Origin of the sequence: Actinotalea ferrariae CF5-4, assembly GCF_000603945.1 — a bacterium.
GTDB lineage: Bacteria > Actinomycetota > Actinomycetes > Actinomycetales > Cellulomonadaceae > Actinotalea > Actinotalea ferrariae.
The window spans coordinates 1-57,192 of sequence record NZ_AXCW01000004.1 but is presented as its reverse complement, the minus strand read 5'-3'; the positions used below and the strand labels follow the sequence as shown (position 1 = coordinate 57,192).

52 protein-coding genes are annotated in these 57,192 nt (G+C 71.7%); 33 read left to right on the top strand and 19 right to left on the bottom strand.

Annotated elements, in window-relative coordinates; genetic code table 11:
* Nucleotides 1–65 precede the first annotated feature (65 nt).
* The 4 genes from N866_RS01175 to N866_RS01160 form a co-directional block, all read right to left on the bottom strand.
* On the bottom strand, nt 66–977 hold the full coding sequence (locus N866_RS01175; RefSeq protein ID WP_034221451.1) for a carbohydrate ABC transporter permease: 912 nt from the start codon (nt 975–977) through the stop codon (nt 66–68).
* Nucleotides 974–2,203, bottom strand: coding sequence for a carbohydrate ABC transporter permease (locus N866_RS01170; protein ID WP_155855139.1), 1,230 nt, complete (start codon nt 2,201–2,203; stop codon nt 974–976). The genes N866_RS01175 and N866_RS01170 overlap by 4 nt, the downstream gene beginning before the upstream one ends.
* A gap of 84 nt (nt 2,204–2,287) precedes the next feature.
* A complete protein-coding gene (locus N866_RS01165) occupies nt 2,288–3,562 on the bottom strand; it encodes a sugar ABC transporter substrate-binding protein (protein WP_034221448.1) in 1,275 nt (424 codons plus the stop codon).
* Nucleotides 3,563–3,631: 69 nt separating this feature from the next.
* Nucleotides 3,632–4,696, bottom strand: coding sequence for a LacI family DNA-binding transcriptional regulator (locus tag N866_RS01160; protein ID WP_034221445.1), 1,065 nt, complete (start codon nt 4,694–4,696; stop codon nt 3,632–3,634).
* 191 nt (nt 4,697–4,887) lie between these two features.
* On the opposite strand from N866_RS01160, the gene N866_RS01155 reads away from it, so the two are divergent.
* Both N866_RS01155 and N866_RS01150 read left to right on the top strand, forming a co-directional pair.
* On the top strand, nt 4,888–6,936 hold the full coding sequence (locus N866_RS01155; protein WP_034221442.1) for an amylo-alpha-1,6-glucosidase: 2,049 nt from the start codon (nt 4,888–4,890) through the stop codon (nt 6,934–6,936).
* A gap of 92 nt (nt 6,937–7,028) precedes the next feature.
* Complete coding sequence (locus tag N866_RS01150) at nt 7,029–9,245, top strand: putative bifunctional diguanylate cyclase/phosphodiesterase (RefSeq protein ID WP_052022217.1); 2,217 nt, start codon at nt 7,029–7,031, stop codon at nt 9,243–9,245.
* Between the two features lie 9 nt (nt 9,246–9,254).
* On the opposite strand, the gene N866_RS19615 is transcribed toward N866_RS01150, so the two are convergent.
* Nucleotides 9,255–10,880: a GGDEF domain-containing protein gene (locus N866_RS19615; protein ID WP_052022216.1), complete on the bottom strand. Its 1,626-nt coding sequence runs from the start codon at nt 10,878–10,880 to the stop codon at nt 9,255–9,257.
* Between the two features lie 376 nt (nt 10,881–11,256).
* Between N866_RS19615 and N866_RS01140 the strand changes: the two genes are divergently transcribed.
* Nucleotides 11,257–11,823, top strand: coding sequence for a hypothetical protein (locus N866_RS01140; protein ID WP_034221439.1), 567 nt, complete (start codon nt 11,257–11,259; stop codon nt 11,821–11,823).
* Between the two features lie 85 nt (nt 11,824–11,908).
* Here N866_RS01140 and N866_RS01135 read toward each other — a convergent pair whose 3' ends face one another.
* Nucleotides 11,909–12,766: a hypothetical protein gene (locus N866_RS01135; protein WP_034221436.1), complete on the bottom strand. Its 858-nt coding sequence runs from the start codon at nt 12,764–12,766 to the stop codon at nt 11,909–11,911.
* Between the two features lie 325 nt (nt 12,767–13,091).
* On the opposite strand from N866_RS01135, the gene N866_RS01130 reads away from it, so the two are divergent.
* Complete coding sequence (locus N866_RS01130; RefSeq protein WP_245612316.1) at nt 13,092–14,204, top strand: LCP family protein; 1,113 nt, start codon at nt 13,092–13,094, stop codon at nt 14,202–14,204.
* Here the strand turns inward: N866_RS01130 and N866_RS01125 are convergent.
* Nucleotides 14,194–14,796: an arsenate reductase/protein-tyrosine-phosphatase family protein gene (locus N866_RS01125; RefSeq protein ID WP_052022215.1), complete on the bottom strand. Its 603-nt coding sequence runs from the start codon at nt 14,794–14,796 to the stop codon at nt 14,194–14,196. The two genes, N866_RS01130 and N866_RS01125, sit on opposite strands and share 11 nt — an antisense overlap.
* A 58-nt stretch (nt 14,797–14,854) precedes the next feature.
* Nucleotides 14,855–16,492, bottom strand: a complete 1,638-nt coding sequence (locus N866_RS01120; protein WP_245612315.1) for a tyrosine-protein kinase domain-containing protein — start codon at nt 16,490–16,492, stop codon at nt 14,855–14,857.
* Nucleotides 16,493–16,591: 99 nt separating this feature from the next.
* On the opposite strand from N866_RS01120, the gene N866_RS01115 reads away from it, so the two are divergent.
* The 7 genes from N866_RS01115 to N866_RS20750 all read left to right on the top strand — a co-directional run bounded on the left by N866_RS01115 (nt 16,592) and on the right by N866_RS20750 (nt 23,824).
* The gene (locus tag N866_RS01115) at nt 16,592–17,521 is read left to right on the top strand and encodes an NAD-dependent epimerase/dehydratase family protein (protein WP_034221433.1); all 930 of its coding nucleotides are present in this window, start codon (nt 16,592–16,594) and stop codon (nt 17,519–17,521) included.
* Nucleotides 17,518–18,792 carry a nucleotide sugar dehydrogenase gene (locus tag N866_RS01110; protein WP_034221428.1) on the top strand — a complete coding sequence of 425 codons (1,275 nt, stop codon included), beginning with the start codon at nt 17,518–17,520 and terminating at the stop codon, nt 18,790–18,792. Before N866_RS01115 ends, N866_RS01110 begins: the two co-directional genes overlap by 4 nt.
* 357 nt (nt 18,793–19,149) lie before the next feature.
* Nucleotides 19,150–20,091: an O-antigen ligase family protein gene (locus N866_RS01105; protein ID WP_034221425.1), complete on the top strand. Its 942-nt coding sequence runs from the start codon at nt 19,150–19,152 to the stop codon at nt 20,089–20,091.
* Entirely contained in the window at nt 20,088–20,624 is a 537-nt protein-coding gene (locus tag N866_RS22740; protein ID WP_155855136.1) for an acyltransferase, read from the top strand. The genes N866_RS01105 and N866_RS22740 overlap by 4 nt, the downstream gene beginning before the upstream one ends.
* Nucleotides 20,621–21,838: a glycosyltransferase family 4 protein gene (locus tag N866_RS20225; RefSeq protein WP_155855135.1), complete on the top strand. Its 1,218-nt coding sequence runs from the start codon at nt 20,621–20,623 to the stop codon at nt 21,836–21,838. The genes N866_RS22740 and N866_RS20225 overlap by 4 nt, the downstream gene beginning before the upstream one ends.
* A complete protein-coding gene (locus N866_RS20220; RefSeq protein ID WP_081802212.1) occupies nt 21,828–22,910 on the top strand; it encodes a glycosyltransferase in 1,083 nt (360 codons plus the stop codon). Before N866_RS20225 ends, N866_RS20220 begins: the two co-directional genes overlap by 11 nt.
* Before the next feature lie 128 nt (nt 22,911–23,038).
* Nucleotides 23,039–23,824: a glycosyltransferase family 2 protein gene (locus N866_RS20750; RefSeq protein WP_155855134.1), complete on the top strand. Its 786-nt coding sequence runs from the start codon at nt 23,039–23,041 to the stop codon at nt 23,822–23,824.
* Between the two features lie 1,304 nt (nt 23,825–25,128).
* Here N866_RS20750 and N866_RS20215 read toward each other — a convergent pair.
* The 4 genes from N866_RS20215 to N866_RS01085 form a co-directional block, all read right to left on the bottom strand.
* A complete protein-coding gene (locus N866_RS20215; protein ID WP_081802211.1) occupies nt 25,129–26,118 on the bottom strand; it encodes an NAD-dependent epimerase/dehydratase family protein in 990 nt (329 codons plus the stop codon).
* Between the two features lie 4 nt (nt 26,119–26,122).
* Nucleotides 26,123–27,142, bottom strand: coding sequence for an MraY family glycosyltransferase (locus N866_RS01095; RefSeq protein WP_081802210.1), 1,020 nt, complete (start codon nt 27,140–27,142; stop codon nt 26,123–26,125).
* Nucleotides 27,139–28,827, bottom strand: coding sequence for a nucleoside-diphosphate sugar epimerase/dehydratase (locus N866_RS01090; RefSeq protein WP_245612314.1), 1,689 nt, complete (start codon nt 28,825–28,827; stop codon nt 27,139–27,141). Before N866_RS01090 ends, N866_RS01095 begins: the two co-directional genes overlap by 4 nt.
* A gap of 314 nt (nt 28,828–29,141) precedes the next feature.
* A complete protein-coding gene (locus tag N866_RS01085) occupies nt 29,142–29,990 on the bottom strand; it encodes an SDR family oxidoreductase (protein ID WP_081802220.1) in 849 nt (282 codons plus the stop codon).
* A 143-nt stretch (nt 29,991–30,133) separates the two neighbouring features.
* On the opposite strand from N866_RS01085, the gene N866_RS19610 reads away from it, so the two are divergent.
* The 12 genes from N866_RS19610 (at nt 30,134) to N866_RS01025 (ending at nt 41,189) form a co-directional block, all read left to right on the top strand.
* Nucleotides 30,134–32,554: a putative bifunctional diguanylate cyclase/phosphodiesterase gene (locus N866_RS19610; RefSeq protein ID WP_052022212.1), complete on the top strand. Its 2,421-nt coding sequence runs from the start codon at nt 30,134–30,136 to the stop codon at nt 32,552–32,554.
* A 78-nt stretch (nt 32,555–32,632) separates the two neighbouring features.
* A complete protein-coding gene (locus N866_RS01075) occupies nt 32,633–33,271 on the top strand; it encodes a 2-oxoacid:acceptor oxidoreductase family protein (RefSeq protein ID WP_052022211.1) in 639 nt (212 codons plus the stop codon).
* Nucleotides 33,255–34,463: a pyruvate ferredoxin oxidoreductase gene (locus N866_RS01070; protein WP_034221419.1), complete on the top strand. Its 1,209-nt coding sequence runs from the start codon at nt 33,255–33,257 to the stop codon at nt 34,461–34,463. Before N866_RS01075 ends, N866_RS01070 begins: the two co-directional genes overlap by 17 nt.
* A complete protein-coding gene (locus N866_RS01065; RefSeq protein ID WP_052022210.1) occupies nt 34,460–35,539 on the top strand; it encodes a thiamine pyrophosphate-dependent enzyme in 1,080 nt (359 codons plus the stop codon). The genes N866_RS01070 and N866_RS01065 overlap by 4 nt, the downstream gene beginning before the upstream one ends.
* Nucleotides 35,539–37,188 (top strand): NAD(P)-binding protein, encoded by a 1,650-nt coding sequence (locus N866_RS01060; RefSeq protein WP_173406118.1) that lies wholly within the window; start codon nt 35,539–35,541, stop codon nt 37,186–37,188. The genes N866_RS01065 and N866_RS01060 overlap by 1 nt, the downstream gene beginning before the upstream one ends.
* A 164-nt stretch (nt 37,189–37,352) precedes the next feature.
* Nucleotides 37,353–37,796 carry an ATP-binding protein gene (locus N866_RS21230; protein WP_052022209.1) on the top strand — a complete coding sequence of 148 codons (444 nt, stop codon included), beginning with the start codon at nt 37,353–37,355 and terminating at the stop codon, nt 37,794–37,796.
* Between the two features lie 174 nt (nt 37,797–37,970).
* Nucleotides 37,971–38,336 carry an STAS domain-containing protein gene (locus tag N866_RS01050; protein WP_052022208.1) on the top strand — a complete coding sequence of 122 codons (366 nt, stop codon included), beginning with the start codon at nt 37,971–37,973 and terminating at the stop codon, nt 38,334–38,336.
* On the top strand, nt 38,333–39,091 hold the full coding sequence (locus tag N866_RS01045; RefSeq protein WP_052022207.1) for an alpha/beta fold hydrolase: 759 nt from the start codon (nt 38,333–38,335) through the stop codon (nt 39,089–39,091). Before N866_RS01050 ends, N866_RS01045 begins: the two co-directional genes overlap by 4 nt.
* Nucleotides 39,092–39,102: 11 nt before the next feature.
* Nucleotides 39,103–39,789 (top strand): esterase/lipase family protein, encoded by a 687-nt coding sequence (locus tag N866_RS01040; RefSeq protein ID WP_155855132.1) that lies wholly within the window; start codon nt 39,103–39,105, stop codon nt 39,787–39,789.
* A 267-nt stretch (nt 39,790–40,056) separates the two neighbouring features.
* Nucleotides 40,057–40,284 carry a hypothetical protein gene (locus tag N866_RS01035; RefSeq protein WP_034221411.1) on the top strand — a complete coding sequence of 76 codons (228 nt, stop codon included), beginning with the start codon at nt 40,057–40,059 and terminating at the stop codon, nt 40,282–40,284.
* Nucleotides 40,285–40,381: 97 nt separating this feature from the next.
* Entirely contained in the window at nt 40,382–40,624 is a 243-nt protein-coding gene (locus N866_RS01030) for a hypothetical protein (protein WP_034221408.1), read from the top strand.
* 46 nt (nt 40,625–40,670) lie between these two features.
* Nucleotides 40,671–41,189: an ASCH domain-containing protein gene (locus tag N866_RS01025; protein ID WP_034221405.1), complete on the top strand. Its 519-nt coding sequence runs from the start codon at nt 40,671–40,673 to the stop codon at nt 41,187–41,189.
* An 11-nt stretch (nt 41,190–41,200) separates the two neighbouring features.
* Here the strand turns inward: N866_RS01025 and N866_RS01020 are convergent, their stop codons facing one another.
* Entirely contained in the window at nt 41,201–42,874 is a 1,674-nt protein-coding gene (locus N866_RS01020; RefSeq protein WP_162177279.1) for a PP2C family protein-serine/threonine phosphatase, read from the bottom strand.
* A 176-nt stretch (nt 42,875–43,050) separates the two neighbouring features.
* On the opposite strand from N866_RS01020, the gene N866_RS01015 reads away from it, so the two are divergent.
* Nucleotides 43,051–43,503, top strand: coding sequence for a nitroreductase family deazaflavin-dependent oxidoreductase (locus N866_RS01015; RefSeq protein ID WP_081802206.1), 453 nt, complete (start codon nt 43,051–43,053; stop codon nt 43,501–43,503).
* Between the two features lie 62 nt (nt 43,504–43,565).
* Nucleotides 43,566–44,369: a VIT1/CCC1 transporter family protein gene (locus tag N866_RS01010; RefSeq protein ID WP_081802205.1), complete on the top strand. Its 804-nt coding sequence runs from the start codon at nt 43,566–43,568 to the stop codon at nt 44,367–44,369.
* Between the two features lie 205 nt (nt 44,370–44,574).
* Here N866_RS01010 and N866_RS01005 read toward each other — a convergent pair whose 3' ends face one another.
* Nucleotides 44,575–45,666: a LacI family DNA-binding transcriptional regulator gene (locus N866_RS01005; RefSeq protein ID WP_245612313.1), complete on the bottom strand. Its 1,092-nt coding sequence runs from the start codon at nt 45,664–45,666 to the stop codon at nt 44,575–44,577.
* Between the two features lies 1 nt (nt 45,667).
* Here N866_RS01005 and N866_RS01000 point away from each other — a divergent pair, with 1 nt between their 5' ends.
* Nucleotides 45,668–45,829, top strand: a complete 162-nt coding sequence (locus N866_RS01000; protein ID WP_155855131.1) for a hypothetical protein — start codon at nt 45,668–45,670, stop codon at nt 45,827–45,829.
* Here N866_RS01000 and N866_RS00995 read toward each other — a convergent pair.
* The 3 genes from N866_RS00995 to N866_RS00985 form a co-directional block, all read right to left on the bottom strand.
* Nucleotides 45,819–46,745, bottom strand: coding sequence for a carbohydrate ABC transporter permease (locus N866_RS00995; protein ID WP_034221397.1), 927 nt, complete (start codon nt 46,743–46,745; stop codon nt 45,819–45,821). The two genes, N866_RS01000 and N866_RS00995, sit on opposite strands and share 11 nt — an antisense overlap.
* On the bottom strand, nt 46,745–47,788 hold the full coding sequence (locus tag N866_RS00990) for a carbohydrate ABC transporter permease (protein WP_081802203.1): 1,044 nt from the start codon (nt 47,786–47,788) through the stop codon (nt 46,745–46,747). The genes N866_RS00995 and N866_RS00990 overlap by 1 nt, the downstream gene beginning before the upstream one ends.
* Nucleotides 47,789–47,866: 78 nt before the next feature.
* Entirely contained in the window at nt 47,867–49,189 is a 1,323-nt protein-coding gene (locus N866_RS00985) for an ABC transporter substrate-binding protein (protein ID WP_034221394.1), read from the bottom strand.
* A gap of 717 nt (nt 49,190–49,906) precedes the next feature.
* On the opposite strand from N866_RS00985, the gene N866_RS19600 reads away from it, so the two are divergent.
* From N866_RS19600 to N866_RS00955, 6 genes are all read left to right on the top strand, one after another.
* Nucleotides 49,907–50,998, top strand: coding sequence for a hypothetical protein (locus N866_RS19600; RefSeq protein WP_052022206.1), 1,092 nt, complete (start codon nt 49,907–49,909; stop codon nt 50,996–50,998).
* Nucleotides 50,995–51,462, top strand: a complete 468-nt coding sequence (locus N866_RS00975; protein WP_081802202.1) for a phage holin family protein — start codon at nt 50,995–50,997, stop codon at nt 51,460–51,462. The genes N866_RS19600 and N866_RS00975 overlap by 4 nt, the downstream gene beginning before the upstream one ends.
* Nucleotides 51,459–52,133 carry a DUF3618 domain-containing protein gene (locus tag N866_RS00970; protein ID WP_034221389.1) on the top strand — a complete coding sequence of 225 codons (675 nt, stop codon included), beginning with the start codon at nt 51,459–51,461 and terminating at the stop codon, nt 52,131–52,133. Before N866_RS00975 ends, N866_RS00970 begins: the two co-directional genes overlap by 4 nt.
* Nucleotides 52,134–52,306: 173 nt before the next feature.
* Nucleotides 52,307–53,140: a catalase family protein gene (locus N866_RS00965; protein ID WP_216699350.1), complete on the top strand. Its 834-nt coding sequence runs from the start codon at nt 52,307–52,309 to the stop codon at nt 53,138–53,140.
* A gap of 102 nt (nt 53,141–53,242) precedes the next feature.
* Entirely contained in the window at nt 53,243–54,496 is a 1,254-nt protein-coding gene (locus tag N866_RS00960; protein WP_081802201.1) for a YihY/virulence factor BrkB family protein, read from the top strand.
* Between the two features lie 42 nt (nt 54,497–54,538).
* A complete protein-coding gene (locus tag N866_RS00955) occupies nt 54,539–54,931 on the top strand; it encodes a cupin domain-containing protein (RefSeq protein ID WP_034221387.1) in 393 nt (130 codons plus the stop codon).
* Nucleotides 54,932–55,127: 196 nt separating this feature from the next.
* On the opposite strand, the gene N866_RS00950 is transcribed toward N866_RS00955, so the two are convergent.
* Both N866_RS00950 and N866_RS00945 read right to left on the bottom strand, forming a co-directional pair.
* Complete coding sequence (locus N866_RS00950; protein ID WP_052022204.1) at nt 55,128–55,583, bottom strand: methyltransferase family protein; 456 nt, start codon at nt 55,581–55,583, stop codon at nt 55,128–55,130.
* A gap of 10 nt (nt 55,584–55,593) precedes the next feature.
* Complete coding sequence (locus N866_RS00945) at nt 55,594–55,977, bottom strand: ArsR/SmtB family transcription factor (RefSeq protein ID WP_034221385.1); 384 nt, start codon at nt 55,975–55,977, stop codon at nt 55,594–55,596.
* A gap of 87 nt (nt 55,978–56,064) precedes the next feature.
* On the opposite strand from N866_RS00945, the gene arsM reads away from it, so the two are divergent.
* Nucleotides 56,065–56,982, top strand: coding sequence for an arsenite methyltransferase (gene arsM / locus N866_RS00940; RefSeq protein ID WP_034221384.1), 918 nt, complete (start codon nt 56,065–56,067; stop codon nt 56,980–56,982).
* Nucleotides 56,983–57,192: the final 210 nt, after the last annotated feature.

Sequence of the window (57,192 nt, the reverse complement as noted above, 5' to 3'; positions counted from 1 at the left end):
GCGGCTCGCCTCACCCGGCTCGCCTCACGCGGCTCGCCTCACGCGGCTCGCCTCCCCCGCCTGCCTCACTCCTTGACCGCGCCCGCCGTCACGTTCATGATCCGCCGCTGGAACACGAAGAACAGCACCGCCACGGGGATCGTCATGACGACGGCGGCGCCCAGCTTGAGCGGGAACTGGCTGCCCTGGGACAGCGCGCCCGACGCCAGCTGCGCGACACCCTTGGTCAGGGTCCGCAGCTGGGGGTCCTGCGCGGAGACGATGAAGTGCGCCAGCTCGTTCCACGAGCCCTGGAAGGACAGGATCACGAGGGTGATGAGCGCGGGCGTCGCCATGGGCAGCACCACCGACCAGTAGGTCCGGAACGGGCCCGCGCCGTCGATCCGCGCGGCCTCCTCGACGCTCCGGGGGATCGACTCGAAGAAGTTCTTCATGATGAAGATCCCGGCGGCGTCCGCGAGCAGCGGGATGATCATGCCGGCGTAGGAGTCGTAGATCCCGAGCTGGTTGATGACGAGGAACTTCGGGATGAGCAGCACCACGCCCGGGACGGCCATGACGGCGATGAGGGCCGCGAAGATGAGCCCGCGCCCCCGGAAGTGCAGCCGGGCGAGCGCGTAGCCGGCGAGCGAGTTGATGAACACCCGGCCGATGGTCACGATCACCGTCACGATGACGGAGTTCTGGAACCAGGTCGGGAAGTCCGAGCGAAGGAAGAGCCGCTCGTACGCCGCCGCCGTCCACGTCACGGGCATGAGGGACAGCGGGTTCGCGACAGCCTCCGCGTCGGACTTGAAGGAGGTCGCGACGGAGATGAGGAACGGGTAGATGTAGATCAGCGCGATCATCGCCAGGACGGCGTAGGTCGCGAACGTCCCGACGTGCCGGCGGCGGGCCGAGCGGGCCTGCCGCAGCTCGCGGGCCTCGTCGGCGGCGCGGGTGCTGGTGGTGGCGCTGCGGCCGGTGGTCGTGGTCATCCTGGGATCCCTGGTCCTGGCTTGGCGGCGGACTCGCTGCCGCGCGGCGTCTGGGTGAAGCGTGGTCGGCGCCCCGTGCCGCCGGTCCCGTCTGCGCGGCCCCCGCGGCCGCCGTCGGCGGGCTGGTGGAACCGCTTGCGGCGGGGGACGACGTCGCGCTCCCGCAGCACCGCGCGCTGGACCGCCGTCATCACCACGATGATCGCGAAGAGGATGAAGGCGATGGCGGCGCCCCGGCCCCACTGGCTCTGCTCGAACGAGGACTGGTACGACAGGTACGCGGGCGTCAGCGTCGTCTTCGCTGGGCCGCCCTGGGTGCCGGTGTAGATCTGGTCGAACACCTGCCAGGTACCGATGAGGCCGAGCGTCACGACCGTGAACACCGTCGGCCGCAGCATCGGCAGGGTGACGTACCGGAAGCGCTGCCAGACGCTCGCGCCGTCCATCGTCGCGGCCTCCTCGACCTCCCCGCCGATCTGCTGCAGGCCCGCGATGAACAGCAGCATCATCGTCCCCGAGGTCGTGAACACCGCGAGGATGATGAACACGCTCATCGCCACGGACGGGCCGGCGACCCACTGCCACAGGGGGATCCCGAGGAAGCCCGTCCCTGTGAGCAGCTCGGGTCCGTCCTGGACGCCGAGGGCGCCGAGCACGACGTGCAGGACGCCGCGGGGGTCGGCGAACCAGTTCGGCCCGTCGACGCTGAGCGCCCCGAGCGCGCGGTTGACCGCGCCGGAGGCGGAGAAGAGGAAGAGGAAGATCACGGTGATGGCGACGGCGCTCGTCACGGACGGGAAGTAGAACGCGGTCCGGAAGAACCCGCGCCCGCTGAGCAGGCGCCGGTTGACCATGACGGCGAGGAACAGCGACAGCATCGTCTGCAGCGGCACCACCAGGACGACGTACCAGAGGTTGTTCCGCATGGCGGTGCCGAAGTCCTGCGTCGCCAGGCCGCCACCGGTCGCCAGGGCGCGGTAGTTGTCCAGACCGACGAAGCCGACGGTCGAGCCGAACGGCGAACCGCGCCCGGTCCAGTCCGACAGGCTCACCCACAGCGCCATGACCACCGGGACGAGCAGGAACAGCCCGAGGATCACGAGCATGGGGGAGATGAACAGCCAGCCGGCGAGGGCCTCGCGGCCGTGGATGCCGCCGCGCCGGCCGCGTCGCTGCGGTGGGCGGGCCTGCGACGAGCGCACCGGGGTGCTCTCCAGCGTCGACATGGTGTCCCTCACTCGGTCGGGGGTGGGTGCTCGACGGCGGCGCGCTGCCGCCCGGGGCAGGCCGGGCGGCAGCGCGTCCCCCGGTCAGCCGGCGCTGTCGACGACGGCCTGCATGTTGGTCTGGACGGAGGCGAGCAGCGACGGGATGTCCGCCGAGGCGAGGCCCTCGATCTGCCCGTTCATGTCGGAGATGACGTTCGAGGCGCCGTTCTGCGTCGGCATCCCGACGGCGAACTCGGCCGAGTCGACGAACGCCGTCTGCTCGGGGAAGAGCTCGCGGAAGCCCTCGGCCGCGGACTCGACGGACGGCATGACGCCGAACGCCTCGGCGAACGCCAGCTGCTGGTCGGTGGAGGTCAGGAACTCGACGAGGTCGAGGGCCGACTCCTGGTTCGGGCTGTCGGCCGCGATGCCCCAGCAGTTGGTGAACTGCAGCGTGCCCTGCTGGGCCGGGCCGGCCGGCAGCTCGGCGACGAGGTAGCTCGTGTCCGGGAAGTCGTTGCGCAGGGCGCCGATGATCCAGTTCCCCTCGATCGTCATCGCGGCACGGCCGGACCCGAAGGCCTCGCCGCCCCAGCCGGTGTCGATGGACGACGGGTAGGCCAGGGAGCCGTCGTTGAGCATCTGCTGCACGAACTCCAGCGCCTCGACGTTCTCGGGGCTGTCGGCGACGACCTCGCCGTCCTCCGACAGCAGCCCACCACCGGCCTGCTGCATGAAGACGCCCAGGCGCTGGTACTCGGGTCCGAAGCTGAGGCCGACCTGCTCCTCGGTGGTCAGGGTCTGCGCGACGGTGGCGAGCTCCTCCCACGTGGTCGGCACGTCGTCCTCGGTGAGGCCGGCGGCCTCCCAGGCGTCGGTGTTGATGACCAGGGCGAGCGTCGAGAAGTCCTTCGGCGCGCAGTAGAACTCCCCGTCGACGGTGAAGTTCTCCCGCAGGGCGGGGTAGAAGTCGTCGGCGTTGGACAGCTGGTCGCCGTAGGCCCACAGGGACCCGCTCTCGACCCAGCCGGCGAGCTGGTCGGTGCTGGCGTAGAAGACGTCCGGCGGGGAGCCGGCCGCGAGGCCCTGGGCGATCTCCTGGTTGAGGTCGGCCGCGACGCGCACGGTCGCCTCCGTGCCGGACTCCTCCGACCAGGCGGCGACGGCCTCGTTGACGGCGTCGGTCTCCGCGTCGCCGGAGGAGCCGATGAGCACGGTGAGCTCGCCGCCCTCTGCGGACGCGCCGCCGTCCTCGGAGGTCTCGCCGCCGCCCTCGGCGGGCTCCTCCTCGAAGCCGGAGCCGCCGCCGCAGGCGGACAGCAGCAGGGCGCCGCCGGCGACGAACGCCGTCAGTGCGGCTGTACGGGTGGGACGCATCGTGTCTCCTTCGATGGGTGCAGGTGGGTGCTCAGGGCCGGTCCGCGGTGGCGGCGCCGGCCGGACGGGTCACGTCGGCGGGGCCGACGCGCTGGACTCCCGGACCACGAGGCTCGGGGCGAGCAGCACGTGGTGGTCCCGGGTGGGCGCTCCGGAGGAGCCGGACAGCTGCTGGAGGAGGAGGTCCAGCGCGCGCCCGGCCGCCTCGGTGAGGGGCTGCGCCACGCTGGACAGGCCGACGGCCCGCGCGACGGGTGTGTCGTCGAAGCCGACGACGGCGGCCTGGGCCGGGCCGGACGCGATGAGGTCGCCGTCGGCGGAGCGCAGGGTCGCCAGCACGCCGAGCGCGAGGGAGTCGCTCGCGCAGACGAATGCCGTGGGCCGCACGTGCTCCAGCAGGCGCCGGGCGGCGACGGCGCCCTCGGCGATCCCGTCCTCGGTGGCGACGTCCAGGGCGTCGAGCCGGTGCTGCGGCACGCCGGCGGCACGCATGGCCCGCAGCCAGCCGGCGCGCCGGTCGTCCCCGACGCCGGAGCCGGCAGGCCACCCGACGAAGGCGATCTCGGTGTGACCGGCGTCCTGGAGGTGCTCGACCGCCGCGCGCGTCCCGGCGGCGCCGTCGACGTCGACCCACGGGTGGTCCGGCTGGCCGTCGGTGCCGGGCGGGTCCCACGGGCGGCCGAACGTCACGAACGGCACGTCGTGCTCGCAGAGCCAGGCGGTGCGGGGGTCACCGCTGTGGGTGGAGGTGAGCACGAAGGCGTCGAGCTCCAGCACGTCCAGGAGCTCCCCGTACTGCCCGATCTCGGCGGCGTCGTCGTGCGCCGTGAAGAGCATGACGCGGTAGCCGCGCAGCTGGGCCTGCTCGGTGAGGGCGTGCAGGAAACGGTCCAGGACCGCGCCGTTGATGCCGTCCACGGTGCGCTCGAGCCGCAGCCCGATGACGCGCGAGCGGCGGGTGCGCAGCTGCCGGGCGGCGCCGTGCGGCCGGTAGCCCACCTCGTCGATGACGGCGCGGACGCGCTCCAGGGTCTCCTGCCGCACGAGGTGCGGGGAGTTGAGCACGTTCGAGACCGTCTGACGGGAGACGGCGGCGCGCTGCGCGACCGTCTCGAGGGTGGGGCGACCGTCCACCGACGCCTCCTCGCGTGGTGAGCGTCCCGCCACCGGACCCGTGCCGGGCCCCGCAGGGGCATCGGCCGTGTCCGTCGACGGGACTGTCTTGGAGCGTTCAAACGGGCTACTGTGCGACGGGTTGGAACGCTCAAATGAATGAGGCCAGAGTGTCCACCACTGCCCCGGATGTCAAGACGAGGAGGACACCGATGCCGCTGCAGCCCCTCCTGCACGACCTGCTGGTCGCGACCATGGCGCCGACCCAGGCGTGGTCGGGCGCCGACGGCCAGGTCCGCGCCGCCGGTGCCCAGGGCTTCTACGACGGCGACGTCCGCGTGCTGTCCCGCGCGGTGCTGACGGTCGACGGCGCCGAGCCCGAGGCGATCGGCGCCGGGCCCGCCGGTCCGGGCGTCGTGGAGGCCGTCTCCCTCCTGCGCACCGTGGACGGGCCCGGTGCGGACCCGACGGTCCGCCTGCGGCGCCGCCGCACCGTCGTGCCGGGCGGGGTGGAGGAGCGGCTGGCCGTGGCCAACGCGACCGACGGCGTCGTCGTGGTCCCGCTGGAGGTCGCGCTCGCCGCGGACCTGGCGCCGATGGAGCCGGTCAAGGCGGGGCACGCCGGCGCGCCGCAGGCCGCGACCGCGCAGGGCGACGTGCTCACGTGGCACGGGGACGGCGTGGACGTCGTCGTCCGGGCCGATGCCGCCGACGTGGACCTCACCGACCCCACCGCTCCCGTCCTGCGGTGGCGCCTGGAGCTGCGGCCGGGGGAGACCGCCACGGTCGAGTGGACCCTCACGGCCGACCGCGCCGAGTCGCCGGTGCTGCCCGGCCCGCCCACGGCCACGTGGTCCACCCCGCACGTCCGCGCCGACGACCGTCGCCTCACCGCCCTGCTGCACCGCGGTCTGGAGGACCTCGCGACGCTGCGGATGCGCGCCCGCTTCGCGCCCGACGACGTCTTCGTGGCTGCCGGCGCCCCGTGGTTCTTCACGCTCTTCGGCCGCGACTCGCTCTGGGCCGCGCGCATGCTGCTCCCGCTCGGCACGGAGCTGGCCGCCGGGACGCTGCGCACGCTGGCCGCACGCCAGGGCACGACGGTCGACCCGGGCACCGCGGAGCAGCCGGGCAAGATCCTGCACGAGGTCCGCAGCACCGAGCTCGACCTCGGCGACGGCGCCGTCCTCCCGCCGCTGTACTACGGCACCGTCGACGCGACGCCGCTGTGGGTGTGCCTGCTGCACGACGCCTGGCGATGGGGCATGCCGACCGACGAGGTGGAGGCGCTCCTGCCCGCGGCGGAGGCGGCGCTGGGCTGGATGGCCGAGCACGGCGACGCCGACGGTGACGGCTTCCTGGAGTACCTCGACGAGACCGGCCGGGGCCTGGCCAACCAGGGCTGGAAGGACTCCGGGGACTCGGTCCAGTGGCGCGACGGGACCCTCGCGACCGGGCCGATCGCGCTGTGCGAGGTGCAGGGCTACGCCCACGAGGCGGCGGTCGCGGGCGCCGCGCTGCTGGAGGCGTTCGGCCGGCCGGGCGCGGAGCGCTGGCGGGCGTGGGCGGAGGGCCTGCGCGAGCGGTTCCGGGACGCCTTCTGGGTCCAGGACGACGACGGCGGGTACCCCGCCATCGCCCTCGACGCGGACAAGAAGGCCGTCGACACGCTGACCTCGAACATCGGGCACCTGCTCGGGACGGGCCTGCTCTCCGCGGCGGACGAGGCCCAGGTCGCGCGGCGGCTGGCCTCGCCGGAGATGGACTCCGGCTACGGCCTGCGGACGATGGCGACGTCGTCGGACGGGTACTGGCCCCTGCGGTACCACGGCGGCTCGGTGTGGACCCACGACACGGCGATCGTCGTCGCGGGCCTGGTCCGTGCCGGGCACCCCGACGTCGCCGCGAGCCTCGCCGAGGGCCTGCTCGCCGCCGCGGCGGACGTCGACTACCGCCTGCCCGAGCTGTACTCCGGCGACGCCCGCGGGTCCGTGCCCGCGATGGTCCCGTACCCCGCGGCGTGCCGTCCGCAGGCGTGGGCCGCCGCGTCGTCCGTCGTGCTGCTGACGGCGTTCCTCGGCCTCGACCCGGACGTCCCCGCGGGCCGGCTCGCCGTCCGACCGACCGCCCCCGCGCCGTTCGGCGCGCTCGAGGTGCACGGACTGCGTCTGGGGGGCGCGGACCTGTCCGTGGCGGTCGGCGGGGACGGCGCCCTGACGCACGTCCGGACGTCCGCACCGGTGCGGCTGGACGTCCCCTGACCCGACGGCTCGGCCCCCCAGGAAGGGGGAAGTCGTGCGCACTTCGGGGGATCGCCGGATCAGCGGGGCGCGCGTACCGTGGACGCGTGGCCATGATCGACCGTCCGGGGGCGTCACCCTCCCAGGCGTGGCCGGGGTCGGCCGACGGTGCGCAGGGGCGCGACCCGACCAGACGTCCCGCGGGGCGCCTCGATCCCGCGGAGCACCAGCGCGTCGAGGGTGCCCTGGACAACATGCTGGACCCGGTCGCGGTCGTGCGTCCGGTGCGCGACGCGACCGGGACGGTGACGCGGTTCGTCGTCGTCCACGCGAACACGCCCGCGGTGGCGCGCGGGACCGACGTCGGCGACGAGTGGGTCCCGCCGGACGACGACGCCGCGTCCCGCCCGGGCCCGGCGGCGCTGTTCCACCGCTACGTGCAGGTGCTCACGGGCGGCACGTCGCTGCTGCTGGAGTCGCTGTTCGTCCCCACGCCCGACGGGGAGGAGCGCTACGTGGACCTGCGCGTCGTCCGCCTCGGCGACGAGCTGCTGGTGACCTGGCGGGACGTCACCGCGCAGCTCATCGTCGACCGCGAGCTCGACCACAGCGAGCGCCGGTTCCGGTCGGCGTTCGACGGCGCGCCGGTCGGCATGCTCATCCTCAGCCTCGAGCCGGAGCAGGAGGGACGGATCCTCGAGGCCAACCAGACCCTCGCCGACCTCGTCGGACGCGCGCCGGAGGACCTCATGGGGCGCCCGTCCGCGGAGCTGCACCACCCCGACGACCTGGCGGCGGCCTTCGAGGAGCTGGCCCGCATGGCGGCCGGCAGCAGCAGCGGGTACCAGCAGGAGCGCCGCCTGCGCCGCGGGGACGGCGGCTGGGCGTGGGTGCGGGTGACGGCGTCGGTCGTCCACCGCGAGGGCTCGCCGTCGTACGTCATCGAGCACGTCGAGGACGTCACCGCCCGCCGGGCCGCCGAGGCGGAGCTCGCCCACCGCGCCCTCTACGACTCCCTCACCGGTCTGGGCAACCGCACGCTCCTCATGGACCACCTGCGCCAGGCCGTCGGGCAGCTCGGTACCGACCGCGCGCTGGCGGTGCTCTGCTGCGACCTGGACCGCTTCCGCGACGTCAACGACACGCTGGGTCACACCGCCGGGGACGAGGTGCTCCGGGAGATGGCGCACCGCCTCAGCGAGACGGTCCGTCCGCCGGACACGGTGGCCCGGCTGTCCGGTGACGAGTTCGTCGTCGCGATGCGGGTGCGCGACGAGACGGACGGGCTGCGCGTGGCTCGCCGCCTGCACGAGCGCATGAGCGAGCCGGTCGACGTGCGCGGCTTCCGGCTCGTCGTCGGGCCCAGCATCGGCGTGACGACGACGACGGACCCGCAGGCCGACCCGGAGATCCTGCTGCGCGAGGCCGATCTCGCCATGCACCAGGCCAAGCGCGCGGGTCGGGACCGCTGGGTGCTCTACGACGAGACCCTGCACACGATGGCGGTGGAGCGGCTCGCGACCGAGGAGGCGCTGCGGCACGCGCTCGACCACGGCGGCTTCCGGCTGCTCTTCCAGCCGATCGTCGACGTCGCCGATGGGCGGGTCGTCTCCGCGGAGGCGCTGCTGCGGCTCGAGCACCCGGAGCGCGGCACGCTCGCACCGGAGGCCTTCATCGACGTGGCCGAGGCCAGCGACCTCATCGTGCCCATCGGCGACTGGGTGCTCCAGGAGGCGTGCCGGCAGCTCGCCCGGTGGCAGGCGCGCGTGCCGGACATGCAGGTCACCGTGAACGTCTCCACGCGGCAGGTCAGCCACCTCGCGCTCGCGGACCAGCTCGACCGCGCCGCGCGGGACAGCGGCGCGGACCCGGGGCGCGTGCTGCTGGAGATCACCGAGCACGTCCTGCTCGACGCGGGCGACGCCGCGGCGGCCGAGCTCGCCCGCGTCACCGACGCGGGGTCCCGCCTGGCCATCGACGACTTCGGCACCGGGTACGCGTCGCTGGCGTACCTCAAGCGGTTCCCGGTGAGCGTCGTCAAGATCGACCGGACGTTCGTCGAGGGGCTGGACCGGCCGGGGGAGGACACGGCGATCGTCGAGGCGGTCATCGGCCTGGCCCGGACGCTCGGTCTGCAGGTCGTCGCGGAGGGCGTCGAGACGGCCGGTCAGCTGGCGGCGCTGCGACGGCTGGGCTGCACCCGGGTCCAGGGCTTCCACCTGGGGCGCCCGATGACCGGCGAGGAGCTCGCGGACGTCCTGGACCGGTCCCGCAGCGCCGGGGGCGCGGAGGACTGGCTCGCCGCCGTCGCGCCTGCCGGGCGGGGCTGACCGCTCCGCTCAGTCCCGCCGGAGCGGCGCGACCGCCGGTTCGTCGGCCGGGTCCGCGTCGGGCGCCGCCTCGAGCCCGGCGACCTGGTCCCGCCCCGCCCGCTTGGCCGTGATGAGCGCGATGTCGGCCGCCACGAGCGGGTTGTCGGTGCTCGCGTCGGGCACCCCGACGCCGATGGACACCGTGACGGTGAGCCCGCGCTCGAGCTCGTCCCAGGGGTGGTTGCGGATCGCCCGGTGCACGCGCTCGGCGACCGACCGCGCCCGGCGGTCGTCGTGGGCGGTGAGGATGATGAACTCGTCGCCGCCGTAGCGGACGATGACGTCCTCCGCGCGGCACTGGGCACGGAGCACCTGGGCGATGCGGCGGAGCACCTCGTCGCCGACGGCGTGGGAGTACTGGTCGTTGACGGCCTTGAAGTTGTCCACGTCGATGAACACGACGGACATCGGCCGCGGGCTGGCCTCGAGCGTCGCGACGAGCAGGCGCCGGTTGCCCAGGCCGGTGAGCGGGTCCTGCAGGACGACGCGCCCCATGCGGTCCGTCTCGGCGGTGAGGCGACGGATGTGGTCCCGGTCCTGCAGCGCGGTGAACCGGCCCTCGCGCTCGCTCCACAGGCGGGCGAGCGCGGAGCGGGCCAGGTCCCGCCAGATGGCGGTCGCCGGGGTCTCGCCGTGCTCGGCGACGTCGACCTCGGCCAGCGCCTCCAGCCCCATGCCGACCCACGCCTCGCGGCCGTTCGCGGTCGCGTCCGCGACGGCGGCCCGCAGCAGCTCACGGGCGCGCTCGAAGTCGCCGGCGGCGGTGGCGGCCTGCGCGGTGACGAGGCGGTACAGCTGGGTCTCGAGCAGCTCCCGGCGGTGCTGGAAGCGGTCCTTCGCGGCGAGGGCGCGGCCGAGGGCGAGCTCCGGCTCACCCAGGTTGAGCAGCGCGAAGGCCTCGTAGATCTCCCCACGGGCGACCATCGCGGGGGAGTCGGTCGTCCAGCCCAGGCGCTGCATGTGCAGGGACCGCTCCAGCGTCGTGAGGAACTCGACGCGCGCGTCCTCCACCCGGCCCAGCAGCGCCAGGCTCACGGCCCACGTCGCGGCGAGCTCGGTGAGCTCGTGCACGACGAGGAGGCGGATCCAGTCGTCCTGGACGTGCAGCAGCTCGCACAGCCGCTCGTCGGCGTGCTCGAAGAGGGTCACGGAGCGCAGGGCGAGGGCCACGGCCATGCTGGCCGAGATGTGCCCGTACGAGCCGGACGGCACCGCGCTGACGGCCCAGTCCGCCTCGGCCAGCGCGCCGAGCGCGCGGCTCTGCTGACCCTCGCGGGTGCTCGCCTCGGCGACCATGGCGAGGGCCTTGGCGCGCCAGACGTGGTCGTCCGGACCGCTCAGCGACAGGATCGTGCGGGCCGCGTCGACGGCGTCGCCGTGGCGCCCGAGCTCCATGAGGGAGATCGACTCCGTGTAGAGCAGGAAGCGCAGGGTGGACAGGTCGCCGGCGGCGCGGGCGAGCGGCTGGTACGTCCGGCAGGCGGCGACGGCGCGCTCGGCGAAGCCGTCGATGTAGTGCTGGTGGGCCTGGTCGGAGAGCTCGTCGAACGGTCCGAACTCGCGGACCGGGACGAGGGTGCCGGCGGTGATCACATCGACACCCCCTGTCTGGTCGGCTCGGGTCGAGTCGTGAGCTGTGCCCGATTGTGAGGGACGCCCGGACCGATGATGACGGCGACGAGCGGGTGAAGCGCGCGCTCTCTGCGCACGCGGGGCCGGTGTCAGGGACTGTTCACCCGATTGGTCCACATTGCCGCGTGTGCCCCGGACGGTCCGGTGTCGAGGTGTCGCGGGAGGGCGGTCGGCGAGGCGCCGCGGGAGGGCGGCCGCCCGGCTCCGGGAGAGCCGGTGACGTCGGTCGCGTCGTCCGAAGATCACCGTCGGCGGACCCGGGTGAAACGTGCGGCTGTCCGGGTGAACCCGGACATCTCCCCTGGGATCTGGCGCCCTCACGTGCCTACCGTCGAGCATGACACCGGAGAGCCTGGCGGAGAGCATCGAGAAGACCCGCTTCGAGCTGATGCGGGGTCAGCACTGGTCGGACCTGCGGGCGTCCGAGCGCGAGACGAGGGTCGACCTGGCCCGCCGCGCGCTGGAGGAGTCCGGGGTGGCGGCGCAGATCGACGCCGTGCGCCGGCAGGCCGACCGGGTCCCCGACCTCGAGGACCTCGTGGCGCGCCACGAGGCGGAGATCCTCGGGCTGGAGTCGCGCCTCGCGGAGGAGACCGCGGCGCTCCAGCGACGGCTGGACACCGAGCGCTCCGCCCACGCGGCGGAGGTGGCGGACCTGGAGGGTCAGCTGGCGTCGATGCGGCACCAGCGGGACCGCGCCGAGGCGCGCGTCGCCGCGACGGAGGCCGTCGTGGCGGGGGTCCGGGACCTGGTCACCGCGCCGATCGAGATCGACCCCGACGACGACGCCGCGGAGCCCGAGCACGCCCCTCCCGTCACCTCCGTGCCGAACCCCTCGACGGAGGGCGGCGGGCACAACCGTCGGCCGATCTTCCGCATGGCGCGGTCGGCGCCGGCGACCTGAGTAGTAGTCCTCGGCGTCGGGCGGGCGAGCCCGACGGCGCCAGCCCGACCGGTCGCCGGTAGGGCTCGACCGGCGCGGAAGCGCCTCAGTCGTGCCGGTAGTCCGGGTCCGGCTCCGTGAACGCGTCGATGATGCCCAGGATGGCGATCCCGGCGGTGCTCCACCGGTCCCCGGTCCCGTGCGGGCCCTCGACGAGCTCGCCGATCGTGGGGCGCAGGGCTCCCCAGTCCTCCGCGGGCTCCTCGGGCTCCTCGCCCGCCGTGTCGGGCGTCGCCGCGGCGTCGCCGTCCGACCGGGCGCCGCGGGCCGTCGTCGGCGACTCGGGCTCCGGCTCGCGGGCCACCGGCTCGTAGATCTCCGACCGGAGGGCGAGGCCCTCCACGACGGCGGAGCACGCCAGGGCGAGCGACTCCCAGCCGGCATCGGGGCGGCGAAGGCGGATGCCCACCCGGCGCGCGATCTCGGCGTAGTAGGCACCCATCTCGGCCGCGAACTCCCGCTCGGCCTCGTACATGCGCGCGGTGATGACCGCGCGCACGCGCGACTGGTGCAGGGAGGGCAGCGAGGCGAGCAGGGCGAAGTACGTGCGCCAGGCGCGGGACCTCGCGAAGGACAGGTAGCTGTGGTCGACGGCCCGGCTGACGATGTCCTCGAGGGCGGCCCGGCGCTGCTCGGGTGTGTCCATCCGGTCGGTGAGCTCGTCGAGGCGGGCGAGGGCGACGTCCACCGCCTCGTGGTCCACCTGGGCGTGCAGGACGTTCGCGCCGCGGGGGTCGACGGCGGAGACGAGCAGGTCCGCGGCGTAGTCGGCCTTCGCGGTCCAGATGCGCCACACGGACGAGCACGGGACCTCCGCCGCGGCGATGAGGTCCTCCAGGCGGATGTCGTCCAGGCCGACGGCGAGGCCGCGCTCGCGGATCACCTGGTGGCCCTGCTCGAGCATGCGCCGACGCACCTCCCGCGCGGCGAGGCGGCCGGGCGGCCGGGGGCGCAAGGTGGCGGTGGCCCTCGGGCTCCAGTCGGTCACCGGACCCGCTTCCCACTGTGCGTCATTCCGCCGAGGGTACGGCCTCGCCCTGCGTTGAACATCAGAAAGGCCGCGACGCGCTGGGGGGCGGCTGACGCGGTGCGGTCGCGGTCGGGGGGCGGGCAGGTGTTCGCGAGCACAACGGATGATGAGACTCCATGTACCGAGTTACGGAAGGCGCCCAGGCAACGGCGCGTTGAGAGTGCGGTGCCCGGCACGGGTCCTTCGTTACGCTTCGCAGGTGAGCCACAGCAGCGGGGCAGCGCACGACGACGGGCCCGGCGGGGAGAACCCCGAGGACCGGCGTCTGCGTGATCGCCGCGGCTTCAAAGTCACGCTCATCGCCCTGGCGTCTGTCGTGGTGATCGGCGTCGTCGGCGTGGCCGTGCTGCTGGGGAGCCTCGACCGGAACGTCGAGCGGCTTGGGGACCCCTTCGCGGCCCTCCCCACGAGGCCGGCGCCGCTGACGCCCACACCGCAATCGGCCTCCGGAGACGGGAACCAGGCGCCGAACCAGGAGCCGCTGACGATGCTCGTCCTCGGGTCGGACAGCAGGATCTCGGCCGGGGACCCGAGCCAGTGGGAGCGCGGGGCGCAGAGGACCGACGTGATGATGCTCGTGCACCTGCCGGCGGACGGGCAGTCGGGCTATGTCATGTCCCTCCCACGTGACTCCTGGGTCGACATCCCTGGGTACGGCGAGGCCAAGCTCAACGCCGCGTTCTCCTACGGGGGCCCGACCCTCCTCATCCAGACGGTGGAACAGCTCACGGGCCTGCCGATCGACCACTTCACGGTCACAGACTTCGAGTCGTTCAAGCGCATCACCGACGTCCTCGGCGGCGTCACGATGAACCTCACGCAGCCGATGAAGGACGCGAACGGCGACGTCGTGCTCCCGGAGGGCACCCACCTCCTCGACGGCGAGGAGGCGCTGCAGTACGTCCGGGAGAGGTACAACCTGCCCCGGGGCGACGTCGACCGGGTCCAGCGGCAGCAGGCGTGGATCCGGGCGCTCGTCCGCCGCACGCAGGACGGTGGGGTGCTCAACGACCCGTCCTCCTGGTACCCGCTGCTCGATGCCGTCACCGAGTCGATCGCCGTCGACGAGGGCCTGACGCGGCAGCGGATGGTCGACCTGCTGACGCGTGTCCGGTCGATCGGCGATGCGAACCTCCGCTTCTTCACGGTGCCGCTGGAGGGCCTCGGGACGAGCGCGGACGGCCAGAGCATCGTCCTGCTGGACCGGCCGCGGTTCGACGCGCTGATGCAGTCTGTGCGCGACGGCACGGTGGCTCAGTACCTGGAGCAGAACCCCGACGCCGTGGACACGCTGCCCGCTGTCACCCCGTGACGACGCGAGCGATCGTCGCCACGGCCGGCGCGATCTGGTTCCACGACGCCTCGTAGGCCGCGTCGTCGTACCCCCAGGGATCCACGACGTCGTCGTCCTCGGGTCGCGCGGGCTTCAGCCCTCGTTGTGCGGCCGCAAGGGGAACGAGGGCTGCCAGGCGGTCGGCAGGCGTGCCCGCCGGGAGCGCCGCGGGGCCGATGGCGTCCGCCAGTCGCGCGAACTCCCTGAGCGTGAAGGTCCGCCGGACGACGGCGGGTGCGAGCTCGACCACCGCGGCGCGGTGTCGGCGGGTGAGCGGGAGGACCAGATCCGCCTCGCGCAGCATGCTCTCGACCACCTGCCGGGCGGCGAACCCGTCCGGTGACACTCCAGCAGCGCCCAGCCGCGACGCCATCAGTGGTGCGACCGGAGCGCCGACCACAGCTCCGACCCCAGCGCTCTCCACGGCGACGTCAGCGCTCGGTCCCAAAGCTGCGGCGAGGAGCCGCTCCACGACCGGGGACCGGCAGATGTTGCCGGTGCAGACGGTGAGGACCGTGTACGGCCGACGCCCTGCATCGCTCTCGATGTGGTGCGAACCGACCTGGGTCATCCTCGGAACTCCTGAGATGTCGCGGTACGGGTTCGTGGACAGGGCGGTTGGGTGGCGGTCACGCCCGGCTGTGGCGCGGCGCTTGGTCCGAAGGCTCGCCGAGCGGCTCGCCGGGCCAGCGATTGCCGCCTCGTCCCCCCAGCGCGGCATCGAGCCCGGCAACACCCTGCGCGGGCAAGCGAGTGCCCGTGAGGTCCAGGCCCTCGGCCGACGCGGCCTTCGTGGAACGCCGCGGGGGTGGCGGTGCATCAGACCGGCGCTCGCTCACGCTTCGCGGCGTCTGCGACGGGTCTGAGGAGTAGTCGTAGGCGTAGGTCTCGGACTGCTTGCGCGCGACGCGGTTCAGGACGATGCCGAGGACGCGGGCGTTGACCGTCTCGAGAGACCGGATGCCCTCCTCCAGCTGGTGCCGGTGAACCTTGTGGGCACCGACGACGACGATCGCGCCTCCAGTCAGCCGGGCCAGGACGGCGGCGTCGGTGACGGGGAGCAGCGGCGGCGTGTCGATGATCACGTGGTCGTACCGCTGGACCAGCTGACCCAGGAGATGTGCCATGGCCTGCGAGCCGAGCAGCTCACTGGGGTTCGGCGGGATCTGGCCCGACGTCAGCACGTGCAGGTGTCCCGCACCCCACGGCTGCACGACGTCCTCCAGGCTGGCCCGGCCGATGAGCACCGTCGTGAGGCCCGCGGTGCCCTCGAGGCCCATGTAGTTCGCGACGGAGGGCCTGCGAAGGTCCGCGTCGACGAGGATGACTCGCGCTCCGGAGTCGGCCAGGGTGAGCGCGAGGTTGGCGGCGGTCGTCGACTTTCCCTCTTCGGGCAGCGAGGACGTGACGATGAGGGCGCGCGGCTGCTCCTCGGCGCTCAGGAACTGCAGGTTGGTGCGGAGGCGCCTGAAGGACTCGGCGACCAGGCTCATCGGGTTGGACTGGACGATGAGGTGGTCGTTCACCGCAGAGTCATCGTGGGGGATGGCTGCGATGACGGCTGATTCGGTCACCTGGGCAACGTGGTCCTCGTCGCGCACCTTCGTGTCGAGCATCTCCCGCAGGACGGCTACGCCAAATCCCGCAGCGAGACCGAGCAGGAGGCCGAGCGCCAGGTTGCGTGTAGGGGACGGTGACGCCGGAGCGCTCGGCTCGACAGCCGGCCGGACTGTGCTGATGAGCACCGGCGACTGGCCATCGGCGGTCGGTGGCTCGAGCTCGTTGACTTGGACTGCGAGACTCGCAGCCAACGCGTCGGCGACTGCTGCCGCCCGCCCCGGGTCCTCATCGGTCACGCTGATGTTGATCAGGGACGTGTCAACCACGGGCGTCGCAGTCACCGCAAGAGCCAGGACCTCGGCCCGGGTATCCAGACCGAGCTCTTCGATGACTGGTGCTAGGACGAGAGGGCTGGTCACGAGGTCGCTGTACGACTTCACCTGGCGCTGTGTGTAGTTGCTGCCTTGTACGAGGTCGGCAGTCGTGCCCCCGGACCGGACCGATACGTACACCTGCGACCGCGCCTGGTAGCTCGGGGTTGCCGCGAGTGTCGCCGCGAGAGCGGCGGCGACGACGGCCAGTGCGACGACAAGGATCGAGACCCACCGCTTGCGCAGGATGGCCACGTAGTCCTGGAATTCCACGTCCTCGATCTCCCCTTCGGATGCCAGCGCAGCGCGTGACTGAAGCGTTCGCGATTCTCTCACGCGCTGCCCGGTGCCCAGGGGGATGACGTGTGCCGGTGGTCACGCGGACGACGGCTACAGTGTCTGCGCACAACACCGCGAGCAAGAGGACGTCGTCACATGCAGGTCCTGGTAACGGGCGGAGCAGGATTCATCGGATCCAACCTGATAGAAACCCTCCTTCGCTCGGGGCACGGCGTGACCGTGCTCGACGACCTCTCGACGGGCCGCCGCGAGAACCTCGAGAACCTGGAGGTGCGCTTCGTCGAAGGCTCTGTGCTCGACGCCGGTCGCCTGGAGGTCGCTTGCGAGGGTGCCGACTCGATCGTCCACCTCGCGGCGCTGGGCAGCGTTCCTAGAAGCATCGCCGACCCCGCGGCGACTCACGCAGCGAACGCCACGGGGACGCTCATGGTGCTCGAGGCCGCTCGCCGTGCCGACGTCGGGCACGTCGTAGTGTCGTCATCGAGTTCTGTCTACGGCATGAACCCCGCGCTGCCGAAGGCTGAGCGCGAGTGGGTGCGCCCGTTGAGCCCGTACGCCGTATCCAAACTGGCCGCCGAGCAGTACACGCTCGCCTACCAGCAGTCGTTCGGCCTGCGCAGCCTCGCCTTTCGGTTCTTCAATGTCTACGGCCCCCGGCAGCGCGCGGGTCACGCCTACGCAGCAGTGGTCCCGGTGTTCGTCGACGCTCTCCTTGAGGGCCGCGCGCTGCCGGTTAATGGCGACGGCTCGCACTCGCGCGACTTCACGTATGTGGGAACCGTGTGCCGCGTGCTGCTCGATGCCGTGCAACGGCTGGTGAGCCACCCGGAGCCGGTGAACCTCGCATTCGGCACCAACATCCGGCTCGACCGGCTCATCGCCGAGCTCGCGAAGGTGACGGATCGAGACCCGGAGGTTGAACACCGACCAGAGCGACCGGGGGACGTGCGCCACTCACAGGCCGACAACGCGTCGCTACTCGCGCTCTTTCCTGACGTCGAGCCTGTGTCTCTCGCAGACGGACTCGCGCAGACCGTCGCATGGTTCGAAGGAGCAGCACGATGAGCCGGCTGGTGGTAGTAGGGCAGGGCTACGTCGGCCTCCCCATGGCTCTTAGAGCCGCGGAGCGCGGGTTCGACGTGGTGGGGCTCGATACGAACGCCAAGACAGTCGCGGCGCTCAACGGGGGTCGGTCGCACATCGACGATGTCACAGACGCCGAGATCGCACAGGCCCTTGACCGGGGCTACCGCGCGTCGGTGGACCCGACATGCATCGCGGACGCCGATGCAGTTGTCGTATGCGTGCCGACGCCTCTGAGCGAAGACGGCGGGCCTGACCTGCGACCTGTGCGCCGAGCGGCGGAGGTGATCGGCGAGCACGTGACAGCGGGGACGCTCGTCGTCCTCGAGTCCACGACGTACCCGGGCACGACGGAAGAGGTGTTCGCCCCTCTCGTTACTGCGAGGAGCGGCTTGATCGTGGGGAAGGAGGTCTACATCGCTTTCTCCCCCGAGCGGATTGACCCGGGGAACGATACTTACGGGGTAGCAAACACACCGAAGGTCGTGGGTGGTCTGACCCCTGCGTGCACCCGAGCGGCGCAGGCGTTCTACGCCCGCTTCATCGACACCGTCATCGAGGCGAAGGGCGCTCGTGAGGCCGAGATGGCAAAGCTGATCGAGAACACCTTCCGCCACGTGAATATTGCACTCGTGAACGAGATGGTTCGCTTCTGCCACGAGCTCGACATCGACCTTTGGGACGCCATCGACTGCGCCGCAACCAAGCCGTTCGGATACATGCCGTTCCGGCCGGGGCCCGGGGTGGGTGGGCACTGCATCCCCGTGGACCCCTCGTATCTCAGCCACCGTGTCAAGGGCCAGCTAGGTTACGCGTTCCGCATGGTTGAACTGGCAGAGGAGATCAACACGGCGGCGCCACTCTATGTGGCAACCCGTGCTTGGGAAGAACTAAACCACCGCAGGACAGCGGTGAACGGTGCTCGAGTGTTGCTCTTAGGCATCACATACAAGGCAGACATCTCAGATCGTAGAGAGACGCCTGCAGTGCCGCTGGCGCGAAAGCTTACGCAGTGGGGGGCAATAGTCTCGTACCACGATCCCTATGTAAAGGAATGGGACATCGATACTAGCGAAGGCCGCCGGACACTACAGTCGGTACCAGCCGCTTATGAGGCGGCCGCAGCTGCGGACCTAACTATTCTCCTCCAGGCGCATTCAAGTTATGACCTGGAGCGCCTGGAGGCCTCTGGCGCGAGGGTTCTAGACACAAGAGGTGTGCTGCTCCCCAGTGACACGGTCACGAGACTGTAAGGGGAAACGGTGGCCCGGTCTCGCCAAGTGGTCCTGTTAGGCCAGGTCCACGCGACTCCACTGGACGGCGCGCGGGACACTAGCGCCGCAATCCCAAGGAGCAATTTGCCCGCGGCGGAACTGCGTGCAAGTCTGGTCGGCTCGCGACTCGACAGGGGTCTTGCCGCATTGTGTGTCGCGGCACTAGCACTCGGCGGCATTACCTTCACTAGCACTCAGGGCACACTCCAGGTCCCTTTGGCATACCTACCAGTAGCACTACTCCTTCTCAATGGAACGGCCGGGGCCCTCGCAAAGAAGCCGTCGTCTAATTGGTTGTCGCTCGCTTCCCGCGTCGCGCTCGTTCCGGTCGTGGCGATGCTCGCGCCTGTCGTGGTCTCTGGAGCTGATCGGCTGTCTATCGTGGGCTACGCCAACTTCGCGATTTTTACCGTTGGCGGTATCGCAGTGGGCACGCTGTGGGGACTGGCTGGCCGCAAGTTCGGTGCAATTGACTACGGCCTCACGGCGTTCGTCGCGCTTGCGGGCGCGGACCTCGCTAACCAGTTGATCGACGCCGAGACTGGTGGGCTCCACGCCGCCGCAATCCTCGAGTGGGGGGGCTCCAATTATGTAGCCGGCGCGCTCGTCGTCGCCTCGATGGGATTGCTCGCCCGGATGCGCACCGTTCAGGCGCCTGCCTATGCCTACCTCCTGCCATTCAGCGCAGTTTGTGTCGCGGTCCTGACGCTTTCGCGTGGCGCGCTTGTTGCGGCTGCGGTGGGAATTGCCGTTCTTTTATGGCGAACCGGGCGGTCGTTTGGCGCGCGGGCGCTTCACCGGACTGGCGCTTTGCTCGCGGTCGCCGGAACGTTTATTGCTCTCGAGAGAGTCACCGCCGAGCGTAGCGTCGGCGGGTACGATCCAGCCCGCAATATTGATGCGAGGGTAGAACTCGCTCAGATCGCGTGGCAAGAGTTCCAAAATGCGCCGGTATTCGGTACAGGTTGGTACGCTCTAAGACACTCCACGGTGCACCTGGGCGAGCTCTCCTTCGCCCACAACGTCGTCTTCTCCTTCTTGCAGATCGGGGGAGCTTTCGGCGCGCTATACTTGTTTGTGCTATTTGGAGCAGCTGCTAAGGCGCTTCGCGGGCAAACCGTGTTTTTGGCGCCCGTGATGGCAGCACTCGCAATTTCAATGTCGGACCCGTTCTTCGAGGGCGGTCCCGCGGCGTTCTTGGGCTGGATGGTCGTGGTCCGCTCGGTCGCTGCAGCCGAGCCATCGCACTCGGCCGTTCGGAACGGCCAACAACAATGAGAGCCGATCGTATGCGTATGGACCGAGTTCACAGGAACGTCAAAGCGATAGCGAGGGACGTTCTGATAAACGGCGCTATCAACGGCCCGCTGTGCCCGCGTAATGTTCGGGGGCGCCTTTGGGGAATGATCGGGCATTCTGTGGCTCCAACGGCCTCGATAAACGCTGACTGCTTCCTCGGGGCGGCAAACGGATTGACGTTAGGTGAGCGGGCATTCATTAACTACGGCTGCTTTTTCGATCTCTGTGCACCGACCACCATTGGCGCGGATTGCTCGATCGGATACCAGGCCATGTTCGTCACGTGTAGCCATGATTTGGACACACCTGGCGCTGGCCGGGCGGGTGCAGTGGTCACGGCACCGATCACCGTGGGGGACGGCTGTTGGTTGGGGGCGAGGGTCACAGTGTTGCCGGGGGTAGAGATCGGGAAGCGTTGCGTCGTGGCCGCGGGCAGTGTGGTGGCGGCCGATTGCGAACCCGGTTGCCTTTATGGGGGCGTGCCCGCTCGCTTAATAAGGCGTTTGCCGTGAGCGCGCTGCAGCCGGAGAATGACCGTGAACAGGGCAGCATTTCGGCAAACCGAGACGTTAGCACGGCATGCGTCCATCGTGCTGGCACGGTGATGTACTGCTTAACCGTCGCTACCAGTGCACAGTCGTTCCTACGTGGACAGTTGCGGTACATGGCCGCGCAAGGCTGGGACGTGCTCGTTGCGGCGTCAGCGAGCCCGGCTCTAGCGAAACTGGCGGACGCCGAGGGTGTACGCAGTGTTGTTGTGCCGACGCCTCGTGAGATCGACCCCATGCGCGACCTGGTTGCCCTATTCCGATGGGCCCGCGTTATCGCGAAGGTTCGACCTGATGTTGTGAACGTTAGCACTCCAAAGGCCGCATTGATCGCGGGGTTCGCAGCAAGGATGCTGGGCGTTCCGAGACGAGTCTATGTAGTTCGAGGATTGCGTTACGAGTCAGCGACGGGACCGAAGCGCCTCGTTCTCATGGCTAGTGAGTGGGCTACCGCTTCCAACGCAACTGAGATCGTTGCAGTAAGCGAGAGTGTCAGGCGTGAACTTTATCGCAAACGGTTGGTGTCGCGCGCCAAACCGGTGCTCCTGTTCGGATCGGGCAGCAGCAATGGTGTGGACGCCGCAAGGGTCGCTTTGGCGGGCGCGCGAGCAAGGCCAGTAGAGATCCGCGCGGGACTCAGCATCCCGCGCGATTCGTATCTCATCGCTTTCGTCGGCCGTCTATGTGTAGACAAGGGTGTCCGTGAACTAGCGGAAGCGCTACTTCTGCCTGGACTGCAGAATGCATACTTGCTTACCATCGGCACGGTCGAAGACCGCGAGGTTTGCCGCTACCTGGAAAAGTTGCAGAATCGTTGGCGGCATCAGGATCATACCGAAGCGGTCGCCGAGTTGCTCGCAGCAAGCGACGTGCTAGCTCTCCCCACGTATCGAGAGGGTTTTCCGAATGTGGTGTTGGAAGCGGCCGCGCTTGCAGTTCCTGCCGTCACTACCTTGGCAACTGGAGCGCGGGACAGCGTAATCAACGGAGTCACGGGACTGCTAGTACCGGTCGGCAACTCGGCTGCACTTGCGGGTGCGCTAATACGCCTGCAGGACCCCGAGATTCGTGGACAAATGGGTAGGGCTGCGCACGACCGAGTTCTCCGGTCCTTCGCGCAAGAGGTCGTTTGGCGCGGTCTAGAAGGTCTCTACCGCGGGAGCGTCGATGGGGGCTAGCGCACTGCGCATCGTTCAGGTGATCAACTCACTTGATGTAGGCGGAGCCGAAGGACTCGTCGTTGATCTATCGCACGCACTGAAGCAATTCGGTCATGATGTCACGATCGTGTCGCTTCGCCCCTTGGGCGGCACCTCACCAGTAGAGCAACGGGCGCGAAGCGTCGGTCTAGAGGTCAGGTCGATTGGGGCCCGAAACCCCTTGAGCTCAATCTTTCGGCTCAGACAAATAGCCGGAACTGCGGATGTCCTTCACGCACACTTGTTTCCTGCCTTCTATCTGTCGGCGCTTGTTCCATGCCGGGTGAAGATCGTGACGGAACACAGTCCGACGAATCGCCGGCGCATGCACAGGTTGGCCGCGTACATCGAGCCGTCGATCTATGGTAGATATGACCGCTGTGTGGGTATCAGCGAGGGTGTATCGACCGCGCTCCGTGCCCACCTCGGCGGCCGCAACACGGCAGAGATCGTGACCATAGCGAATGGCATCGATTTGGGCAGGTTCAAACCGCAGACGGTGCCCGCTTCTCCGCCTGGTCGCTTACGCCTAATCTCCGTGGGCGCGCTGGACCATCGGAAGAACGTCCGGGGCGCAATAGAGGCGGTCGTGGGTCTTCCAGACGTATCTCTGACAATAGTAGGCGAGGGGCCGCTGAGAAGGCAGCTGGAACTGGAGGTGAGGGAGAGGGGAGGTGAGGGACAGGTTGTCTTCCTTGGCATGAGAGACGATGTTCCGGAACTGCTCCGCAGCCATGATGCGCTCTTGTCTACCGCTGCCTACGAAGGATTCGGTTTGGCTGCACTCGAAGCCATGGCGTCCGGTCTTCCGGCGCTCGCGCCCGCAGTGCCCGGTATAGGAAACCTTGTGGAGCACGAACGCAGTGGGCTGCTTCATGGGGTTGGAGACACTTGCACTCTCACGCGGCAGGTCCGTGCATTGCGAGACGATCCCGCCATGCGGGCTGGTTTGGCACGTGGTGCCCTCAGACGGAGCGAGGAGTTCAGTATCACAAGGACGGCGCGGCAGTACGCCGAGCTCTATAGAGACTTGACGGAGGCAGCCCCGTGAGGGTCCGAGACGGCGCGGGCTCTGAGTCGCCCGGCGTGAAGGCACTGGTCATCATCCCGTCCCTGTCCGGTGACGTGGGAGACCTCCGAGCGCTTTGTTCCGGTCTCGCTGAGGCAGGGTTGCCAGCTGTGATCCTGCCGACCGGGCGCGCTCTGGAGGAGCAACTTAAGGGAACCGATCTTCCGTGGTTTCGGATCGGTCGGAATCCTGGGTTCGGAGCCGCTGTGCGATTCGCGGTAGAGCGCAGGCCGGCGCTCGAATGGATTGGCATCTGTAACGACGATGTAGTCGTGAGCGCTGAAGCGCTGGGCTCCATAGTGCAGCGCATTGAGCGAGGCAAAGAAGACTCGGAATTGATCTACTTCGACCCCGCTCCTCCTCGCCCGTTCCCCGGGCCGATCGATGTCTTCACCTCAATTGCGCTGCTCGACCGTTTCCGGCGTCGGATTCCAGCCGCTCGACCGGCCGAGTGTTCTGTTCTGGGCAGAACGCACTATCGACCCTTTAGTTTCGTGATGATCGCGAGTTCTTTGTGGGACCGGCTGGGCGGTATGGATCCCTTGCTCGTATACACGTATGAGGATGCCGACTTCGCCAGGCGCGCCGCTAATGCTTCAGTTCGGGCGGCCTTCTTGAAGTGCGATGCTATTCGGCACAACGCGTCAACTACCAGCCGAGCACACATTCGCGAAGTTCTTCCGGTGAGCACGGTGTCGAGCCTGGCATATCTTCAGAAGTATGGATGTCCCCGGCTGTTTGGAAAGTCGCTTCTAGTGCTTGCGCTCACGATTCGTATACTAGTCGTTCCCTTTGCAAGCGCTAGTACCGCGGACCACCTGGTCGGGATCGGGCGCGCCCTGCGCGCCGTAGTCTTCGGGGGCACGGTTGCCCTTCCTTCATATCAGGAGAACTGAGTTTGTCGCGGCGTTGGGGGGCTGGCCCGGAAAGTTATGGAACCGGCCTGCCGTGGCGCCGCATTGGGTCGTTCGCGATGTGGCAAATGGTCGGTGCAATCGCGCCCTTGCTGGTACTTCCTATACTGGTGCCTCTCGTCGGTGCATCTGGCTGGGTGGCCGTATCGCTGGGGCAGGCCTTCGGCGCGGTCGGCGCCGTTGGCATCGGACTCGCATGGCCGATCCTTGGTCCCTCGCGGGTCGCTGGGAGGAGTTCAAGGCACGCTAGCGCCGTCTACAGAGAGAGCCTCATAATGCGGGGGGCGGCCTTCGTGCCAGTCACGGCTCTGTCGGCAGTCTTAGCAGCTGCGTTCGCAGAGGGGCAGCACGCAATTCTCGCTGCATTGACCGGTGTCGCCGTCGCTGGCTACGGACTTTCTCCGGGTTGGTATTATATCGGAACGGGCCGACCGCTGGACCTGCTCCAGCACGAGACGGCTCCTCGCGTGTTGGGCTCGGTAGTGGCCCTCCCCTTGCTGCTAATGACCAAGGAGCCTCTCGCGTATCCGCTCGCATTGATCGCGTTCAATCTAGCTGGTGCTTGGCTGGCTACGCGCAGAATCTGCGGTGGCTTTGCACTTCGGGATTGGCGCACGCCGGACCCCGTGAGCGTCCGGTCTCATTTGCGGTTGGCCGTATCAGCAGCAGTTGGCGCAGGGTATACGAGCCTGGTGATCCCTCTTGCGCAGGTCGCAGGCCTTAACGTGGGCGGACTAGCATCACTTGCTGGAGCACTACGAATCAGGGCCTTCGCGCAGGCCGGCGTGTCGGCGGGCACTTCTGCTGTTCAAGGATGGGTGTCTGAGGACGGCTCGGGAAAACCAAACAGACGGCGGATCGCAGCGGCTCTATCTCTTATGTCTTCGTTGGGTGTGATCGCGGGCCTCTCGGTATACTTCCTCTTACCAATTGCGGTTATCCTGTTGTTCCAGGGCGCCTTCCAGGTCTCTGACTCATTGCGTCTCGTTACGGCTGCGACTTGCGTCTTCTTTGCGCTGGGTTCGTCGCTGAGTTCTCATGTCTTGGCGCCGATCGGTGCCGCGCGTGTCATCGCGCACAGTCGTCTTGCAGGCACGGTTGTGGGTGTCCCTTGCGTTCTTCTGCTTGCCCAGTCCTATGGGGCGACAGGCGCAGCAACTGGAATGCTTGCTGCAGAGATGGTTGTTGTGCTGATACAAGGGTGGCGCGCCTTTTTTATCTTCCGAGGCCCGGACGCGGGAGTCTGGCGATAATGTGCGAAGAAGTGGTCTATTAGCGAAGAGCGGTCACGGGACAGATTCGCCCGCGGAAGGGGGCGCCAAAGTATCGGCCGGCATTAGTTCCTTCAGGACTAGGGGCGGTGCCGGGTCAAGGCCCCTCTGAATTGCCCATTCCGCATTCTGCGCCTGTCCGAACCACATCAGCTCGATGCGGCGGACAGTGCCCGCTAGGCCGGGACTGACCCTCGCAAGTGTGTAAGCAAGGCTCACGACTGAATGACAGAGCTGATGCGGCAGCACACGGGGGGAGCGTCCTCCGGCTGCGTGGAGGATCTCGCTCACGGAAATACCTTCCCAGGGTTGGAGGGCCAACAGCGGAGTAGCGCCAGAGGGTTGCACGCCGAGCGTTACCACGAATGCGCCCAGCCCCTGCGACGAACTGACGATAGTGGGCTGAGTACCCGGGGCAGCTACAGAAGCCAACGGGGACCGTGCCAGCCGGCGTAGGCTCGCCGTCGTCTGTCGTTCCCTCCCTTGGACGGACGTTGCGCGAAGGATGACCAGTTCGCAGGTCGCGACGTCGACCGCTGCCCGGCGTAAGGCAGCTTCGCCCAGGGCCTTGGACGCCGCGTAGGGGGAGAGCGGTGCCGTGTCCGATGTCTCGTCAAGCACCCTTCGTCGTCCTTGAACTGCGGCGGAGCTGATGTGAATGAAGCGGCGCGCGCCGGCGGCGCGGGTAGCCTCGAAGGCAACAACCGGGAGGAGCGCATTCGCGCCGGTCAGCGTGGTGCTGGCGCCGGAACCTGGCGTTGCGAGGCCAGCTGCGTTGACGACCACGGTGCAGTTCTCGAACTGCGCCGACAGCGCTCGGACTTCGTCATGGTTACGTGCGGCGGCGATGACGTCGCTGACCCCGGCGGCTACGGGCAAGTCGAGCCTTGGGGCGCGGACGACCCTCACGTCCTCCTGCTGCTCGGTGAGGGCTGCCCGTACGGAGCGCCCCACGAAACCTGAACCGCCCAGAACAGCCCAGCGTCGGACCTCTTCCATCTCCATGCCGTCACGACCTCGTCCGCTCGACTCCGAAGGCACGGTGACTTCCCCAGGCCGACATCCGAGGAAGGCCGAGATAGGCGGCGGACAGCGCGCCGAGCGGGAGCACGACCCAGAGGGGCGCCAGCCCGCCGAGCGCGTGTGCCACGCCAAGCCCGCCCGCGGTCGCCGTGAACAGCGACACCACGACGGCGCACCGGAGGTGACTCCAGCCACCGTCCACCAGCTTCTGATACACGTGCTCCCGGTGGGCCTCCGCCCAACGGTCACCGCGGAGGACCCGGCGCGTCAGGGTCACACCGGTGTCGGCGAGGTAGATGGTCAGGGGCGCGATCACGGAGAGCAGCGGAACGCCGTCCATGGCCGCGGCGATCGCGCCCAGCGCACACGCAGCCCCGAGCGCGTAGGAGCCGGTGTCACCTAGAAAGACCCGACCGCCCAGGTTGACCGTGAGAAAGCCGGCGAATGCCAACCCGAGGACGCCCCCGATGACGGCCAGCCAGTGGACGCCTTCGATCCGACCGAGCGCGCCGAGCGTTGTGCCCACGACGAGCCCGTGCATCCCCGAGATGCCGTTGATGCCGTCCATGAAGTTGGCCACGTTGATGTAGGCGGCCACAGCAACGGCAGCCACGGTTATGAGCCACCAGGCCGTCGGCCGACCGGCCGCGAGAGCGCCGACACCGGCTCCGCCGATCAGGAGGTGTGCAGCCGCTCGCTTTCCGGCACTCACCCCCCGAGAGTCCTCGAACCACCCGAGTAGCCCGGCTGCCACAACGACCGCCATGAAGACGAGAAACGTCCGCTCGGACGGAGCCTCGTCAGTGGCGACGAACAACAGAATGCCGAGAGCAATGGTTACCACCGGAGCAAGCCCGCCTCCCCGTGCGACCGGCGCTGTGTGCGAAGACCGGTGCGTCGGTACGTCCAGGATCTTTAGACGCAGGAGCAGTGGACGAACGCTGAGCGATGTGGCCAGCGCAATGACCGCCGTCGACGTGAAAGTGAGTGCTCCTGCTGACGTCATGGCCGTCGTTCTGAGGGCCTCTGCTGCGGCGTGCTGTCGTGACTCGCCATGCTCACCGTCGCAGTTCGCCGCATCCAGGCACTGGCCGTCGCGTCGCTACTCGGTCGGGCAGTCCTGACCGCTTCAGTAGCGAGGGGTGGGGCCGTCACGCTAGTGATCAAAGGATTGGCCGTGGCTGTCACGGTCTCGTCGGGTGCGAAGAGTCCCTCCGTGAGCTTCTCGCCCAGCCGGAGGCCGGTGTACTTGATGTCGATGCCTCTCCGTCCGGACATCTTGATCAGTGTGCGAGCCACGTCGACGATCCGAACAGGCTCCCCCATGTCCAGCACCATGACGTCACCGTCCCGCCCGATGGCACATGCCTCGAGGACGAGCTGGCAGGCCTCAGGGATGAGCATGAAGTAGCGCTCGACCTCAGGATGCGTGACGGTCACCGGTCCACCACGCTCGATCTGCGCGGTGAAAGCGAGCACGACCGAGCCGCGGGATCCGAGCACGTTGCCGAATCGGACGGAGACATAGACGCCAGGCTGCGTGACGGCGAACTGCGCCGTCAGCCGCTCAGCCACGCGCTTGCTGTACCCCAGCACGCACGTCGGGTCCGCGGCCTTGTCCGTAGAGATGTTGACGAACGTCCCGACACCTTGCTCGGCCGCCCCTGTCAGGACGTTCAGCGTCCCGACGACGTTGCTCTTCCATGCCTCGAGCGGATAGCGCTCCAGCAGCGGCAGGTGCTTGAGCGCGGCAGCGTGGAAGACGACATCCGGCCGCGTTCGACGGAAGACGTCGCGCATGGTGTCGAGGTCGCGAATGTCTGCGAGGACGACCTCGTCGTTGTCCAGAAGGCCCTGACCGGTCAAGGACATCTGCGTCGCCTGGAGGCCGGACTCGTCCCGGTCCAGCAGGTAGAGCTTTCCTGGCCCGAAGCGTGCGATCTGGCGGCAGAGCTCCGAGCCGATGGAGCCGCCGGCGCCGGTGACCAAGATAGAGCGACCGGCGAGCTTCTCAGCAATCAGGGTGGTGTCGAGCGAGATGGGCCGACGACCGAGGAGGTCGTTGAGGTCTAGGTCGCGCAGATCGCGGGAGGACGGCGTCCCGCTCACCATCTGGCTCAGCGGAGGCAAGGTGAGGACGTCTAGGTCCGCCTCCGCCGCGAGCTGGGAGATATGGCGCAGGAGCTCGGAGTCGGCGCGAGGGATAGCCACCACGACCGCAGACGCGTCGTACTTCTGGGCCACCTCGACGAGATCACTGCGCGTCCCGCGCACACGCACTCCGTCGATGGCGAGCCGACGCTTCGTGCGGTCGTCGTCCAGCAGCGCGACCGGCAGCAGGTCGCTGTCCTCGTCGCGCAGCATCCCTCGGACCAGGTGCCGCCCCGCCTGACCCGCGCCGAGGACGATCGCCCGCCGTTCGCTCGGGCGACTGGCGGCCTTTCGGGTGCGTATCGCCCGCAGGAGGAACCGCGCAGCCGCCATGGCGCTGAGCGCGACCACGCCGCTGACCAGCGGGACGCTACGAGGCACGAGCACTGGGTCCACGAGGACGGCCCAGGCGAAGAGGACTGCCGTAGTGCTGATGACAGTGCGGACGATGTCCGCCGCCTCCTCGAACGACCCTCGCTGGTGGCCGACCGCGTACGGCCCGACCAGCGCTCCGACGATGAGGTGCAGCAGCACGGCCACGGCGGCGAACAGCGCGGTCGGAGCGACCTCGAGCCGGCTGATGTCGAAGTCGTACCGCAGCCAGCTCGCCGCGAACACCGCGACCGCCCACACGGTGCCGTCGATGGCTGCCCAGCCCCACCGGTGCAACCGGTCGAGACGGCGCAGTCTTCGGGTGGGCATACTGCGACTCCTAGGTGCTTGTCGGCGTCAGGAGTGACCCGGCTCGTCCGTCCAGGGATCGGGTTCTTCCGGCGCAGACCGGACTCTACTCGACTCCGAGTCCCATCGGTCAGGGGCGATCACGCGATGAGTCACTTCCGATGTGGCTCGCCTCACGGCCGGCGCCAGGCGTCGCCCTCCATGTACGACCCGGCCATCGGGCCCATCTGCAGCATCCCGCCGTCGATCGCCCAGCTCGCGCCGGTGACGTAGCCGGCCTCCGGTGAGCACAGGAACCCGACGACCGCGGCGACCTCCCGCGCGTCGCCGGGGCGGGCGACCGGGATCCCGGGGCGGTGCTTGCCCTCCAGCACCGACTCGTCCTCCTGGCGGTTCATCGGCGTCGCGATCTCGCCCGGCGCCACGGCGTTCACGGTGATGCCGTGCTCCGCCAGCTCCAGCGCCGCCACCTTCACCAGGAGCCCGAGACCGCCCTTCGCCGCGCAGTACGGCGCGGCGCCGACCCGCGGCGCGTGCTCGTGGACGCTCGTGATCGCGACCACGCGCCCGCCCCGGCCCCCGGAGACCATGTGCCGGGCGCCGGCCTGCAGGCAGCAGAAGGCGCCGTCCAGGTCGACAGCCACCGTGTCCCGCCACTCCAGGTACGACATGTCGAGCAGGAGGGTGGACGTCCCCGTGCCCGCGCACAGCACCAGCGTGTCCAGCCCGCCCATGACCTGCGCCAGCTCGTCCACCACGCGCGTGCCACGCTGCGGGTCGCGCAGGTCCAGACGCCGGACGTGAGCGGTCGCGCCCGCCGCCTCCACCTCGGCGGCGGTGCCGCGGGCCCCGTCCTCGTCCTCGTGCCACGTCACGCCGACGTGCCGACCCGGGCCGGCGAGCCGGACGGCCACCGCCCGGCCGATCCCCGAGTCGGCGCCCGTGACGACGACGCGCTGCGGCTCCGGACCCCACGGCGCCGGAGGAGCGGGGTGGTCCGTGTGCGGGGTGCTCTCGCTCATCGTGGCCACTCCTCAACGCGTCGGGGCAGGACCTCCTGGGTAGTCCCGAGGCCCGGCGCCCGCAACCGGAGTGCCAGGGCTCTCGTCCGGCTTCGAGGTGCCCCGTCGCCTCAACCGCGCACGCGGACGGCCGATGAGGAGCGGTGCTGAGATCCGCCTGGATCGTCCACCTCTGCGTGGGCGTCCTCCTCGTGCTGGCCCAGGGCCTCGCGCCCGCCGGGCCGCTCAGCGACGCGCTCTACCTCGCCACCGTCCTCCTGGCTCTGGGCGCGATCGTCGTCGGCGTCCGTCTCCACCGGCCCGCCCGCCGGCGAGGGTGGGTGCTGCTCGGGGTCGGCCTGGCACTGTGGATGACCGGCGACCTCGTCTGGGGCGGGCTCGAGGCCGCGCTCGGCGGCGACGCACCACGCCTGCCGGTCGACCTCCTCTACCTCGTCGGCTACGTCCCCGTCGTCGCCGGGCTGTGGCAGCTCGCCCCCCGGCGCTCGCAGGCCCGCAGCGTCATCGCGGTGCTGGACGCGCTCATCGTCACCAGCGCCGTCACGACCGTGCTGTGGGTCGTCGTCGTCCAGCCGTCGTGGACCCAGCCGGGGGTGGCCCTCGCGGAGCGGCTGTCCGGAGTCCTGTACCCGGCCGCCGACGCCTTCGTCCTCGCCTACCTCGTCCACCTCCTCCTCATCGCACGCCGCCGCGACGCGTCGCTGCTGCTGCTCACGACGGGGTTCGTCACCGTCCTCCTCGGGGACGCGCTGCTGCAGGTCCTCCGGGTGCAGTCCGAGACCTGGGCGGACGCACGGGTGCTCGAGACCGCGTGGCTGGTCAGCTACGTCCTCTGCGCCGCGGCCGCCCTGCACCCGGACATGGTCAGGGTCGGCGCACCGCGCGTGCCCGGCACGACGAGCGACGGCTCGACCCTGCGGGTCGCCTACCTCGCCGGCTCCACGCTGCTGCTCCCCGCGATCCTGCTCGTCGAGTCGGCCCTCGGCGTCCCGGTGCACGGCACGACGGTGGGGCTGTTCTCCGTCGTCGTCATCGGGCTGCTCGCCGCCCGGCTGGTGCTCATGATCCGGCGCATGGAGCAGCAGGCACGCCACCTCCTGCGCCTCGCGGACACCGACTTCCTCACCGGGCTGCTCAACCGCCGCCGGTTCGTCCACCACGTCTCGGTCCTCACCGGGCAGCTGCGGCGGCACGAGCGCCAGCAGCCGGCCGCGCTGCTCGTCGTCGGGCTCAGCCGCTTCACCGAGGTCAACGAGACCCTCGGGCACCGGATCGGGGACGACCTGCTGCGGGCCGTCGCCGTCCGCCTGTCCGAGCACCGGTGCGAGGACGCGGTGCTCGCCCGCCTGGGCGGCGACGTCTTCGGCATCCTGCTGCCCGGCGGCCACACCGAGGAACGGGCGCTCGGCTGCGCGGAGCAGGTGATGGCACTGCTGCGGCGGCCGTTCGTCGTCAGCGACCTCGGGGTCGACCTCCAGGGCGGCGTCGGGGTGGTCCTGACCCCCCAGGACGGCGTCGACCCGGCCGAGCTGCTGCACAAGGCCGACATCGCGATGTCGGCCGCCCGCGAGCGCACCGAGCACGTCGCCCGGTACGACCCGGCGATGGAGGTCGGCGGGGCGCTGGCCCCCGAGCTCATGGCCCAGCTCGGCGACGCGCTGGAGGACGGGCAGCTCGTCGTCCACTACCAGCCGCAGATCAGCCTGTGCACCGGCGAGGTCGTCGGCGCCGAGGCGCTCGTGCGCTGGCAGCACCCGGTGCACGGCCTCCTCGCCCCCGGGGCCTTCGTGCCCGCGGCGGAGCGCACCGGTCAGGTCCGCCCGCTCACCCGGTTCGTCCTGGACGCCGCCCTGGCGCAGTGCGCGCGCTGGCAGGCCTGCGGCCCGTACACGGTCGCGGTCAACCTGTCGGTGCGAAACCTGCTGGACCCGCGCATCGTCGACGACGTCCGCGAGGCGGTCGAGCGCCACGGCGTGGACCCGGGGCGCGTGGAGCTGGAGATCACCGAGACCAGCGCGATGGTCGACCGGGAGAAGTCGGCGCAGGCGCTGCGCGCCCTCCACGAGCTGGGCGTCGTCCTCTCCATCGACGACTACGGCACCGGCTACGGCTCGCTCGCCTACCTCCAGGAGCTCCCCGTCTCCCGGCTGAAGATCGACCGGTCCTTCGTGGCCGGGCTGCGCGGGGACGAGGCGTCCGAGGCGATCGTGCGGTCCGTGGTGGAGCTGAGCCAGCGGCTCGGCCTGTCGGTCGTGGCGGAGGGGATCGAGGACGACGAGACCCTCCTGACGCTGCGGGACATGCACTGCGACTTCGCGCAGGGGTACGGCATCGCACGACCTGTCCCGCCGGAGCGGCTCACCGCGGTGACGCAGGAGATCCGTGAGCGCCTGCCGTCCCGGCTGGGTGCCCGGCCGGCACCGCCGCCGCAGCCGTCGTCGCCGGGGGCGCAGGTGCCGCAGCCGCGGCCCGAGCCGCAGCCCGCCCCGTCGTGGACGTACCCGCACGGCGCCCGCCGCACACGCCCGAACGGCGGCACCGGGCCCTCTACCGGAGGCCGCTGACCAGGCCCGGGGACGTTCGTCCCGCGCATCACCGCACCTCGCCGGGATAAACCCGGTGATGAGAGGTGGTGGTGCGCAGTGTTCCGAGTACGGATCCACGGGCGCGGCGGCCAGGGGGTCGTGACCGCTGCCGAGCTGTTGTCCGAGGCCGCGTTCCGGCAGGGCCGGTACGCCCAGGCCTTCCCCTTCTTCGGCTCGGAGCGGACCGGCGCGCCCGTCGTGTCGTTCTGCCGCATCGCCGACGAGCCCATCCGGGCCCACGACCCGGTCACGACGCCCGACGCGGTGATCGTCCAGGACGTCACGCTGCTGGGCCACGTCGACGTGCTCGCCGGGCTGCGCCCCGACGGCTACGTGCTGCTGGACAGCCCGCGCCGCCCCGCCGACCTCGGCCTGCACGGCGCACCCCCGCCGGACCGCACGACCGTCGTGCCGCTCCCGGCGACCGCCATCGCGCGGCACCACCTCGGCCGGCCCCTGCCGAACACGCCGCTGCTCGGCGCGTTCGCCGCCGTCACCGGCCTGGTGAGCCTGGACGCCGTCGTCGCCGCGCTGCTCGAGCGGTTCCCCGGCGCCGTCGGGCAGCGCAACGCCGAGGCGGCCCGCGCCGCCTACTGGTTGGTCCTCGGGCCGGGTGCGGCGGGGGACGTCCCGGCCGCGGAGCGCGACGGCGCCACCCCCGAGACGCCGGAGGTGCCCCGTGCTGCAGCAGGTTGAGGGCTCCAAGGCCGTCGCGGCGGCCGTCGCCGCGTGCCGGCCGCAGGTCGTGTGCGCCTACCCGATCTCCCCGCAGACGCACATCGTCGAGCAGATCTCCCGGCTGGTGAAGTCCGGGCAGTTGCACTGCGAGTACCTCAACGTCGACTGCGAGACGTCCGCGCTGTCGGGCCTCATCGGCGCCAGCGCCGTCGGCGCGCGCACCTACACGGCGACGTCCAGCCAGGGCCTGCTGCACATGGCGGAGGCGGTCTTCAACGTCGCCGGGCTGGGCCTGCCCGTCGTCATGACCGTCGCCAACCGTGCGCTCGGCGCACCCATCAACATCTGGAACGACCACTCAGACTCCATGTCGCAGCGCGACTCCGGTTGGGTGCAGCTCCACGCGTCCTCCAACCAGGCCGCCGCGGACCTGCACGTCCTCGCGTTCCGGCTCGCCGAGACGGTGTCCCTGCCGGTCATGGTGTGCATGGACGGGTTCGTGCTCACCCACGCCACGGAGCGCGTCGACGTCCCCGACGCCGCCGCGGTCGACGCCTACCTGCCGCCGTTCGCCCCGCACGAGCGCCTCGACCCCGACGACCCCGTCTCCCTCGGCGCCATGGTCGGCCCCGAGGCGTTCACCGAGGTGCGCTACGTCGCCCACCGCCGCCACCAGCGCGTGCCGGAGGTGCTGCCCGCGCTGTCCGACGAGCTCGCCCACGTCCTCGGCCGGCCCGCCCCCGGGCTGCTCGAGCCGTACCGCCTCGAGGACGCGGACACCGTCGTCGTCGCCCTCGGGTCCGTCGTCGGCACGCTGCAGGACGTCGTCGACGCCGCGCGGGCGGCCGGGCACCGCGTCGGCGTCCTCGGCCTCGCGCTGTACCGGCCCTTCCCGGCCGACGCCGTGCGGGGCGCCCTCGCCGGGGCGAGCCGCGTCGTCGTCGTCGAGCGCGCCTTCCAGACCGGGGTGGGGGGCATCGTCACCGACGACGTGCGCCGCAGCCTCGCGCCCGCCGTCCCCGCGCTGCACACCGTCGTCGCGGGGCTGGGCGGGCGACCGGTGACCCGCGCGTCGCTGCAGGCCGTGGTCGAGCGCGCCGCCGACCTGCCCGACCTCACGTTCCTCGACCTCGACGACGCGCTGCTCGCCCGGGAGGGCGCGCTCGCGGCGGTCGAGCGGATCGGGGTCCCGGCGGAGGTGGCGCCATGACGACGACCGACCTGGGCATGCCGGTGAAGTACTACCAGGTGGGCAGCTGGGCCGTCGGGAACCGGCTCCTCGACCCCGAGCGGCGCAGCGGCCAGTCGCGGCTTGACCGCAGCAACGCCCTGACGTCCGGGCACCGCGCGTGCCGCGGCTGCGGCGAGGCGCTCGGCGCCCGGTACGTGCTCGACGCGGCCATGCGCGCCACCGGCGGCCGGATGGTGACCGTCAACGCCACCGGCTGCCTGGAGGTCTTCTCCACCCCGTACCCGGAGACGAGCTGGCGCGTGCCGTGGCTGCACTCGCTGTTCGGCAACGCCCCCGCGGTCGCCTCCGGCGTGGCCGCGGGTTTGCGGGCGCTCGGTCGCGACGACGTCCGCGTCGTGGCGCAGGGCGGCGACGGCGGCACGGTGGACATCGGCATGGGCGCCCTGTCCGGCATGTTCGAGCGCGACGACGACGTCCTGTACGTCTGCTACGACAACGGCGGCTACATGAACACCGGCGTGCAGCGCTCCGGCGCCACGCCGCCGGCCGCCCGCACGGCGACGACGCAGGTCGTCGGCCCGGAGCCCGGCAACGTCTTCGGGCAGGGCAAGGACATGGCGCGCATCGCGATCGCGCACGACGTGCGGTACGTCGCCACCGCGTCCATCGCCGACCTGCGCGACCTGGAGGAGAAGGTCACCCGCGCCATGTCCTTCCACGGCGCGCGGTACCTGCACGTCCTCGTGCCGTGCCCGCTGGGCTGGGGGACCGAGTCGGCCGCCACCGTGCGCACCGCGCGGCTCGCCGTCGAGAGCGGGTTCTTCCCCGTCATCGAGGCGGTCGAGGGCGAGGTCACGTCCGTGCGGCGGATCCGCCGGCGCGTGCCCGTCGAGGACTACCTCGTCGACCAGGGCCGCTTCGCGCACCTGTTCAAGCCGGTCCGCCGGCAGGAGGTCATCGACCACCTCCAGGCGATCGCGGACCGCAACATCGCCCGGTACGGGCTCGTGGAGCCCGTCGCGGCCCTGCCGTCGTCCGCCCCGCCGGCCCCGACCGCCCCACCCGCCCCACCCGTCAGGCCGGAGGTGCCGTGATGGACCGCTCCTTCGCGACGACGCTCGCCGTCGGCTCCAGCCTCGCCAACCGCACCGGCGCGTGGCGGACCGAGCGGCCGGAGTACGTGCACCGGATCGCCCCGTGCGGCACGGCGTGCCCGGCGTTCGAGGACCCGCAGGCCTGGCTCTACGCCGCGGAGGCGGGGGAGTACGAGACCGCGTGGCGCACGCTCGTCGAGCGCAACCCGTTCCCGGCCGTCATGGGCCGCGTCTGCTACCACCCGTGCCAGACGGCCTGCAACCGGTCCTTCCTGGACGAGGCGGTCGGCATCAACGCCGTCGAGCGCTTCCTCGGTGACCTCGCGCTCGAGCAGGGCTGGGTGCTGCCGGAGGCGGGCGAGCCGACGGGGCGGCGCGTGCTCGTCGTCGGCGCCGGGCCCGCGGGCCTGTCCGCCGCCTACCACCTGCGCCGGCTCGGTCACGAGGTGACGGTGCGCGACGGCGGCCACGAGCCCGGCGGGATGATGCGCTACGGCATCCCCACCTACCGCCTGCCGCGGGACGTGCTCGACGGGGAGGTCGCCCGGATCGTGGCGACCGGTGTCCGCATCGAGACCGACACCCCGGTCACGGACGCGGAGGCCGCGCTCGCGGAGGGCTGGGACGCCGTCTTCCTGGCCGTCGGCGCGCAGCTCGGCCGCCGGGCGTACGTGCCGGCGGGGGAGGCCGCCCGGATCCTCGACGCCGTGACGCTCCTGCACGACGTCGCCGAGGGCGCGCGGCCCGTCCTCGGGCGGCGCGTGCTCGTGTACGGCGGGGGCAACACCGCGGTCGACGCCGCCCGGACCGCCCGGCGCCTCGGTGCCACCGAGTCCGTCATCGTCTACCGCCGCACCCGCGACCGGATGCCGGCGCACGACGACGAGGTCGCGCAGGCCCTGGACGAGGGCATCCAGGTGCGCTGGCTGTCCACCGTGGCCCACGCCGACGCCGGCGTCGTCCGGGTCGAGCGCATGGAGCTGGACGAGTCCGGCTTCCCGCAGCCGACCGGCGAGCTCGAGGACCTCGAGGCCGACACGCTCGTGCTGGCCGTCGGGCAGGAGGCCGACCTGGCGCTCGTCGCCGGCGTGCCGGGGGTCGAGGTGGTCGACGGGGTCGTCCAGGTGGACGGGAACCTCATGACCGGCCGGCCCGGCCTCTTCGCGGGCGGCGACGCCACGCCCACCGAGCGCAGCGTGACCGTCGGCATCGGGCACGGCGCGCGCGCGGCGCGGGCGATCGACGCGTACCTCGGTGGCCCGGGCGTCACCCCGACGACGTCGCCCGTCGCCCCCAACGCGCGGCCGACGGCGACCGTGGTCACCTACGACCTGCTCAACCCCTGGTACTACGCGGACGCCCCGCACGCGGTCCGGCCGCGGCTGGAGACGGCGCGGCGCACGAGCGGGTTCGAGGAGGTCGTGCAGGGGCTCACGACGGACACGGCCCTGTTCGAGGCGCGGCGCTGCCTGTCCTGCGGGAGCTGCTTCGAGTGCGACAACTGCTACGGGGTCTGCCCCGACGACGCGGTCATCAAGCTCGGTCCCGGGGGCCGGTACGAGATCGACCTCGACTACTGCAAGGGCTGCGGCCTGTGCGCCGCCGAGTGCCCGGCCGGGGCGATCGAGATGGTGGCGGAGCCGACGTGAGCACACTGCCCTGCGCCTCGTGGTGCCGGGGCCCGTCGCCCGACCGGGTGACGGGCCCCGGTCGGCAGACCGTCTCGTGTTGCGGATACCCCCCGGGGCCCCACGATGGAGCGTCTGGGTCGAAACGTTCAGAGGGGCCCGACAGGGTCACGGGGGGAGGTGCGGTGGCGGACGGCGAGCAGCGACGGTCCGCGACCGGCCTGCACCTGGTCCTGCACGCGGGGACCGGTGCGGTGCGGTCCGCTCGGCGCGCCGTCCAGCAGTGGGCGGGGGAGAGCGGTGCGACCGTGGCCGACCAGCACGTGCTCGCGCTCCTCACCACCGAGGTCGTGTCGAACGCCGTCCGCTACGGGCCGCCCGACGCGGACGTCGAGCTGGACGCCGCACAGGAGCGCGGGCAGTTCGTGGTCCGGGTCGTCGACGCGAGCTGTGAGCTGCCCGTCCTGCACCACCAGCCGCCCGAGGCCGTCGGGGGGCGGGGCGTGCAGATCATCGACCACCTCGCCTCGGACTGGGGCGTCGAGCGGCGGCGCGGCGGCAAGGTCGTGTGGTTCCGCGTCCGTCCGGGGCGCTCCCTCCGCGGCACCGCCGGCCCGGGGCGCGCCTGAGCGCCGCCGTCGGGCGCTCGGCCCGCACGAGACGGTGAGCCGCCTCGGCGCTCCTGCACAGGCGCGGGGTAAGATGAGGGGCCTTCCTCTGCCTGGACCCCGCAGCGGCGAAGCAGCACGACCCACAGAGGGCAGCTCCGCTGCTCGGTGGACCACGTCCCGGAGGAACGTTTGGTGAACGAAGGCAACCCCACCCCCAGCGGCGAGCCCGGGGCCGTCCAGGTCCTCCACGTCGACGGCGCGACGCACGTCGTGCTGTCCGGGGAGGTCGACTCCGACCTGGGTCGTGACCTGCAGCAGGCGGCGGCCGACGCGGCCGTGGCCGGCCTGCCGGTCGTGGTCGACACGCGCCGCGTGACCTTCATGGACTCCGCCGGCCTGGCGTTCATCGCGCGGCTGTGCGGGCGCGGCCAGGACCGCGTGACGCTGCTCGTCGCCTCCCAGACCGTCATGTTCCTCCTCGAGGTGACGGGCATGAAGGACGCCGTCGACATCGTCGACGTGCGGACGGAGGGGGACCCGGCGACCCTGCAGGGGTGAGCCTGCGCACCCTGACCCTCGACGGCCACGCCGTCGCGTGCTTCGAGCTGGGGAGCGATCCGGCGGGTGACGGCACCGGCGCCGTCGTCCTCGTCCACGGCATCGGCGTCTCCTCCCGCTACTTCGGTCCGCTGGAACGGGACCTCAGCCGTACCGGACGCGTCGTCGCGCCGGACCTGCCGGGGTTCGGGCGCAGCCGCATGCCGGACGAGCCCCCGCTCAGCGTCGTCGAGCACGCCGACGTGCTCGCCGCGCTCATCGAGGAGCTCGGGTTGGACCGGCCCGTCGTCGTCGGGCACTCCATGGGTGCCCAGTTCGTCACGGAGCTCGCGATCCGGCGGCCCGAGCTCGTCGGCGCGCTCGTGCTGGTGGGGCCCGTCGTCGACCCGGAGGCGGCGTCGCTGACCCGGCAGGGCCTGCGGCTCGCGGCCGACTTCGTCCGTGAGCCGCCGCGGGGGGCCGCGCTCCAGCTGCGGGAGTACCTGCGCACCGGGGTCCGCTGGTACCTCGCGACGGCGCGGCACATGGTGGCCTACCGGCTGGAGGAGCGGCTCCCGCTGGTCACCGTGCCCGTGGCCGTCGCGCGGGGGAGCCGGGACCCCGTGTCGACGTCGGCGTTCGTCCGGCGGCTGGCCGCGTCCACGGGCGGCACCGCCGAGGAGATCCCCGGCGGGGCGCACGTCGTGCAGTGGTCGCGGCCGGACGCGGTGCGGGCCCTGGTCGAGCGCGTCCGGGAGCGGGTGCTGCCGTGCTGAGGTCCGGGGTGGTGCGGACCACGTGGTGGCGGGCGCTGGACTACGCCTACGTCCTGCGGCTGCAGGTCCTCGGCGCGCTGTCGCCCCGCGGCGCCGACGACTTCCGCCACCAGGAGGAGCCGGTCCCGCCCGCCGTCGTGCTCGTCCCGGGCGTCTACGAGAGCTGGCACTTCCTGCGGCCCCTGGCGCGGCGTCTGCACGCCGCGGGTCACGCCGTCCACGTCCTGCCGACGCTCGGGTACAACCGCCGTCCCGTCGAGGTGGGCGCGCGCGTGCTCGGGGACCACCTGCGCGTGCACGACCTGCGCGACGTCGTCGTCGTGGCGCACAGCAAGGGCGGGCTCATCGGCAAGCTCGCCATGCTCCGGGAGGACCCGGAGCAGCGGATCCGGTGCCTCCTCGCGGTCGGGACCCCGTTCGTCGGGTCCCACCTGGCCCGGTTCTTCCCGCTGTTGCCGGCGGTGCGGGCGTTCGTGCCGTCGAACCCGCTGTTCGGCGTGCTGCGTGCCGAGGCGGAGGTCCACAGCCGGATCGTGTCCGCGTACAGCGTGTGGGACCCGCACATCCCCGGGGGCAGCGAGCTGGCCGGGGCGCGGAACGTCGTGCTCGAGACGCCGGGCCACTTCCGCGTGCTCGCGGACCCCGTGCTCGCGGAGCTGGTCGACGAGGTCGTCGCCGAGGCGGCGCGCGCCCGCTGACGGGCGCTGACACGGCGGTGCGCCCCGCCGGGGCACGATGGCCCGCCCGATGGGAAGGCCGACGGCGGACGGTGGAGTGGCGCGCGTCACATCTGTGCTTCACTGATCTTGCCGGGAAGGTCAAAGAAACGCCAAGAGGGCATCGAGCCCGTCCGTCATCACGGACGACTCGCGGCTGAGAGGCGCAGTCTTGAACTTTCAACAACTTTGTCCCCACACTGGGGACGAGCAGCCCGTGCGGGGGGGTGGGCGCGACGAAGGAGCGACATGACCCTGACCGAAGCGGCCCGCACCATCGACCGTCTCGTCGCCGACCTCGCGCGGGCCACGGGTCGGGACGAGAAGATCGTCCGTCTGGCCTACGGCCTCGACGACGGGCACCTGGACACCCTGCTGAGCGCCGCGGTCAAGGACCTCGGCGTGCCGGCGACCCCGGCGTGCACGACGGGCGAGCCCGAGGCCGTCGGCGTCGACGACGGCGAGTGCGCCGCCTGAGCCGGACGGCCCGGCCCCGATCGCCCGGACGGCCCGTCGGCGACCGCCCGGACAGCACCCGGTGGCGGCACCGCACCGTCCCCGGGATGCTGGACCGATGAGGTTCGAGGCACGACTGCGCGTCCCCGCCGCCATCGACGACGGGGTCGCCGGCCCCTACGTCGACCTGCTGCTCCAGCACCCCGACGACGGCGAGGTGGTCGCCCGCGACGGCGACGCCGAGGAGGGCTCGGTCCGCATCGCGTTCGAGGCCGACGAGCAGGCCGACGCCGACCTCCACGCCCGCCTGCTCGCCGAGCGGGCGCCGGGCGTCGAGGTCCGGGACGTCGTGCCCGCCTGACGTCCTGCGGGGTGACACCGCCGGTGCCGGGCGCGATCATCATCCGGTGACCGAGCTGCCCCGGACCCCCGTCGCCCCCTACGACCGCGCCGCGTCGCTGGCGATGTGGGCCGACTACTGCGCCGCGCACCCCGAGGCGGTGCACGACGAGCCCGAGCCCGTCCTGGACCAGTTCGGCGACCACGCCGCGCTCGCGGACGAGCTGCTCGACCTCGTCCTGCACGGCCCGAAGCGCGCCACGGCCGCCCTGGTGCTGGAGTTCGCCGCGGCGGGGGACCCGCTCCCGCGCGTGGGCTCGCACTGGGTCGTGCACGACGGGGCCGGCCGTCCCCGCGCCGTCCTGCGGACCGTCGAGCTGCGCCTGGGCGTCGCGGAGAGCGTGGACGAGGCGTTCGCCTGGGACGAGGGCGAGAGCGACCGCACCCGGGAGTCGTGGCTGCGCGAGCACCGGGGCTACTGGGAGCGCACGTGCCCGGCGCTGGGCGTGCCGTGGGACGAGGGCCACGAGGTCGTCTTCGAGCGGTTCCGCGTCGTGTGGCCGCCCGAGGTCGCTGACCGGCCCTGACCGTCCGGCCGTCAGGTCGTCGGTGCGCCGCCGCCGTCGTCGTCGGCCGCGCCGTCCGTCGGCACGACCGCCTCCCCCTGCACGACGTCCTCCGCCTGCACGAGACCGTCCGCCGCGACGTCCGTCCGCGCGACGCCCTCCGGTGCGGCGTCCGTGTGCGCCCCGCCGTCCGGCGCCGCGTCGGTGCGCTCGACGTCGTCCGGCGCCGGGGGGCGCACGACGACGATGACGCAGACGTCGTCCTCGCGCTCCCGGCCGTCCAGGCAGGCCTCGAGGACCGCCTGGAGGAGGGCGTCCGCGCCGGCCCCCGGCGGCTGGGCCGCGACGACGTCGGCGAGCCGGGCCATCCCGTCCGCGAGGCTCTCGTCGCGCCGCTCGATCAGTCCGTCGGTGTAGAGCACGAGGGCGCCGCCGGGCTCGAGGACGGCCGTGCGGCTGCGGTAGCGCGGGTGCCGGCGCGCGCCGAGCAGGGGTCCCTGCGCCGCCGTCAGCCGCCCGACGTGCCCGTCCGCGGCCCGCAGGAGCGCGTAGGGGTGGCCCGCGGTGGAGTACTCCAGGAGCCCGTCGGGGCTCAGCCGCCCCACCATCGCGCTGGCGACCGCCTCGCTCTCGCCCTCGCCCATGAGCACGTCGAGGTTGCGCAGCATCGCGTCGGGGTCGAGCTGCTGGGAGACGTAGGCGCGCATCGCGCCGCTCGCGCGCGACATGAGCCCGATGGCCGCGATGCCGTGCCCGACGGCGTCGCCGATCGACAGGGCCAGCCGCCCGTCCCGCATGCGGACCACGTCGAACCAGTCCCCGCCGAGGCGCACCTCCTCCGACGCGGACATGTACCGGGCCGCGACGTCGAAGCCCTCGACCTGGGGGATGGCCGTCGGCAGGAGCCCCCGCTGCAGCTCCTCGAGCGCCTGGCGCCGCTGGTCGGACAGGGCCTCGATCTCGCGCTGGAGGCGGCGCAGCTCCGTCTCGTCGCGCGCCAGGGCGGCGATGCCGACGGCGGGCCGGCCCGGCGCGCGCACGGGGAAGAACGACTCCAGCCAGATGTGCTCGACGCCGGGGTCCGCGTCCGTCTCCCCGACGATCTCGACCTCGCGCAGCGGCTCCCCGGTCTCCAGCACGTGCCGCAGGATCGGCTCCGCGCCCTCCCGCAGCTGCGGCAGGACGTCGAAGACGTACCGGCCCTCGTGCTCCGCGACCGTGTGTCCGTTCATCGCGGCCAGCTCGCGGTTGATGCGCAGGAACCGCAGGTCGTTGGACAGCAGAGCGAAGCCGAACGGCGCGTCCTCGAGCAGGGTGGACAGGATCGCCGCGTCCGCCTCCGCCATGCGGCGCAGCTGCTCGTCCTTGCTGAGGTCGAGCACGACGGCGATCCACCGCGGCCCCCCCGGGTCGACCTGCGCCGCGGCGACGAGGACCGGCCGTCGCCCGCCGTCGGGCAGCGCGAGCTCGGTCAGCATGGTGGCGCTGTCCACGGTGAGGAACTGCTGGAACATCACCACGTCGCGGTCGTGCCGGTCCGGGGGCGTCAGCTCCTGCCAGGTGAGCCGCGCCGCCTCCTGCGCGGTGCGGCCGCACTGGACGCCGAACTCGTCGTTGCACCGCACGACGCGGTCGCCGTGGCCGAGGACCAGCCCGACGCCGCGGGCGCGCCACAGCGCGGCCATGTGCGCCGTGAGGTCCTCCACGCCCATACCCCCGCCGGTCCGCGGCACCCGTGTGCCGCCGTGACTTTTTCACACCGTGTCCACCGTGGGCCACCGCTGCGGCGCCTCGGACGGGGGAACCACGCTGCACCTGTCACCCGCCTGTCACCCGCATGGCCGCCTGCGCCGCCGTCGGACCGCCCGCCTAGGGTGGTGTCGTGATCAACCGCCGCGTCCAGATCGTCGTCACCGCCGTGCACCGCTGGCTCTACCGACGGACGGGCGGCCGGATCGGGAGCCGCCTCGGCCACATCGAGCAGGTGCTCCTGACGACGACGGGCCGGGTCAGCGGCGAGCCGCGGGTCACCGTCCTCAGCGCCATCCAGCACGGCGACGACCTCCTGCTCGTCGCCTCCGACGGCGGGCGGGAGAGCCACCCGCAGTGGTACCGGAACCTCGTCGCCGACGACCGCGTCACGGTCCAGCGCGGCGCACGGACCCAGCCCATGCGGGCCCGGACCGCGACCCCGTCCGAGCGCCCGGAGCTGTGGCGGGCCGCCGTCGGCGTGTACGCCGGCTACGCCACCTACCAGACCCGCACCGAGCGGGAGATCCCCGTCGTGGTGTGCACGCCGGACCCCGGCCGCGAGGGCGGTCCCGCGCCCGCGTGAGCCGAGGGTCGGACAGCCTTGCCTTCCTGGCGCGCGTCCGCGGCCCGGCCTAGGTTGCGAGCATGGACGGTTCCGCACGTCACGTCCCCGCCACCGCGTCCCCCGCGCCGGCAGCCCCCGCCCCGGCAGCGCCCGTCGCCGCGACGACGGCCCAGGACGTGCCGGCAGGCGCACCCCCGGGAGGCAACGGCCTCAAGTCGCGGCTCAACTGGCTGCGGGCCGGCGTGCTCGGTGCCAACGACGGGATCATCTCCACGGCGGGCCTGGTCGTCGGCGTCGCCGCCGCCACGACCGACAAGGACGCGATCCTCATCGCCGGTGTCGCGGCCCTGACCGCGGGCGCGGTGTCCATGGCGCTCGGTGAGTACGTCTCCGTCAGCAGCGCGCGCGACACGGAGAAGGCCCTCATCGCGGAGGAGAAGCGCGAGCTCGAGGCGGACCCGGCCGGCGAGCTCGAGCAGCTCGCGGGCCTGTACCGGGCGAAGGGCCTCTCCGCGGAGACGGCCCACCGGGTGGCCGAGGAGCTCTCCGAGATCGACCCGGTGCGCGCGCACCTCGACGTCGAGCACAACCTCGACGAGGAGGACCTGACCAACCCGTGGCACGCGGCCCTGGCCTCGGCGATCGCGTTCGTGCTGGGTGCCGCGCTGCCGCTGCTCGCGGTGATCCTGGCGAGCGAGGCGACGCGGATCCCCGTGACGTTCGTCGCGGTCCTCGTCGCGCTGGTGCTCACGGGTTCGCTGAGCGCGTGGTTCGGGCGGGCGCACCGGCTCCGGGCGGTGCTGCGGCTCCTCGTCGGCGGGGCCGTCGCGATGGGGGCGACGTTCGGCATCGGCGCGCTCCTCGGCGCGACCGTCGTCCCCTGATCGCACCCTCGCCCCGTCCTGGCCCCGCCCCCCCCGGCCCGACGCCGCCCCGTCTCCGGCCCCACCTGACCCGCCCCGCCCCCGGCCCAACGTGGAGACCTACCCGCGTCAGGCGCGGGGAATCCTCCACGGTCCCGGGGGGAGCGCGGGGTCGGGGAGCCCGCGGGTCGGGGAGCCCACGGGATCGGCAGCCCGCGGGGGAGCGTCAGGCGGAGTCGCGCAGGGCCAGGCGGGCCGGGAAGACGACGGGCTCCGCCGCGTGCTCGATGCCGCTGAGCATCTCCACGAGCATCTGCCCCGCGCGGACGGCCATCGCCTCGACCGGGTGGATCACCGTGCTGAGCGGCGGGGTGGTGGTCGTGGCGAGGCCGAGGTCGTCGAAGCCGAACACGGCGACGTCGTCGGGGACGCGGCGGCCCAGGGCGGCGACCTCGGTCAGGGCGGTCGAGGCCATGAGGTCCGACGCGACGAAGATCGCGTCGAGGTCGGGGTGCTCGGCCAGGAGCCGCCGCGTGGCCTCGGCTCCGCCCGCGGCGGTGAAGTCGCCGTGGACCACCGCGTCGGTCGGCAGCCCGGCGCCCTCGAGCGCCTGACGCCACCCGAGCAGCCGGTCGACGCCGGCGGTCATGTCGGCGGGTCCCGCGACCGTGCCGATGCGCCGGCGGCCGTGCTCGATCAGGTACTCCGTGGCGAGCCGCGCCCCGCCGACGTTGTCCATGTCGACGCAGTGGGAGTCCTCGACATCGAGGGGCCGGCCGACGAACACGCACGGCAGCCCCGCCTCGACGAGTCGGGCGTTGAGGAGGTCCTCGCGGTGGTGGGAGGTGATGACCGCCCCGTCGACCTGCCCGGTGGTGAGGTAGCGCACCGCCCGGTCGTGGCCCGGGCCGGGCCGGGCGATGACGAGGATCATCTGGAGGTCCGCGGCCTCGAGCGAGAGCGACAGGCCGTTGATGACGCTGCCGAAGAACGGGTCGGACAGCAGGCGCGCGTTGGGCTCCGGCACGACGAGGGCCACGGAGCCGGTGCGCCGCGTGGCGAGGTTGCGGGCGACCGGGTTCGGCGTGAAGCCCAGCTCGGCGATCGCCGCCTCCACCGCCTGCTTGGCGTGGTCGCTGACGAGGTGGCCGCCGTTGATGACGCGGGACGCGGTGGCCCGCGAGACCCCGGCGGCGGCCGCGACCTGGCGCAGCGTCGGTGCCGTGCGGCGCGGCGCGGTGCGCGCGGTGGTCCGGCTCGCCGTCGGCCCGACGCCTGCGGCGGTGCCCACCCTCATGGTGGTGCCCTCGGTCGTCACGATGGGAATCTACCTTCGTCGTGCCCGCAACGGTGCGGACTTCCGGGTGGTGGCCGTCGGGCGCGGCACGGGTCCCGCCGACGGCGGACGACGGCGCGTCGGGCCGCCCGGTGCCGGGAACGAGGTCTCCGGCACCGGGCGGGTCGGCGGGGTCAGCCCTTGACGGCGCCCTGCATGATGCCGGACACCAGCTGGCGGCCGACGAACACGAAGACCAGGATCAGCGGGATCGTCGAGACGACGACACCGGCCATGATCAGGGACATGTCCTTGAAGTAGGACGCCTGGAGCAGCTGGACCGCCACGGGCAGGGTCGGGTTGCTGGGCCCGAGGACGATGAACGGCCAGAAGAAGTTCGTCCACGAGGCCACGAACGTGAACAGCCCGAGCATCGCCGCCGCCGGGCGCGAGGCCGGGATGGCCACGTGCCAGAAGGTCCGGATCATCGAGCAGCCGTCGACCCGTGCCGCCTCGATGAGCTCGTACGGCAGTGCGCTCTCGAGGTACTGCGTCATCCAGAAGACGCCGAACGCCGTGACGAGCCCCGGGACGATGACCGCCTGCAGCTGGCCGACCCAGCCGAGCTCCGCCATGACGATGAACATCGGCACCACGCCGAGCTGGGTGGGCACGGCCATCGTCGCGATGACGAAGACCAGCAGCGGGCCGCGTCCGCGGAAGCGGAGCTTGGAGAAGGAGAACCCGGCGAGCGTCGAGAAGAACACCACCGACACGGCCGACAGCACAGCGATGATCAGGCTGTTGCGGAAGGCGACCCAGAAGTTGATGTCCGAGGCCAGCACCCGCTGGATGTTCTCGACGAAGTTGCCGCCGGGGATCAGCGAGGGGATCGGGTTCTGCGCGATCGTCTGCGCGTCCGAGGACGCGAGGAGGAACGCGTAGTACAGCGGGTAGGCCGAGATCGCGAGGATCAGGCCCATGAGCGCGTAGGTCACCCAGCCGGGGCGGCGGTTCGCGCCCATGCCGGCACCGTCGCGTCGTCGGGCGGCCGCGCGCGCGGCGCCCTTGCCGGCGATCTGCTCGACCATCGGCAGAGAGGGGGTGGTGGTCCTGGCCATCAGTGCTTGGCTCCCTTGGCCGAGCCCGTGGAGGCGATCCGGCGGGTGAGGACGAAGTTGAGGACGCCGATCCCGATGATGATGAGGAAGAGGATCCAGGCCACGGCGGACGCCCGGCCGAAGCTCTTCTGCGCACCCCAGCCCAGCTCGTACAGGAACATGGTCATGGTCATCCACTGACGGTCGGCGCCGCCCTGGCCGAGCTGGTCGAACATGCGCGGCTCGTCGAAGATCTGCAGACCGCCGATCGTCATCGTGATGATCACGAAGATGAGGGTCGGCCGGAGCATGGGGACCGTGATCGAGAAGAAGGTCCGGACGCGGCTCGCGCCGTCGATGATCGCGGCCTCGTAGAGGTCGCGCGGCACGGCCTGCATGGCCGCGAGCAGGATCAGCGTGTTGTAGCCGGTCCAGCGGAAGTTCACCATCGTCGCGATGGCGACGTGGCTGGCCAGGGAGTCGGCGTGCCAGCGGATCGGCTCGACCCCGACGAGGCCGAGGATCTCGTTCACCATGCCCGACTGGTCGGCGAAGGCCCGGGAGAAGATCAGGGCCACGGCGACGGGGGCGACGACGTAGGGGAGCAGGACGCCCATGCGCCAGAACGTCTTCGCGCGGATGTTCGCGTCGAGGACGGCGGCGATGGCGATCGCGGCGATGAGCTGCGGGACCGCCGAGAGGATGAAGATGCTGAACGTGTTGCGCAGCGCGGTGAAGAAGCGCGGCTGCTGCAGCACGTCCGTGTAGTTCTGCAGGCCGACGAAGTCGCCCTGGCCCCCGATGAGGTGCCAGTCGTGCACCGAGACGTACGCGGTGTAGGCCAGCGGGAAGAGGCCCACCACGGCGAACAGGACGAAGAACGGCGCGATGTAGAGGTACGGCGAGAGCTTGACGTCCATCCGGCCGAGGACGTCCCGCAGCGAGGAGGTGGGGGCGCTCCGGCCCGCGGGGCTCTGGGACGGTCGCGCGGCGGGCGCCGGGGCGTCGACGCCCGCGGTCCCGTGGGTGCCGGGGGTGTCACGGGGAGGGGTGACGGTAGCCATGGGGTTCCTTCCGGACCGGGTGGGGGGACGGCACGGGGCCGGGCGGTGGTGCTGCTACCGCCCGGCCCCGCGGACCGATCAGCCCAGGCCGAGCTCGTTGTAGGCCTGGATGGCCTTCTCCCACGAGCTGGCGGCGTCGTCCGTCTTGTCGACGTCGACGCGCGTGATGGCGTCGGCGACGGTCGTGTGGATCGTGAAGTAGTTCGCACCCTTGAACGGCGCGACGTCCACCGCGGCGGCACGGTTGGCGAGGATCTCGCCGGTCGGGGCGCCGTTGAAGAACTCGTTGGTCGCACCCGTGAGCTCGGCGCTCTCGAGGGCCTCGACCTGGCTCGGGAAGGTGCCCTTGGCCTGGAAGGCCTTGACCTGCTGCTCCGGAGCGGTCAGCCAGGCGGCCAGCTTCTTGGCCTCCTCGATGTTCTCACCGGCCGACGGGACGGTCAGGAAGGAGCCGCCCCAGTTGCCGCCGCCGCCGGGGAAGGTGTCGGCGATGTCCCAGCCGGTGACGCCGGCCGCGTTGCCCTCGATGACACCGAGCATCCAGCCCGGGCAGAGCATCGTCGCGAAGCCGTCGGTCTGGAACGAGTTCGTCCAGTCCTCGCTCCACTGCGCGAGGCCGGCCGAGAGGCCGTCGTCGACCGAGGCGGCCAGGACCGTCTCGTACAGGTCCTTGACCTGGTCGTTCTCCTCGAGGGGGATCGGCGTGCCGTCCGTCTCCTCGTAGGCCGCCTCGAGCTGGTTCACCATGGCCTGGTAGTTCGCGCCCGCCGAGTCGAACCACGGGACGTCGGAGGCGGCCTGGAACTGCTTGCCGGCCTCGAAGTAGGACTCCCACGTGTCGCCCAGGAGGGCGGCGACCTCCTCGCGGTCCGTCGGCAGACCCGCGGCCTCGAACAGGTCGGCGCGGTAGCAGACGGCCTCGGGGCCGATGTCCGTGCCGTAGCCGATGAGCTTGCCGTCCTCGGTGGTCGCCTGCTGGACCTTCCAGTCCAGCCAGCGGCCCTCGACCTCGTCGGACGTGAGGTCCTCGAAGTTGTCCGGGTACTGCATGAGCTCGGCGAGCCAGTCGACCTCGAGCGCCTCGATGTCGGCCAGGCCGGAGCCGCCGGCGGCGATGCGCGTGTTCAGGTTGTCGCGGGCCTCGTTGGCCGTCGCGGCCTTGCGGTGCTCGATCGTGACGTTCGGGTTGAGCTCCTGGTACTCCTCGATGAGCTCCTCGTAGCCGAACTCGTTGAAGGTCGCGATGGTCAGCGTGACCTCTTCGCCCTCCGAGCCGCCGCCGTCGCCGCCCGCGCCGCTGCCGGCGTCCTCAGCGGCGTCGCCACCGCCGCACCCGGCGAGGAGGGCGGTGCCCGCGATGCCGGCGGTGAGCGCCAGCCACGGCTTCCTGATGTTGCGCACGTGCGACTCCTTCGTCTCCAGGCGGCTTCGGTGCCGCCCCCTTCTGCCGCTGCCCGGGGGTTCGGGCGCGGGTTGCGCGTGTCGACCGCTGAGACCGGTCTCATCGTTGAGCCGGTGGTGCGTGGTCCCGTCGGTGGGACCGGTCTCATCGCGGTGCCCCCAACCTCGCCCCCCGGTGACCGGGATGTCAAACGTCGTGATGAAAACGTGACCCTCGGCGACCGCGAATGAAAACGCTTACGTCCAGGTCAGGGCGTTGCGGTATCCCCCGAAAGGAGTAGTGAGACCGGTTCCACCTGGGAGCGTTCCCAGGCAGCGTGAGCGGGCGACAGAGAGGACCAAGGGCCCAGAGGCGTTCTGTCGACGCGCGATCAAGCCGGAGCTGTGCTGCCCCGGGGGGACCTCGCCCCGACGGCTTCTCGGCTGGTTCCCTCCCCGGGCGACAGGCCCATGATCAGGGGTTTTACGCCCCGAGACGCCGTAACCGTTCAAGTCGCGCGATGTCAAGACCCGCCTTAGCGTCACGGAGTCGGCAGCCACCGGAATTGTCCAGTCGGTCGGTTGCCCAGTGCTCGGGCCGAGCTGTGGACAGAGCCGGCCGTGTTCTGCACCGACGTCCGCGTCGGCGCACCGCCGGGACGTCCGCCGCGGGCCTCCGGCCCAGGGGGACGCCGGGGTGCCAGTGCCGCCGCCGCACATCCATCGGAAGGAAGCACGATGACCTACGACTACCAGACGGGACAGCCGTCGAGCACGGACGGGTCGCGCACCGACGCCGCCCGTGAGGCAGCGCGCGAGACCGCGCACACCGCGAAGGACCAGGCCTCCGGCGTGGCGCACAGCGCCGCCCAGAGCGGTCAGCACCTCGCCCACGAGGCGAAGGACCAGGCCAAGGGCGTCGGCCGCGAGGCCGGGCGCCAGGCGAAGCAGCTCCTCGGCCAGGGCCGCGAGCAGCTGACCTCCGAGGCGAGCACGCAGCAGCAGAAGCTCGCCTCGAGCATCCGGTCGTTCGGCCAGGAGCTCGGCTCGATGGCCGAGTCCTCCTCGGAGCCCGGCATGGCGACGGACCTGGCCCGCCAGGCCTCCCAGCGGCTCGACGAGGTCGCCGGCTTCTTCGAGAACCGTGAGCCGGGCGAGCTGCTCGGCGAGGTCAAGCGCTTCGCGCAGGAGCGTCCCGGCACCTTCCTGGCCCTCGCCGCCGGCGCCGGCCTGGTCGCGGGTCGGCTGACCCGCGGCATCAAGGAGGTCAGCTCGGACGAGGCCGAGGCCCGTGCGGTCGGCACGTACGAGACCACCCCCGCCTACGGCGCCGCGGGCTACGGCGCCGAGGGCGTCACCGGCACCTACGGCGCGCCGACGCGGACCAGCGCCTACGAGGCGGCCGCCGGGACCACGGGTGCCGCTGCGGCGCCCACCACGAGCACCTACGGGACCGGCGCCGTCTACGGCGAGGGGTACACCGAGGGCGAGACCGGCTACGGCACGGCCACCGGCGACCCGACCTACGGCGTGCAGGCCACCCCGGGCACGTCGGCGACGTACCCCGAGGGTGCGACGTCGGACGACCCGTACGGGACCGGCACGCAGGACGTCGGGACCCCGGCCTACGGCGACACCGTGGCGGACACCTACGGCACGGGCACGCAGAACCCGCCGTCGGGCGCCGGCCAGTACGCGGCCGGCAGCGCCGGCTACGGCGACACCTACGGCAACGAGGACGGCGGCATCTTCGGCGGCGGCACCGGTGAGGTGCCCGAGCACGAGGCGACCCGTCCCTGGAGCCCGGTCGACGAGGGGCAGAACCGATGACGACCCACACCCCCGGTGGCGCGACCGCCGGCGCGCCCCTCGGGGCGTCCGCGCCGGGTCCCGCGCCTGACCACGACACGGACCGGCCGTCCCTCGGGGCGCTGTTCTCGAACATCACCGAGGACCTCTCGACGCTCATGCGGCAGGAGGTCGCCCTGGCCAAGGCCGAGGCGACCGAGTCCGCGAAGCGTGCGGGCAAGGGCGCGGGGATGCTCAGCGGCGCCGCCGTCGCCGGCTACTTCGTCCTGCTGTTCCTGTCGATCATGCTCTGGCAGCTGCTCGACAACTGGATGGACTCGGCTCTCGCGGCGCTGATCGTCGCGGTGCTCTGGGGCATCGCCGCCGCGGTCCTCGCCCTCAAGGGCAAGGCCGAGATGAAGCGGGTGCAGGGCCTCCCGCAGACGGCGACGACCGTCAAGAAGATCCCGAACGCCCTCAAGGGCCACGAGGAGGAGAACCGATGAGCACCGACCCGGACCAGATCCGCGCTGACATCGCGCGCACCCGCGCCGAGCTGAGCAACGACGTCGACGCGCTCGAGGAGAAGGTCAGCCCCTCGGCGATCGTCCAGCGGCGCAAGCAGGACGTGCGCAGCCGCGTCGGCTCCGTGAAGCAGCGCGTCATGGGCTCGGCCCAGGGCACGACGTCGTCGCTGTCCTCCGGCGGTCACACCGCCAAGGACAAGACGTCCGACGCGCTGCACGGCGCCAAGGACTCGGTCGGCTCGGCCGCCCACTCCGTCGGCCACACGGCCAAGGAGCTGCCCGGCACGGTGAAGCACCAGGCCGAGGGCAACCCGTTCGCCGCGGGCCTCGTCGCCTTCGGTGTGGGCTGGCTCGCCGGCAGCCTGCTGCCCGTCTCCGAGAAGGAGAAGCGTGCCGCGGCCCAGGCCAAGGAGAAGGCCGAGCCGCTGGTCGAGGGCGCCAAGGAGAAGGCCAAGGAGGTCGCGCAGGAGCTCAAGGAGCCCGCGCAGGACGCCGCCCAGGCCGTCAAGGGCAAGGCGACCGAGGCCGCGGACCACCTCAAGTCCGAGGGCCGCAGCGAGGCCGAGGGCGTCAAGCAGGACGCCCACAGCGCCAAGGACACGGTGCAGGGCGAGGCCCAGCAGCGGGTCGAGGAGCAGCGCTCCTCCTGACCGGGCACCGGCGCTGACCCACGTCGGCGCCGGCCACCGGTACGGACCGCGGCGGGGGTGGGTGACCACCCCCGCCGCGGTGCACCCGGCCGACGTCGTGAGAGGCGAGACGGCGCCCGACGGCGGTGCGGGGCAGGACGACGTCGCAGGACCAGGACGACGACGGAGGGGACGTGCGGACGCAGGTGCGGGTCGACGGGCCGACGAGGAGGGGTGCCGTACCCCCCGGGGGCGCAGGGTCTCCCGGGCGGTGCGGGACCGGCTCCACGTCGGTCGACGCGGTCCGTGGCGCGGTCCGTGGCGCCGCGCGGCTCGCCGCCCGCGGGCTCGGCCCGGTGCTGGGCGTCCTCGTCGCCGGGGCCGCCCGCGTGCGCGCCGGCAAGCCGCTGCACCCGCAGGGGCTCGTCCTGCGCGGCCGGCTGCGCCGAGACGCCGTCGGCAGCCCCACCGGGACGTGGCTCGACGGACCTGGCGAGGACGACGTCGTCGTCCGGCTGTCCCGGGGCGGGGGCCTCCCGCGACGGCTGCCCGACGTGCTGGGGCTCGCGCTCCGCGTCGGCGACGTGGACCTCCTGCTCTCCTCGCCCGCCGGCACCGGCCCGGGCCTGCGACACGTCCCCGGCCCGCGGCGCGGCCACGGCGGGGCGCCGTACAGCTCGCTCCTGCCGTTCCGGGGGCCCGAGGGTCCCGTGCTGCTGCTCGCCCGCCCGGAGCCGCCCAGGAAGCTGCCGCACGACCGGGACGGGCTCGCCCGCGCCCTGGCCGAGCAGCCCCTGGAGCTGCGGCTGTCCTGGGCGACGGCGGGCTCCCGGTGGCGGCCCCTCGGGACCCTGGAGATCATGGCCGAGGAGGCTCGCGCGGTGGACCGGCCCGTCCGGTTCGACCCGCTGCGCACGCCGCCGGGCCTGGGGACCTACGACTGGGTCGCCGCGCTGCGCAGCCCCGCGTACCGCGCGGCGCAGGCGCACCCCGCCCGGCCCGACGGCGCCCCGCACCCCGGGGGCTGACGCCCCGACCACCCCACGACCATCCCGCCCCGCGGACCGGGCGGACCGCCCGCCGACAGCGCGGCCGACGCGCACCGGCCGGACCAGACCGAGGAGAGCGACATGAGCAGGACGTCACAGGACAGCAGCGGCGGGACGGGTCGCTCCGGGGGCAGCGCCGGTCCGTCGTCGTCGCCCGAGGGCGGGACGCAGGTGCCCTCGTCGCAGAAGGCGGCCACCGCTCCCGACCCGGACGACGAGCGCAAGCCCGACTCGCCCGACGACATCCCGAAGCCGGGCTGGAAGTACACCGCGCGCAAGGCGTTCCGGGAGTTCCAGCGCGACCAGGTCACGGACATCGCCGCGGCGCTGACGTACTGGGGCGTGCTGGCGATCGCGCCGACGCTGCTGGCGCTCGTGTCGATCCTCAGCCTGTTCGTCGACGGGCAGGGGGCCGTGGTCCAGGTGGTGACGTTCGCCCGCGACGCCGGTGCGCCCGATGAGGCGCTCGGCCCGATCGAGACGCTGCTCACGAACCTGTCGACGCAGCAGGGCGCGAGCCTCGCCCTGGTCGTCGGTCTGCTCACGGCCCTGTGGTCGGCGTCCGGGTACGTCAACGCCTTCAGCCGCGCGATGAACCGCATCTACGAGGTGGACGAGGGCCGGCCGTTCTACAAGCTGCGTCCGATCATGCTCGGCGTCACGTTCGTGATGCTGGTGATCGTGGCGATCATCATCGCGGCACTGGTGCTCTCCGGCCCGGTGGCCGAGGGGATCGGCAGCGCGATCGGGCTCGGCTCGGTCGCGATCACGACGTGGAACATCGCGAAGTGGCCGGTCATCGTGGCGCTGGTCGCCCTGGTCATCGCGATCCTCTACTACGCCACCCCCAACGTGCAGCAGCCGAAGTTCCGCTGGGTGAGCGTCGGGTCGGTCGTGGCGATCCTGGTCTGGGCGCTCGCCACCACGGGTCTCGCCATCTACCTCGTCACGATCGGCGGGAGCAGCTACAACGAGACGTACGGCGCGCTCGCCGGCTTCATCCTCTTCCTGCTGTGGCTGTGGCTCACCAACAACGCGCTGCTCTTCGGCGCGGAGGTCGACGCGGAGCTCGAGCGGTCGCGCGAGCTGGTCGCGGGGATCGAGGCGGAGGAGACGATCCAGCTGCCGCCGCGCGACACCAAGGCCAGCGACAAGAAGCAGAAGCAGCACGAGAAGGACATCGAGAAGGGTCGCGAGCTGCGCCTCAGCGCCGGCCACTCCGACGGCGAGCACCACAGCGGCGACCACGACGCGGAGCGTGCCGCCCGCCGTGAGCGCGGCGGTGCCGAGGCTGCCGAGCCGGCGCTGTCCCGCCGCGACGTCCACCGGTCCTGACCCCTGACCACCGTTCGCAGACACCGAGAGAAGGAGAGCTCCATGGAGCACTACACGATCGCGACCGTCGCCGAGGAGAGCCCGGACTTCCGCCGGGTGCTCTGGACCGGTGAGCACACGCAGCTCGTCGTCATGACGATCCCGCCGGGCGGTGAGATCGGCGAGGAGGTCCACGAGGACATCGACCAGATCCTCACGTTCGTCAGCGGCATCGGCGAGGCGATCATCAGCGGGCAGAAGAAGAAGGTGGCCCAGGGCGACCTCGTGGTCGTGCCCGCGGGGAAGAAGCACAACTTCGTCAACACCGGCGAGAACCCGCTCATCCTCTACACGGTCTACGGGCCGCCGGAGCACGCCGACGGCGCCGTCCACAAGACCAAGGAGGAGGCCGACGCGGCCGAGGAGGCCGGCAAGGACGAGCCCCCCATCTCCTGACCCGCGAGCCCGCCGAGGCCCGTCGCGCACGCAGCGCGGCGGGCCTCGGCGCGTCCCGACACGACGGCTACGACCTGCCCGCCGGGCGATCCCGCGCGGATCGTGGAGGATCGGCCGCGCCAGGCGCGGCGATGTCTCCCCGGTCAGGGCAGTCGCGCGGTCCAGCCGGCTGGCACGAGTGCGGCCGACGGCGGGGTCAGGCGTGTCGGCCGGGCAGGCCCAGCAGACGAGGGGTGCGCTCGCGGTAACGCTCGTAGTCAGCCCCGAAACGCTCGACCAGGTGGCGTTCCTCGCGCCGCGTCTTCGCGTGGAGCACGCCGAGGAGTGCGACCCATGCCGCCAGGGGCCCGGGACGGCGACGCAGCACGGCGACGCCGGCACCGCCCACCAGCAGGCCCGTGTAGATGGGATGTCGGCTGACGCGGTACGCCCCACCGGTGTGCAGGCCGGTGCCCGACGGCGGCTCCACCCGCGGCGTGATCGACGTCCCGTGGGGCGCCAGGCCCGCCAGGGCGAGCCCGCCGCCGGCCGCCGTCGCGGTGAGGGCTGCCGCCGCAACCGGGTCCGGCAGCGACCACCGCACGCGACCCGGCCAGGCGAGGGCGGCCAGCGCAGCGGCCTGCGCGGCGATGAGCGGCGTGTCCTCGCGCACGGCGACGTCCTCAGCCGCAGGTGGGCGAGCCGGCCGCGGGGGAGACGCCCGCCGTGCTGAGCACCCGCGCGACGTCGTCCAGCGCGCCCGGGACCAGGGAGAAGTAGGCCCAGACGCCGCGCTTCTCGCGCGCCAGGAGCCCGGCGTCGACCAGCGTCTTGAGGTGGTGCGACACCGTCGGCTGCGACAGCCCGAGCGGCTCGGTGAGGTCGCAGACGCACGCGGCGCCGTCGCGAGCCGCGACCAGGGACAGCACGCGGAGCCGGTTGGGCTCGGCGATGGCCTTGAGGACCTTGGACAGCCCCTCCGCCTCCTGGGCGCTCATCGGCGAGCGGACGAGCGGCGCGCAGCACGCGACCTCGGGGATGGGTCCGGCGAGGGTCTCGGTGGTCATGTGATCGAGTATCGCCGAGATATTGACATCTGTCGATGTCTGGGCCAGAGTTCAGACATCGACACCGATCAATGTCTAGGAGGGGTCATGGACGACAGGCTCGAGCAGGTCCGCGAGCGGTACCGGTCGGCAGCGCAGCGGGTGCTGGTCAGCACCGGTGCCGGCACCAGCACGGCACGCGGGGGAGGCTGCTGCGGCGGCTCCGCCGAGGCGGAGTCCGCGGCGGAGACCGCGGCCGACGCGACGGTCGAGACGGCCGGCTGCTGCGGCACGGCCACGGACGCGACCCCCGCCGGGTGCTGCGGCACGGCCACGGACGCCGCCCCGGCCGGCTGCTGCGGCGATGCGACTGCCCCGGTCGAGACGGAGGACGTCTTCGGTGCGGCGCTGTACGGCGGGGACACGACCGGGCTGCCCGACGGCGCCGTCCTCGCCAGCCTCGGCTGCGGCAACCCGACCGCCGTCGCCGAGCTCCGGGAGGGCGAGCGGGTCCTGGACCTCGGCTCGGGCGGAGGCATCGACGTGCTCCTCTCCGCACGCCGCGTCGGGCCGACCGGCTTCGCGTACGGCGTCGACATGACGCCCGAGATGCTCGAGCTGGCCCGGCGGAACGCGGCCGCCGCGGGCGCCACGAACGTCGAGTTCCTCGAGGGCCGGATCGAGGCCCTCCCGCTCGCGGACGCCGCGGTCGACGTCGTGATCTCCAACTGCGTCGTCAACCTCTCGCCGGACAAGCCGGCCGTGCTCGCCGAGACGTTCCGGGTCCTCGCCCCGGGCGGGCGGCTGGGCATCTCCGACGTCGTCGCCGAGGACCATCTGAGCCCTGCGGAGCGGGCCGAACGAGGCGACTTCGCCGGGTGCATCGCCGGCGCGCTGTCCCGTCAGGAGTACCTGGACGGGCTGGCGGCAGCCGGGTTCGTGGACGCCGAGGTCCGGTTCACCCACGAGGTGCGGCCCGGCCTGCACGGGGCGATCGTCCGCGCCGTCAAGCCCGCGGGCGCCTGACCCGCACCCGCCGGCACCCCACCGCCCCACCACCACGCACACCCCACCCGCAGACCATCACCCCGAAGGAGTCAGCCGTGTACTCGCCCGAGACCCTCCTGCAGGTCCACCACCAGCGTCACGCCGAGCTCACCGCCGCCGTCCGCCGCCCCGACGCCGCCCCCCGGGCCGCGCTGACCCGCCCGGCGACCGGCCGGCTGCTGGTCGCCG

What these genes read in the sequence shown, in the direction of transcription:
- N866_RS01175 (WP_034221451.1), bottom strand. Translation starts at nt 977, where the DNA reads ATGACCACGACCACCGGCCGCAGCGCCACCACCAGCACCCGCGCCGCC.
- N866_RS01170 (WP_155855139.1), bottom strand. Translation starts at nt 2,203, where the DNA reads ATGTCGACGCTGGAGAGCACCCCGGTGCGCTCGTCGCAGGCCCGCCCA.
- N866_RS01165 (WP_034221448.1), bottom strand. Translation starts at nt 3,562, where the DNA reads ATGCGTCCCACCCGTACAGCCGCACTGACGGCGTTCGTCGCCGGCGGC.
- N866_RS01155 (WP_034221442.1), top strand. Translation starts at nt 4,888, where the DNA reads ATGCCGCTGCAGCCCCTCCTGCACGACCTGCTGGTCGCGACCATGGCG.
- N866_RS01150 (WP_052022217.1), top strand. Translation starts at nt 7,029, where the DNA reads ATGATCGACCGTCCGGGGGCGTCACCCTCCCAGGCGTGGCCGGGGTCG.
- N866_RS01140 (WP_034221439.1), top strand. Translation starts at nt 11,257, where the DNA reads ATGACACCGGAGAGCCTGGCGGAGAGCATCGAGAAGACCCGCTTCGAG.
- N866_RS01135 (WP_034221436.1), bottom strand. Translation starts at nt 12,766, where the DNA reads ATGCTCGAGCAGGGCCACCAGGTGATCCGCGAGCGCGGCCTCGCCGTC.
- N866_RS01125 (WP_052022215.1), bottom strand. Translation starts at nt 14,796, where the DNA reads ATGACCCAGGTCGGTTCGCACCACATCGAGAGCGATGCAGGGCGTCGG.
- N866_RS01115 (WP_034221433.1), top strand. Translation starts at nt 16,592, where the DNA reads ATGCAGGTCCTGGTAACGGGCGGAGCAGGATTCATCGGATCCAACCTG.
- N866_RS01110 (WP_034221428.1), top strand. Translation starts at nt 17,518, where the DNA reads ATGAGCCGGCTGGTGGTAGTAGGGCAGGGCTACGTCGGCCTCCCCATG.
- N866_RS01105 (WP_034221425.1), top strand. Translation starts at nt 19,150, where the DNA reads ATGCTCGCGCCTGTCGTGGTCTCTGGAGCTGATCGGCTGTCTATCGTG.
- N866_RS22740 (WP_155855136.1), top strand. Translation starts at nt 20,088, where the DNA reads ATGAGAGCCGATCGTATGCGTATGGACCGAGTTCACAGGAACGTCAAA.
- N866_RS20220 (WP_081802212.1), top strand. Translation starts at nt 21,828, where the DNA reads ATGGGGGCTAGCGCACTGCGCATCGTTCAGGTGATCAACTCACTTGAT.
- N866_RS20215 (WP_081802211.1), bottom strand. Translation starts at nt 26,118, where the DNA reads ATGGAGATGGAAGAGGTCCGACGCTGGGCTGTTCTGGGCGGTTCAGGT.
- N866_RS01095 (WP_081802210.1), bottom strand. Translation starts at nt 27,142, where the DNA reads ATGACGTCAGCAGGAGCACTCACTTTCACGTCGACGGCGGTCATTGCG.
- N866_RS01085 (WP_081802220.1), bottom strand. Translation starts at nt 29,990, where the DNA reads ATGAGCGAGAGCACCCCGCACACGGACCACCCCGCTCCTCCGGCGCCG.
- N866_RS01065 (WP_052022210.1), top strand. Translation starts at nt 34,460, where the DNA reads ATGACGACGACCGACCTGGGCATGCCGGTGAAGTACTACCAGGTGGGC.
- N866_RS01060 (WP_173406118.1), top strand. Translation starts at nt 35,539, where the DNA reads ATGGACCGCTCCTTCGCGACGACGCTCGCCGTCGGCTCCAGCCTCGCC.
- N866_RS01035 (WP_034221411.1), top strand. Translation starts at nt 40,057, where the DNA reads ATGACCCTGACCGAAGCGGCCCGCACCATCGACCGTCTCGTCGCCGAC.
- N866_RS01030 (WP_034221408.1), top strand. Translation starts at nt 40,382, where the DNA reads ATGAGGTTCGAGGCACGACTGCGCGTCCCCGCCGCCATCGACGACGGG.
- N866_RS01010 (WP_081802205.1), top strand. Translation starts at nt 43,566, where the DNA reads ATGGACGGTTCCGCACGTCACGTCCCCGCCACCGCGTCCCCCGCGCCG.
- N866_RS01000 (WP_155855131.1), top strand. Translation starts at nt 45,668, where the DNA reads ATGGGAATCTACCTTCGTCGTGCCCGCAACGGTGCGGACTTCCGGGTG.
- N866_RS00995 (WP_034221397.1), bottom strand. Translation starts at nt 46,745, where the DNA reads ATGGCCAGGACCACCACCCCCTCTCTGCCGATGGTCGAGCAGATCGCC.
- N866_RS00990 (WP_081802203.1), bottom strand. Translation starts at nt 47,788, where the DNA reads ATGGCTACCGTCACCCCTCCCCGTGACACCCCCGGCACCCACGGGACC.
- N866_RS19600 (WP_052022206.1), top strand. Translation starts at nt 49,907, where the DNA reads ATGACCTACGACTACCAGACGGGACAGCCGTCGAGCACGGACGGGTCG.
- N866_RS00975 (WP_081802202.1), top strand. Translation starts at nt 50,995, where the DNA reads ATGACGACCCACACCCCCGGTGGCGCGACCGCCGGCGCGCCCCTCGGG.
- N866_RS00970 (WP_034221389.1), top strand. Translation starts at nt 51,459, where the DNA reads ATGAGCACCGACCCGGACCAGATCCGCGCTGACATCGCGCGCACCCGC.
- N866_RS00960 (WP_081802201.1), top strand. Translation starts at nt 53,243, where the DNA reads ATGAGCAGGACGTCACAGGACAGCAGCGGCGGGACGGGTCGCTCCGGG.
- N866_RS00955 (WP_034221387.1), top strand. Translation starts at nt 54,539, where the DNA reads ATGGAGCACTACACGATCGCGACCGTCGCCGAGGAGAGCCCGGACTTC.
- N866_RS00945 (WP_034221385.1), bottom strand. Translation starts at nt 55,977, where the DNA reads ATGACCACCGAGACCCTCGCCGGACCCATCCCCGAGGTCGCGTGCTGC.
- arsM (WP_034221384.1), top strand. Translation starts at nt 56,065, where the DNA reads ATGGACGACAGGCTCGAGCAGGTCCGCGAGCGGTACCGGTCGGCAGCG.